We start from the raw sequence: 55316 nt of genomic DNA, 5'->3' as shown, positions 1-55316 counted from the left end.
ACACCGGCCTAGCCAGCAACGTCCTGCCGCCGGTCCTGGAGGGCTTCCCCGCGTTGCACCCGGAGGTGGACCTCGGCATCGAGGTCGGCAGCCAGGACGAACTGCTCGCGGCCCTCGACGCCGGGCGGCTGGATGCGGCGGTGGTCTACGACCTGCAGCTGCCCGCCGGGCTGCAGCGCCGGAACATCTACGAAACCGAGGTAATGGCCATGCTCGCCGCCGGCCACCGGCTGGCCGGGGACGCCACGGTGGATCTGGCAGCCCTGGCCCCGGAACCGCTGATCATGCTCGATTCGACCCCCAGCACCGCCAACACGCGCCTGATGTATGCCGAGCGGGGCCTGGCACCGAACCTGCTCATGGCCGTGCCGCTGATCGAGCTGGTCCGGGCCCTGGTCGGCCGCGGCCTCGGCTACAGCCTGCTGATGTCCCGGCCGAACTCGCAGGACACCAGCACCGAGGGCCGGCCCGTGGTGGCCCGGCCGCTGTCCCCGCGCGCCGGGGTGACCGCGGTGATTGCCGTCTGGCCGGAGCAGATGGCCCTCAGTCCGCGTGCCGCGGCGGTGCTGGACTATGCGGCCGCCTGCTTCGCCACCACCCCCGCCCATCGACTCGACGGATAACGCCCTTTTCAGCGTTCAAAACGGCGTTATCCGTCGAGTCGATCGGGAGGTGGGGGCTACCCGGGGACTACCAGTGCCGGGGTGTCCTTGGCGAGCACCTGGCCGCGGAAGAACTCCGGCCGGATCCGGCGCATCAGCAGCATCGCCGCCACCCCCAGGCCGATGATGCCGACCCCGATCACGAAGACCAGCCCGACGCCAAAGACTTCCGAGCCGCTGCCGAAGGCCGGGTCCCAGCTGTCTACCGCCGTCTGGATGAAGACCACCGCCAGCCCCAGGCCGCCGGCCAGCGGGAACAGGAAGCGCAGCAGGAAGTGGCGCAGGCTGGTGAAGGCCGTCCGGCGGAAGTACCAGACGCAGGCGAGCGCGGTGAGCCCGTAGTAGAAGCAGATCATCAGGCCCAAGGCCATGATCGTATCGTTGAGCACGTTCTCGCTGGCGAAGCGCATCAGCGCGTAGAAGCCGGTCGAGACTGCCCCGGAGACCACGGTGGCGAACACCGGGGACTGCAGCCGCGGGTGGACCCGGGCGAAGCGTGCCGGCAGCGCCCGGTAGTAGCCCATGGCCAGCAGGCTGCGCGCCGGTGAAATCATCGTCGACTGCAGTGACGCGGCGCAGCTGGAGAGCACCGCCAGCGAAAGCAGGATCGCAAACGGCCCCATCACCGGCCCGGCAATGGCGGTGAATATGTTCTCCGCATGCTCCGGATTGGTCAGCCCCAGTCCGGTGTCGCCGGTGCCGGCGAACATCAGCGTGGCGATCGAACCGGCGAGGTAGATCGCCAGCACGACGACGGCGGTCACCGCCGCGGCCACGCCCGAGGTCCGTCCGCCGTTGCGGGTTTCCTCGTTCATGGTCAGGCACACGTCCCAGCCCCAGAAGGCGAAGATGGACAGCGACAGTCCGGTGGCGAAGGCGGAGAAGCTGCCGATGCCCAGCGGATTGAACCATTCCCAGCTGAAGGCCAGCGGCGCCGTTCCCGCCACCGTGCCGATCCGGCCCAGGGCGCCGGCGATGAACCAGGCCAGCACGCCGAGCTGGAAGGCCACCAGCAGGTACTGCACGGCCCGGGTGGTATGGATGCCGCGGCAGGAAATCCAGACCGCCAGCGCCACGAAGACCAGGCAGGTGGCGACATTGACCACCTTGTCGGCGGCCAGGTCCGCGATCGCCGGCGTCCCGGTCAGCTGGGCCAGGAACAGGTAGAAGAAGTCCACCGCCACGCCGGCCAGGTTCGAGAGCACGATGATGTTGGCCGCCAGCAGGCCCCAGCCGCCCAGCCAGCCTGCCATCGGGCCGAAGGCCTTGCTGACCCAGGTGAATGTGGTGCCGCTGTCCGGCGAATCCGTGTTCAGTTCGCGGTAGCCCAGCGCCACCAGGAACATCGGCACGAACCCGGCCAGGAAGATCGCCGGCAGGTGGGTCCCCACCGCCTGGACGGTCGGGCCCAGCGTGGAGGTGAGCACGTAGGCAGGGGCGATGGTGGAGATGCCGATGACGACGGCGGCGGTCAGCCCGAGCCGGCCGCCGGCCAGGCCCTTGCTGCGGACCGTGCCGGACCGGATGGCGGTCTGCTGGCTCATGATCGTGCCTTTCGCGGAACGTAGGGCTGCTGCTGGGTGATGCAGTGGATGCCGCCGCCGCGGGCGAAGAGTTCGCGGGCATCCACCCCGACGATGCGCCGGCCCGGATAGGCGTCGGCCAGGATGGCCAGTGCCTTCTCGTCCGCCGGGTCGCCGAAGGTGCCGGCGATGACGCCGCCGTTGAGCACCAGATGGTTGATGTAGCTGTAGTCCACCCAGCCGGCCTCGTCGCGCACGGCCTCGGGCGCGGGCAGTTCGAGGATCCGCCACGGCCGCCCGGCCGCGTCCGTGGTGCCGGCCAGGAAATCGAGGATCATGCGGCTGACGGCGTGGTCCGGATGCGCCGGGTTGCGCTGCGCATGCACCAGCAGGGTGCCCGGCGCGGGGATTGCGGCCACGATGTCCACATGCCCGCGGGTCCCGTAGCGCTGCGAGTCGCGGGTGAGTCCGCGCGGCAGCCAGATGACCTTCCGCGCACCGATCGTGCGGGCCAGTTCGGCCTCCACCTCGGCTTTCGTGGCACCGGGATTGCGCCCGGGGTCCAGCTGGACGGTCTCGGTGGCCAGCACGGTGCCCTCGCCGTCGACCTGGATGCCGCCGCCCTCGTTCACCAGCCGGGAGCAAATCCGTTCCGCCCCGGCCCAGCCGGCGACGGCGGCCCCGATCCGGCAGTCCTTGTCCCAGCGGGCCCAGTCCTGCCGGCCCCAGCCATTGAACACCCAGTCCACGGCGCCCAGCCGGCCGTCGTCGTCGTTGGTCACGAAGGTCGGACCGATGTCGCGCATCCAGGCATCGTTCAGCGGTGCGGTTTCCAGTTCGACGGCGGGGCTGAGGTAGCGCCGGGCAACGTCCGTATCCGCGGGGTCCACGACCATGGTGACCGGTTCGAATTCCACGGCGGCATTGGCGACGGCGGCCCAGGTGGAGCGCGCCGCGTGCGCGGACTCCGGGCTGTCGCCCAGCGTGTAGCCGCCGGGCGGAAAGGCCATCCAGATCCGGGAGTGGACGGCGGTTTCCGCCGGCATCAGCCAGCCCATCTCAGGCTCCGGCCTGCACGGTGGTCCCGGCGGCTGCCGGGGTGCCGAACGGTTCGTCGGCGCGCACCGGCTCGGTCAGCCTGCCGTAGGTTTCCGGCCGGCGCGTGGCCAGGAAGGGGAAGAGCGTCAGCCAGTCCCGGCGCTGGTCCAGGTCCAGGTCCGCCACCAGCACCGCGGAGGCATCGCGCGGGGCCTGGACCAGGATCCGCCCGTACGGGTCCGAGATGAAGGAGGAACCGTAGAACGAATTGGTCCCCTCGTCGCCCCAGCGATTGGGCACCACCATGAACAGGCCGTTGGCGATGCCGTTGCCCACGATCACCTGCTGCCACAGCGGCTGCGTGTCGAATTCGGGGAAATCCGGCTCGGAGCCGATCGCCGTCGGGTAGGCCAGCAGTTCGGCGCCGCCGAGCGAATACAGCCGGGCCAGCTCCGGGAACCACTCGTCCCAGCAGGTGGGCAGCCCCAGCCGGGCGCCGCCGAGTTCGGCCGGGGCGTGGACGCGGTAGGCGTCCTCGCCGGACGGGCCGGCGCGGAAGTACCGGTCCTCGTAGTATCCGGCGGTGACCGGAATGTGCAGCTTGTGTGTCGCGGCCAGCAGTTCGCCGGCGGGGGAGACCAGGATCGCGGTGTTCAGGCCCAGCCCGTCCTCGGCATCGGGCCGGTCGGCCCGCTGGTAGAGCGAGGCATGCACGCAGACGCCGTGGCGGCGGGCTGCCGCGGCGGCGAAGGTGAAGGTCGGGCCGGTGGCCAGGTCTTCGGCCAGGTCCGCCGGCCGGCCTGCCGGCAGCCGGTCCGCCGGGTAGCGCGAGAGCGTCAGTTCCGGCAGGAAGACGACGGCGGCGCCCAGTGCGGCGGCGCGGGCGATGCCCTCGTCGAGCTCCGCCGCCACGGCTGCCGGATCCGGTTGCCAGCGGTGCTGGACCAGTCCGGCGCGCAGCGGCGGGCGGGTGCCGGCGGCAGTGCCGGTGGCGGCGCGGGCGGGGGAGTGGGGTGCGGTCAGCCGCGTGATTTCAAGCATGGGGGCCTTCCCGATGGGAGCTGGATCACATAAAACGAATAGCGTTCGTTTATTATTCGGCAGCCCGCGGGAGTGGCGCAAGGGGTAAAACGAATTTAATTCGTTTAAAGTGGTTGGAAACCGGATGGAGGATCCCATGGCGCGCCCGCTCAAGCCCAAGCTTTCGCCCGAGGCCATTGCCCGCGAGGCCCTGGCGATGGTGGACCGGGACGGCGAATTCACCATTCCCGCGCTCGCGGCGCGGCTGAAGGTCAGCGCCTCCTCGCTGTACAACCATGTCAGCGGCAAGGCGGACATCATCGAACTGATGCGCGGGGCGACGGTCGCCGGCATCGCCCTGCCGGATCCGGCCCTCGCACCCGCCGGCGGTAACGCGGACGGCGGGGACTGGACCGGCACCGTCCGGGCCATCGCCGTCGAATACCGCCGCGCGTACGCCGCCCATCCGCGGCTCATCCCGCTGTTCACCGCCTACACGGTCCGGGACCCCGCCACCCTGCATATGTACGACGTGCTGGCACAGGTCTTCGCCGCAGCCGGATTTGCGCCCAGGCGCACGCTGGAGGCGATCACGGTGCTGGATTCCTTCGTGCTCGGCTCGGCCCTGGACGCCGCGGCGCCGGAGCAGGTGTGGGCGGCGGCGCCCGGTGCCAGCACGGCGCTGCAGGATGCGCTGCGCGAGGGCCTCGGCGGCCCGGACCGGGCCCGGCAGGCGTTCCTTTATGGCCTGGACCTGCTGCTGGCCGGCTTCGACCGGGAGTCCGCGGTCATCCGCGACGCCGCACCGGAGCCGGCCGGATAGCCGGCGGCTCAGCGCAGCGGGTCGAAGCCGCGCAGCTGCTCGGGCACCGTGCCGGTGACGATCTGCTCGGCCAGCAGCTTCCCGGTGGCGGGCCCGAGCACGATGCCCCACATGCCGTGGCCGCCGGCCACGAAGACCCCGGGGGCGCGCGTCGCCCCGATCACCGGCAGACCGTCCGGGGTGACCGGCCGCGGGCCCACCCAGAGGTCCGCCAGGTCCTCCAGGTCCATTCCGGTGAACAACGGACGCACCGAGGCCAGGATCGCGTCGATCCGGCCGGTCTGCAGCGGCTCGTCCGGGCCGCGGAACTCCATCGTGCCGGCGATCCGCAGCCGGCCCTGGTAGGGCGTGCAGGCCACCCGGCGGGCGGGGAAGTAGATCGGGAACTCGGCCGGCTCCTCGGTCGCCACGCTGAAGGAGTAGCCGCGTCCGGCCTGGATCATGGTGCGCACGCCCAGCGGCTTGGCCAGCGCCGGCAGCCAGGCCCCGGTGGCCAGCACCACGACGTCGGCCGCCACCGGTTCGTGCCCGTAGGCGTCGACGGCGATCCCGGACGGGCCGTGCCGCAGCCCGCGGACTTCGGCGCCGGGCACAATCCGGCCGCCGCGGGACCGGACGGCATCGGCCAGGGCCTCGGCGAACGGCCCGGGCTCGATGAAACGCTGGCCTTCCAGTTCGAACACGGCACCCACCGCGGCCGAGAGCTGGGGGACCTTGAGCTGCGGGTCCGTCATCCGATACAGCGGCACGCGCTGGCCGGCCCGTTCCACCTGCTGGATCTCGTGGACGAACGGTCCGCTCTGCTGCTCGTTTTCGAAGCCGATGATGAACGGGCCCTTCTTGGTCCACGCCGCCACGCCGGAACCGGTCAGTTCGTCGAAGGCATCCAGGGCCATCCGGTCGATCGGGGTCAGTGCAGCCATCGCCCGCTGCCACGCCCCGGCCGTTGCGTGGCGCGCGAACCGGGCCAGGAACGTCCAGAGCCGCGGATCCAGCCGGGCCGGAATATGCAGCGGGGCGGTGGGGTCGAGCAGGGCCTTCGGCGCGTAGGACCAGAGCGTGGGATCCGCCAGCGGCATCGCCATGCCCGGAGTCAGCCAGCCGGCATTGCCCCAGGACGCGCCGGCGGCCACGCCGGAGCGGTCCAGCACGGTCACCTCCACGCCCCGTTCCTGCAGGTGCCAGGCCGTCGCCAGTCCCACCATGCCTGCCCCGACGACGACGGCGCTGCGCGGCGGGGTGGCTCCCGGGTACCGATAGTGCATGGTGTGTCCTCCTGCTGGTCGGGCCGCGGCGGCCCGGAATCCGAACGGAACTGTTGGAGCCTATGGTGAAGATATGTCAGTGGGAATGCAATGAATTCGCCGAACATTCTCGGTAGGCTCGGCAGTATGCCAGATCATTCGGAAAGCGTCCGCAGGAAGGCCGGTGGACCGCAGGAAATTCGAGCCGGCGGACTGGATGATACCGACCGGATCATCCTGCGGATCCTGCAGGCCGACGCCCGCACCCCGAACAACGCCATTGCCGCAGCCGCGGGCATCGCCCCCTCCACCTGCCACGGCAGGATCCGGTCGCTGCAGGAGCGCGGGATCATCCGCGGGTTCCATGCGGAGGTGGATCCGGCGGCGGTCGGCCGCGGCCTGCAGGCGCTGATCTCAATCCGGCTGCAGGCCCATGCGCGCTCGAACCTGGGCCAGTTCGAGGACTACCTTGCCGGGCTGCCCGAGGTCGAAGCGATCTTCTTCGTCACGGGGGACCGGGACTTCCTGATCCACGTGGCGGTGCCGGACTCCGCGGCGCTGCGGGACCTGGTGGCCCAGAACCTCAGCGTCCGCCCGGAGGTGGCCGGGACGAACACCGCCGTGCTCTTCGACTACGTTCGTCCCCGCGGCGGTTCGCCCGCTCCCTGATCCACCGACTGGCTGCCGTCCGGCGCAGCCGATCCGGGCCGCCGGAGGCCGCTGCCGCCGGCGGCCCTATCGCCGGGCAGGCGGCGGCCCTACACTGCTGGGTAACCAGAGCACCTTTCGTTCGTCGGAATGAGGAGCCATGGCCGCCAAGCAGCTGCTGGGAATGCGGATCGATGCCTGGCGGGCCGTCCGGGCCCGGCGGCGGGTTTCGGCAGTTGCCGTCCTGCTGCTCGCCGCCACCGCGCTGTCCGTCCCGGCCGCGGAGGGCAGCGGCGGCAGCTTCCGGCCCGGGGAGCCGGGGCTGAACGATCCCTACTTTCCGCTGGACGGCAACGGCGGCTACGACGTCGACCGCTACCTGCTCGACCTGGCCTACGACCCGGCCACCGATGTGCTCAGCGGGACCGCGACCCTGACCGCCCGGGCCACCCAGAACCTGTCCGCCTTCAACCTGGACCTGGACGGGCTGACCGTCCGGTCCGTGGACGTGAACAGCGCAGCTGCCGTCTGGTCGCGGGACGGTGCCGAGCTGACGGTGACACCCAAGCGGGGGCTGCCGAAGGGGAACCGGTTCACCGTCGCGGTCAGGTACGACGGCGTGCCGGCGGCCATCAACGATCAGTTCGGCCGCAGCGGCTTCCTCGCCACCGACGACGGCGCCCTGATCGTCGGGGAGCCGCACGTTGCCGCCACCTGGTTCCCGGTGAACGACCACCCCCGGGACAAGGCGTCCTACACTTTCCGGATCACCGTCCCCGAGGGGCTGGAAGTGGTGGCGAACGGACGGCTGCAGTCCCGGAAGACCCGCAACGGCCGGACCACCTGGGCCTGGCAGGCGTCGGAGCCGATGGCCCCCTATCTCGCCACCGCGAGCGTGGGGAACTTCAGGTTCGACACGGCCCGGGACGGCCGGATCCGGATCCTGGATGCCCTGGACCCGGACCTCTTCGAGCCGCCGGCGCTGCCGCGGACCGGCACCAGCTACGCCTGGTCGCAGGCCGGCAACGGATCCTACAAACGGCTGGCACGCACCATCAGCGTCCCGGCCGGCGGTGCGGCGCTGTCCTTCTGGACGGACCGGGACACCGAACAGGACCGGGACTTCATGTTCGTCGAAGCCCGTACCGCCGGTGCCGAGGACTGGACCACCCTGCCCGACGCCAACGGCCATACCAGTGCCGCCACCGGTTCCTCCTGCCCCAACTGGCACCGGATCCACCCCTTCCTGGCGCACTACCAGACGGACGCCGGCGGCGGCCCCTGCACGGCGTCGGGCACCTCGGGCCAATGGTGGGCGGCCAGCGGGGCCAGCGACGGCTGGGAACAGTGGGCGGTGGATCTGTCCGCCTATGCCGGCCGGGACATGGAACTGGCCATCACCTATGCCAGCGACGAGCGTGTGCAGGGCGCCGGCGTCTTCATCGACGACATCGCCGTCTCCACCGGGGTGGGCAGCACCTCCTTCGAGGACGACGGCGACACCTGGGACGGCTGGCGGGCCGCCGGGGAGCCGGCCGGCAGCCCGGCCAATGCCAATGACTGGACTGCCATCTCGGCGCCGCCGGCGTCGCTGGGCGAACAGGCACGGACCGCACTGGACCGGCAGCCGGAGATTCTCGACTTCCTGGCCGGGAACTTCGGTCCCTACCCGTTCCGCGACGCCGGCGGGATCGTCGACGACCTCGCCGGCCTGGGGTTCGCCTTGGAAAACCAGACCCGCCCGATCTACAACAAGGAGATTTTCGCGGATCCGGTCCTGGGCCCCTCCACGGTGCTCCACGAACTGGCGCACCAATGGTTCGGCGACAGCCTGACGATCGACTCCTGGCGGGACATCTGGCTGAACGAGGGTTTTGCCACCTACGCCGAATGGCTGTGGAGCGAACACCTTGGCCAGGACACCGCCCAGGAGAATTTCGAGAACTGGGCGTCGCTGCCGGCCACCGATTCGTTCTGGGACGTAACGGTCGGGGATCCGGGCGCCGACCTGATTTTTGACACCGCGGTCTATGCCCGCGGAGCGATGGCGCTGCACGCGCTGCGCCAGAAGATCGGGGACGATGACTTCTTCCGCGTCCTGCGCACCTGGGCCAAGCGCTACGCCGGACGAAACGTCTCCACCGGCGAATTCATGGCGCTGGCCGAACGGATCTCGGGGCAGGACCTCGACCTGCTCTTCGACGAGTGGCTGTTCACGGCGGCAAAGCCCGCAGGCCTGCCGGAGCCGAAGCCCCAGTCGGCACGCCGGTCCGCGCCCGAACCGCCCCCGGTACCCCCGGGAACGAAGCATCCGAAGCCGCGGCCGGAACGGCCCGCGTCCGGGTGACCGCAACAGCCCCGCGGCCGGTCCGCAGGGAGGAAGGCAGCCGATGCAGTCGCTGGACCATGAGGAACTGAGCATCCACATTGATGCGCCGCCCGGGACGGTCTATGCGATCGTCGCGGACGTGGCCCGCACACCCGAGTACAGCCCGGAGATCGTCGAATGCCGCTGGCTGGACGGGGCCACCGGGCCGGCCCCCGGAGTCCGCTTCAAGGCGCGGAACAGGGTGGGCCGGATCTCCTGGTCGAACAAGCCGATGGTCACCGTGGCCGAACCGGGACGGGAGTTTGCCTTCTCCCGCACCGAGCCGTTGTGCGGCACCCTCCAGTGGCGCTACCGGTTCGAGCCGGAGGATGGCGGCACCCGGGTGACTCAGTCGTATCTGGTGGTGCGCCCGATCACCCGGCTCGGGTGGATCATCGTCAGCGGCTTCGGCACGGACCGGAACCGGGCCAGGACCATGCGGGACGGCATGGAACTAAGCCTGCAGCGGCTGCGCACCGTCGCGGAGCGTGACCAGGCGGACCGGTCCGGCGGCCGGTAGCAACAACCCCGCCCGGGACGGGGCGCGGGTATGGCGGCGGACTGGTTGTTGACACATCATCTAAGAGCCCCCTACGATGGTTGAAAGATCAAGTTTCCTACCGAAGGCAGCCATGTCCTGGTTCAAGAACCTCTTCCGCAAGTCCCGGAGTGCGGCCCCGGTGCCCGCCGCTCCCGCCCCGGCCCCGGCCGAGACCGCCGCCCCGGCGCAGGGCCCCAAGCACGCCGCGCTCCCGGCCGACAGCTCGCTGCCGCGGATCGCCATCGTCACCGGCAGCACCCGCCCGGGCCGCGTGAACAACGCGGTGGCAGAGTGGACCCTGGCCCAGCTCGCCGGCCGCACGGATGCCAGCTTCGACCTGGTGGACATCAACACGTTCGACCTGCCGCTGCTGGACGAGCCGTTCCCCGCCGCGTACCAGAACTACCAGAACGAGCACACCAAGGCCTTCTCGGTCCGGATCGCCGAGTTCGACGGCTACATCTTCGTGACCAATGAATACAACCACTCGGCCGGCCCGGCCCTGGTCAACGCACTGTCCTTCCTGAACGTCGAGTTCAACAACAAGGCTGCCGGGATCGTCTCCTACGGCTCGATGGGCGGGGCCCGCGCCGCTGAGCACCTGCGCGGGGCGCTGTCCGAGCTGCAGCTGGCGCACGTGCGCAACCAGGTGATGTTCAGCCTGTTCACCGACTTCGAGAACTTCACCGAGTTCAAGCCGACCGAGCAGAACGCCGGCACCCTGGCCCCGATGGTGGACCAGCTGGTGCCGTGGGCCAAGGGCTTCGCCGCGGTCCGCAAGGAAGCGGTACCGGCCGGCGCCTGAGCCCCGGACAACACAATGGCCCCGCCGCACGCTGTGCGGCGGGGCCATTGTGTCTGCCGCGTGCCACCAGGTTGCCGCCCGCGGCCGGCTGGTTTCCGGCCCGGCCGGGAGCGTGCAAAACTTGGCCCATGGCAGGCAGCAGAGGAAAAGACGCCGAGGTCCTGGAAAAGGCGGCCCATATTGGCATGCGCATCGAGGACCGCTGGCAGGCGTTTCGGGAACGCCGGGCCCGCCGGCGCGGCCACGTGGCCACGGTGCTGCCCTTCACCGGCTACGGGACGGACGGTTGGATCCGTGTCCTGGGCCGCGTCGTGATGGCCCCCGACGGCGCCTTCGAGGGCGGCAAGGCCTCGCTGCAGCTGGTGGCGGACGGCATCCGCGGCTGGCGCAATTTCATCAGCCCCCCGGTGGCCAGCGCCAAGGTCACGGTGGAGGTCAACGGCGTGCGCCACGAAGCCGTCGCGGACCGCGGCGGGGTGCTGGACGCACGGATCGAGGCGGAGCTGCCCGAGGGCTGGCACACCGTGGTGCTCACCTGCGAGGACTCGGAACCGTCCGAGGCCGAGATCTACATCGTGCCGCGGGACATCCACTTCGGGGTGGTCTCCGACATTGACGACACCGTCATGGTCACGGCGCTGCCGCGTCCCTTCCTGGCTGCCTGGAACACCTTCGTTTTGGACGAGCACGCCCGTACGCCGACGCCCGGCATGGCGGTACTGATGGACCGCATCGCCCGGGGCCACCGGGGCAGTCCCGTGCTGTACCTGTCCACCGGGGCCTGGAACGTGGCGCAGACGCTGACGCGGTTCCTCTCCCGGAACATGTACCCCGACGGCCCGCTGCTGCTGACCGACTGGGGCCCCACCCATGACCGCTGGTTCCGCAGCGGCCAGCAGCACAAGCAATCCGAACTGATTCGCCTGGCCGAGGAATTCCCGCAGGTGAAATGGCTGCTGATCGGCGACGACGGCCAGCATGACGAAGCCATCTATGCCGGATTCGCCCGGCGCTATCCGGATCATGTGGCCGCCATCGCCATCCGGCAGCTCTCCGCCAGCGAAGCGGTGCTGGCCGGCGGCCGCTCCGCCGGAGCGGCCGGCGATACCCCGAACGTGCCCTGGATCTACGCGACCGACGGCGCCGGAATTGCCCAGCGGCTGCACGAGCTGGGCATCGTCACGGACTAAGGCGCGAAAAGGCCGCCCGGCCCGGGAGCATCCGGGCGGTGGCGGCCCCGGCCAGCGAGGCCAGCGCCAGCACCACCAGGCTCGTCTGCAGCGCGTCGAGCCGTGCCTGCACGCTGATCTCGACGGCGGAGGACACCTGCGCCGGCGTCAGATGCCAGGCCGAGCCGGAAAAGAACGCATACAGCGCGTGGTTGGGGACCACGGTGCTGGTGGCGGGGTCCAGCGCGACGTCCGGGGGCAGCGTGAAGCCCTGCCGGGCAACCAGGTTCCCGATATTGTCCAGCCCGGCCAGCAGGACCGTGCCGCCGAGCGCGGTGCCCAGTGCCGTGCCGAGGAAGCTGGCCAGTCCCCGGACGCTGCCGATTTCGCCGGCCAGCTCCGGTTCCGCGGACTTGGCCAGCGACGCGCTGCCGAGCGAGAGGCCCAAGCCGACGGCCACCCCGGTGGCGATCTGGCCGGCGACCAGCGCCGGCCCGCCCCAGTCCGCCGCGACGGCCGAGGCCAGCAGCACCATGCCGCCGGCACCGAGGAAATAGACGAAGGTCAGCAGCGTGCGGGACGGAACGATCCGGCCCACCACACCGGCGGTGGCCACCGCGGCAAAGGTGGCCAGCGCCAGCGGCAGCAGCAGCAGGGACGCATCGACGACGCCGTAGCCGAGCACCGTCTGGGCGTACAGCAGCAGCAGGAAGGTGGCACCACCGAACAGCAGGTTCACCGCGACCAGGCAGACCAGCAGGGCCTTGCGCTCGCCGGAGCCCAGTATGGACGGCGCCAGCAGCGGGGGCCGCGGCCGGCCATGCGCCGGCCCGGTCGCCGGCCCCTTGGAGCCCGGCGGGACGGCCTGCCGCAGCGCCTGCTGCCGCGTCACGAACAGCTGCAGCACCAGCATGCCCGCCACCAGCATGGGCGGGGCGGGGGAGAGCCCCAGCAGGTTGAACGGTGCCTCCTGCCGGGCCGTGATGAACCCCCACACGCCCATCTGGTTGATGCCGCCGATGATCAGCACCACGCCCAGGCAGGGCAGCAGCACGCTGGCGGCGTCGATCCTCTCGGCTTCCTGCGGCAGCGGCAGCCGGAGCCGGCTGCCACAGATCAGCGCCACCACGGACAACAGCCCGAGCAGCAGGAAGGGTGCGCGCCAACCCAGTGCGCTGATCAGCAGGCCGCCCAGCAGCAGCCCCAGGCTGGCGCCGAAGCCGATGGTTCCGGCCTGGAGCACGACGGCGGAGCGGTGCTGCCTGCCGCTGTAGGCGGCACCGAGGATGGCCAGCCCGTTGGGCACCAGCAGGGCGGCGCCGACCCCGGCCACCATCTGGCCGGTGACCAGCACCGGCCCATTGATCGCCGACGCCGTGAACAGCATGCCGATGGCGTAAAGATTCAGCCCGAGCATCTGGATGCGGATGGGCGAGAGCAGGGAGCTGAGCTTGCCGCCGGCCATGGCCAGGGCCGCTGCCAGCACGGAGTAAGTCACCAACGCCAGCTGGACGGTGGCCAGCGGTACCCGCAGGCCGCGGACAATGTCGCCGACGCCGGCGCTGAGTACCGCGAAGTCCAGGACAACGGCGAAGCTGCCGAGGCAGACGAACGCCAGAGGAAGCCACTTGCGCCGATCGACCCGGGGGCCGGCAGCCGTTCGCGAACTCAACTCATCCCTGACCTTCCCCGTAGGTCCCGGTCAGCCGACCGCACCGTCCGGCTGGGGGATTAGGTAGGCAACATCATCCTCCGGCCCCGGTATCCCGGCAAGAGGCGCCGGCGGGACGCAGCCAGCCGGCCAACCTTGGGATTAGTCCGGTTCGCCGACCCGCTCGGGTTCGTACTGGCACAGGGTGAAGAACCTGTTGCCGGCGCCGGCGTGGCTGCTGGGAATCAGCAGCTTCGAGTATTTGGCGCACCACAAACCGCGGCCGCCGGCATCGGCGCAGGCTGCGCGGACGGCGTCGAAATCTTCGGAGTACAACAGCAGCGCCGTTGCGTCTGCCGCCGGCAGCTCCGGGTCGCTGAGTTGGATGATGCCCAATGCCGGCTCCAGGTGGATGCTGACATCCACCCATTCCTCGAACGGGCTGTCCGCGGCCCCCAGCCGTGCGGACCGATCGGGTGTGGTCTGATTGCTGTATTCGTTTGAGACTGTGTTAATCATCTTCATCCGCTGTGTCATGGATCACATTTTGTGAAGCGCTCCCACTATATGGTGCAGGACACAGAAAACCAAAAAGTGAACACAGCATTTCCGGCGGGGTCACTGTCCGCGCTCGCGCCGTGGCCTAAGAGAGCTGCCCGGGGTCCCCGTGCGCGAAGCGTGCGGGGCAGGCGGCGAACGCTAGCGCGTCGCGCCTTCCCACCACTCGCTGCCCTCGCGGCGGGACCCTCGGCGCTAGCGCGTCGCGCCTTCCCACCACTCGCTGCCCTCGCGGCGGGACCCTCGGCGCTAGCTGGCGGCCTGGTGTGCCGCCGCTTCGAAAACGTCCTCGATCATGGCGCGGGCCGCGTCCTCGTCCGTCTTCAGTGAGACGGCCAGTTCGGAGACCAGGATCTGCATGGCTTCCTCGCGCTGGCGCTTCTCGCCGGCCGAGGGGTGGCCGGCCTGGGCGCGGCGGGTCAGGTCGCGGACCACTTCGCTGACCTGGAAGACGTCCCCGGTGGTGATCTTGGCCTGGTTGTTCTTGAACCGCTGGGACCAGACTTCCTTGGCGGGGGCGGCCGGGACGGGTGAGCCGAGGATGGTGAATACCTGCTTGACGCCGCGGCTGCCGATGGCGCGGCGGATGCCGACCTTGTCGGCGTTCGCCGCGGGCAGTTCGATCATCAGCCCGTTGTGGTGGACCCGGAACCGCACGAAGGTGGTCTCGGTCGAATGGAAGGATCGCTTCTTCAGTTCCGTGACGGTGACGGCGCCGTGGTGGGGGTAGACAAGGGTGTCGCCAATGTTCAGTTTCATGCTTAAAATCGCCCTTTCATGCCAATATGGCAGATACTGCCATATTGGCAGGCTGATTACAAATGTGCGGTAGCCTTTATCACTGAAGGCGAACACAGGGGAAGGTTCCATGACGGCCAGTGCAGGCGAAGCAGCGGATCGAACAACGACGTCGGCGGCCATGGCCGCGCCCGGCTTGCGCGAGCGGCGCCGGCGGCAGACCATGGCTGAGATCAGCGAGGCCGCCCTGACATTGTTCGAGGAGCGCGGCCTGGAGGCGGCTACGGTGGACGACATTGCCGAAGCGGCCGGGATTTCCCAGCGCACTTTCTTCCGCTACTTTGCCGCCAAGGAGGACGCTGCGCTGCCGGCCCACCGGGAATTCGAGGATGCGGTGGAAGCCGGACTGGGCCAGGCGGATCCGGAGGCTGACCCGTGCGAGGAACTGGGCAAGGTCTACGGCCGGGCCCTGCAGGCCTTTGCGGACAATGCCTCGGCCGCCTCGCAGCGGATGCTCCGGGTCAGCCGCCTGCTGCGCCGGGAGCCGCTGCTGCGCGCGGCACTGGTCAGGCACAGCGCCGCGCGCAATGCCCGGCTGTTCCAGGCGCTGGCCGCCAAATTTGCCGGACCCCAGGCGGATGACCTGCAGTTGCGGGTGGCTGTGGAACTGTGCACCGGGCTGGCCCGGGCCGCTTTTGATACCTGGACGGAACGGCTCGAGGCCGGCCGGCCGGCACGATTGCCGGAGATCTTCGTGGACGCGCAGGACGCCGCCCAGCGCGTGCGCACGGCGTTCTAGGGTCCTGACCGGCCGGTGCCGGGAAGGCCCGGTGGGACGGTCGACGTATCTACGTTCATAGGCATAGAGTCGCCAGTGCCGACATGTGCACTGGATCACGCGCGGCCCCGGCCGCGGGGAGGACTAATACCGATGAGCGCAAAGAACCTGCAGGAAGTCCTGGACGCTTCCGGCAACACCGTCGAGCTGCTGCGCAATTCCCAGCTCGGCGCCTACATCTATCCGGTGGTTGCCCCTGAGTTCACGAACTGGCGCAGCGAACAGCGCGCCTGGCGCCGGACCGCGGTGCTGTTTGACCAGTCCCACCACATGGTCAACCTGTTCATCAAGGGCCCGGACGCGCTCCGGCTCATCTCCGATACCGCGGTCAACAGCGTGGCGGACTTCGCGGTCAACAAGGCCAAGCAGTACGTGCCCACCAGCCCCTCCGGGCGGGTGATCGGCGACGGCATCCTGTTCCACGAGGAAGAGGACCAGCTCGTCTATGTCGGCCGTGCCCCGGCGGCGAACTGGCTGCTGTACCACGCCGAAACCGGCGGCTACGACGTCGAGGTGGTCAAGGACGACCGCTCGCCGTCGCGCCCGATGGGCCAGCCGGTCTCGCGCAAGTACTGGCGCTTCCAGATCCAGGGCCCCAACGCCTGGCAGATCATCGAGAAGGTCAACGGCGGCGGACTCGAGCAGCAGAAGTTTTTCACCATGGGCTGGATGAACGTCGCCGGCCGGCAGGTCCGCACGCTGCGCCACGGCATGGCCGGAGCCCCGGGACTGGAGCTGTGGGGCCCGTACGAGACCTACGACCGGGTGCGCGACGTGATCCTCGAGGCCGGGCAGGAGTTCGGCATGCTGGCCGTCGGTGCCCGGGCCTACCCCTCCAACACGCTCGAGTCGGGCTGGATCCCGTCGCCGCTGCCGGCCATCTACACGGGCGAGGAGCTGCGCCCGTACCGGCAGTGGCTGGGTGCGGACAGCTACGAGGCCACCAACGCGCTGGCCGGCAGCTTCGTTTCGGGGAACATCGAGGACTACTACCTGAGCCCGTGGGAGCTGGGCTACGGATCCTTCGTGAAGTTCGACCACGACTTCATCGGCCGCGAGGCCCTGGAGCAGATCGACCCGGCCGGCCAGCGCCGGAAGGTCACGCTGGCCTGGCACGGGGAGGACCTGGACAAGATCTTCGGCTCGCTCTTCGATCCCGAGGACCTGCCGTACAAGTATTTCGACCTGCCGCTGGCCAACTACGGCTCATCCAACTACGACGCCGTGGTGGACGCGGACGGCACCACGGTGGGCCTGTCCCTGTTCACCGGCTACAGCGCCAACGAGCGGTGCGCCCTGTCGCTGGCCACCATCGATCCTCAGGTGCCCGAGGGTACGGAGCTCAGGGTGGTCTGGGGCGAGCCTAACGGCGGCACCCGCAAGACCACCGTCGAGCCGCACCGGCAGCTCGAGGTCCGCGCCGTCGTCAGCCCGGTGCCCTACGCGGAAACGGTCCGGAAGGACTACCACGGCGGCTGGCGGACCGGCCGGAAGGGCTAGGACCGCGCGTCCGGGTGGCGCCCAAGCCGCGGTGGCAGGGAGCGCCGCTCCCTGCCACTTCCAACGTACCGCGCACCGGGGGACTTGCGGCAAGGCCCCCCGCATGCCGCAAACTTCACTGACGTGCCCGGACGAGGCTTGGGGAAGTGGGGATTGTGATGCTTGATGTGGTCGTTGCCGGAGGCGGTCCGACCGGGATGATGCTGGCCGGCGAGCTGGCCCTGGCCGGGGTCGAGGCGACCGTCGTGGAGCGCCGCCCGACGCCACAGCTGGTGGGCTCCCGTGCGGGTGGATTCCACTCCCGCACGATCGAGATCCTGGACCAGCGCGGGATCGCCGACCGGTTCCTCGCCGAGGGGCAGACCGTCCAGGCAGCGTTTTTCGCGAGCCAGGCGCTGGACGTCAGCGACTTCCCGACCCGGCATCCCTACTCGCTCGGCCTGTGGCAGAACCACATCGAGCGGATCCTGGCCGGCTGGATCGAGGAGCTGGGCGTGCCGGTCCATCGAGGGCGCGAGGTGGCCGGCTTCGCCCAGGACGACGGCGGGGTCGACGTCTTCCTCGCCGGCGGCGGGCCGATGCGCGCGCGGTACCTGGTCGCGGCCGACGGCGGGCGCAGCACGGTCCGCAAGGCGGCCGGCATCGAGTTCCCCGGCTGGGAGGCGACCAGGAGCAGCCTGATCGCCGAGGTGGAGGTGACCGGGGAAACGCCGGCGGGCATCCGCCTTGATGAAACCGGGATCCACGGGCTGCACCTGATGGAGGACGGGCGGACCGTGCGGGTGGTCGTGACCGAGCAGCAGCTCGGCCCGGCCGCCGAGCCCACCCTGGCCGACCTCAGCCAGGCCCTGACCGCGGTCTACGGCACGGACTTCGGGGTCCATCAGCCGACGTGGATCTCGCGGTTCACCGACGCCACCCGGCAGGCCGCGGCCTACCGCAGCGGCCGGGTGCTGCTCGCCGGGGATGCCGCGCACATCCACCATCCGGCGGGCGGGCAGGGGATCGGACTCGGCATCCAGGACGCCGTGAACCTCGGCTGGAAGCTCGCCCAGGTGGTCAGGGGCAGCTCGCCGGACAGCCTGCTGGACACCTACCACGCCGAGCGGCACCCGGCCGGGGCCCGCGCGCTGAAGTACACGATGGCGCAGTCGGCCGTGCAGCGGGCCGACGTGCGGCTCACCGCGTTGGCCGACCTGGTCTCCGACCTGCTGTCGATCGATGCGGCCCGGCAACGGCTCGCCGGGCTCATCTGCGGCCTGGACGTCCACTACGACCTCGGTGCGGGACACCCGCTGCTCGGACGCCGGATGCCGGATCTTGACCTGGCCGGCGCCAACGGCCCGCTGCGGGTAGCCACCCTCCTGCACGAGGCCCGTGCGGTACTGCTCAACCTCGGTGAGCCGGGCAGCGTCGGGCTGGGGCCGTGGCGGGACCGGGTGCAGCTGGTGGATGCCTCCTACGACGGCGGGTGGGAGCTGCCGGTGATCGGTGCAGTCACCGCTCCCACGGCCGTCCTGGTCCGGCCCGACGGGTATGTGGCCTGGGTGGGGGAGGGGACCCCGTCGGGACTTGAGGAGGCACTGGCTGCCTGGTTTGGGCCGGCGGCGGCTGCCGGCACGTAGCTTCAGTGCGTAGTGACGGGCGTGGCCGTCAGCGGAGCCCGCTGTGGCCGCCGGCAGCCCGGTCGGTGGAGCCGCGCACCACCAGAGTGCTTTCCAGGGTCAGCTGGGGCCGTTCCAGGGTGCGTCCTTCGATCAGGCCGCGCAGCTGTTCGCCGGCTTTGAGCCCCAGCTGCGCGGCAGGCAGGTGGACGCTGGTGAGGCCGGGATTGCTGGTGGCCGAGTAGGGCAGGTCGTCGAAGCCAGCGACGGCGAGCTCGGCGGGGATCCGCAGGCCGGCCACGCGGGCTTCCTGCAGCACTCCGTAGGCATGCGTGTCGGTGGCGCAGACGACGGCGCTGACACCTGCCTGCTGCCACTGCGGCCAGGCCGCGGCAAACGCCTCGGCCGCTGCGCCGACGTCGATGGTGGTGCCGATCCGGTTCGCCGGATCGACGGACATCCCGAGCGCTGCCGCCGCCTGCAGGAACGCCGTGCGGCGGATGGCGAAGGTGGCCGTTCCGGTCACGCTGTCCAGGTAGGCCACGCGCCGGTGGCCGGAGCCGGCCAGGTGGGCCGCGAGTTCGCGGGCGCCGCTGGCGACGTCGAGGTTCACCGACGGGGCATAGGCCTCCAGGCCGGGCGCGTCGAGCAGCACCAGCGGGCCGGTGCTGGAAAGGTTTTCCAGGAACGCGGCATCGGGGGCGTCGACCAGCAGGCCCGCCGGGCGCAGGGCCGACAGCCGCCGGATGTCGTCGGCGCGGGGCAGTTCCCCGGCCTCGGTGACCGACAGCAGCAGCTGGAAATCCGAGCCGAGGGATTCGCGCACGCCCTCGATCACCTTGGCGAAGAACGGGTTGGAAATGTCCGGTGCGACCAGGATCACGATCGAGCTGACGCCCTTGGCCAGCGAACTGCCGACGCTGTCCACCACATAGCCGAGCTCGGCGATGGCCTGGCGGACGCGGGAGATGTTGTCCTCCGAGACCCGGCCATGCGTCTTGCCGTTGGCGACCAGGGAGACGGTTGCCGTGGAGACGCCGGCCCGCGAGGCAACCATTGCGGCGGTCACCCGCCGCCCGGGACGCTGCGGTAGTCCAAGGTCCGATGCCGATGTCATAGGCCCATGTTAGGCATCTCACCGCGCCGCAAGGCATCAAGCGCTTGACGTATTTCACGTCAAGCGTTTGACGTGACCGGTCGAGGGTGTCAAACTTCCCTGTGATTGAATTGCCGCCGCGGCGGCCCCCAATGACGTGGAGAGAAAATATGGACGCCACCTCCGTGACCCCTGGACCGAAGAAAATCATCCTCGACTGCGATCCGGGGCACGACGACGCCGTGGCGCTGCTCCTGGCGCACGGCAACCCGGACATCGAGCTGCTCGCGGTGACGACCGTCGTCGGCAACCAGACCCTGGAAAAGGTCACTAGGAACGCGCTGGCCGTGGGAACCATCGCCGGCATCACCGGCGTCCCGTTCGCCGCCGGCTGCGACCGCCCGCTGGTGCGCAGCATCGAAACCGCGCCGGATATCCACGGCGAGTCCGGCATGGACGGCCCGGCCCAGCCCGAGCCCACCATCGAGCTGGATCCCCGCCACGCCGTCGATCTGATCATCGACACGATCATGGCCCACGAGCCGGGTACCGTGACCCTGGTCCCGACCGCGGGCCTGACCAACATCGCGATGGCCGTGCGCAAGGAGCCGCGCGTCGTGGAGCGGGTCAAGGAAGTCGTGCTGATGGGCGGCGGGTACCACGTCGGCAACTGGAGCGCGGTGGCCGAATTCAACATCATCATCGACCCCGAGGCCGCGCACATCGTCTTCAACGAGAAGTGGCCGGTGGTCATGGTGGGGCTGGACCTCACGCACCAGGCGCTGGCCACTCCCGACGTCGTGGCGCAGATCGAAGCGGTCGGCACCGGCCCGGCCCGCTTCGTCCGCGAGCTGATGGACTTTTTCGCCCAGACGTACAAGGACGCCCAGGGCTTCGACTACCCGCCGGTCCACGATCCCTGTGCCGTGGCCTACGTCATCGACCCGACCGTGATGACCACCCGCAAGGTCCCGGTGAACGTTGAGCTGCAGGGCACGCTGACCCTCGGCATGACCGTCGCCGACTTCCGCGCCCCGGCGCCGGAGGACTGCCACACCTCCGTGGCCGTCGAGCTGGACCACGGAAAGTTCTGGAAGCTGGTCACCGACGCGCTGGTGCGGATCGGCGAGGTGGAAGCGAAATGAGCACTGTCCTCGACCGTCCCACGACCACCAAGGGCGGCACCACCGCCCTGATGGTCGCGCTGCTGACGGCCTGCGTGGCCTTCCAGCTCAATGCCTCGATGCTCAGCCCGGCCCTGGTCACCATGGGCGAGGAGCTGCAGACCGACCAGGCCGCGATCGGCCTGTCGCAGACCTGGTTCTTCACCACCGCCGCGCTGTTCTCCCTGTTCCTGCCGCGGCTGAGCGACATCGTCGGGCGCAAGCGGGTCCTCGTCGCGATGCTGCTGCTCACGGCCGCCGGTTCGGTGATTGCCGCCCTGGCCCCGGACGTGGTCTGGCTGTTCGTCGGCCGCATCGTCCAGGGCGTCAGCGGCCCCACCGTGCCGCTGTGCCTGATCATGCTGCGGACCGCCGTGTCCAACCCGCGCACCTACGGCGCGCTGATGGGCGTCATCCTGGCCGTGAACGGCGGCGTGGCCGGCGTCGATTCCTTCCTCGGCGGCTACATGGCCGAGCACTTCGGGTTCCGCAGCATCTTCTGGTTCATGGTGGTCCTGGGCGTAGTCGCCGCGGCCCTCGTCGCCCTGCTGGCCCGCGAGAGCAAGCCGCAGGCCGGGACCACCATGGACTGGGCCGGCGTGTTCTTCATCGTCGTCGCGGTCGGTGCCCTGCTGACTGCCCTGAACGAGGCTGCGAAACTGGTCGGCGCGTTCTCCGCGGGCACGCTGATCCTGTCGCTGGTGCTGATCGGCGTTGCCGTGGCCGCCTTCGCAGCCTTCTGGGCCACCGAAAAGCGGGCGAAGCAGCCGATGGTCGAGATCGTCCATCTGCGCCAGCGCTCCACCTGGGCCCCGCTGCTGACCACGGTACTGACGATGACCGGCATTTTCGCCGTCATCAACGGGATCGTCCCGGCCTACGTGCAGGCCGCCGCGCCCGGTTTCGGCATCGGGCCCACCGAAACGGCGCTGCTCATCCTGACCCCGTATGCGCTGCTGGGCTGGGTGTTCGGACCGGTCAGCGGCCGGCTGGCCCCGGTGCTGGGCTATACCAAGGTGCTGCGCATCGGCATGATCGGCAGCATCGTGTCCCTGGGCATCATCGTACTGTTCGGCCTGGACAGCCTGCCGCTGATGGTTGTTGGCACCGCGCTTCTCGGCATCACCTACGCCGGCACCGCGAACATCATGCTCAACGGGCTCGGCGTGGTGCTTTCGCCCCCGGGCAACCCCGGTTTCCTGCCCGGCATGAATGCCGGCGCCTTCAATCTCGGCGCCGGGCTGAGCTTCCTGCTGCTGCCGGCGGTGCTGGTGGGAACCTCGGCCCTGGGCGACCAGGCCTCCTACCTTACGGTGGTGCTGGTCGGCCTGGTCATCACGGTGGCGGCGTTCGCCGCCTCGCTGCTGATTCCCAAGCCCCTCGAGGCCGAGGTGGGCCAGTGAATCCCCGGGCCGGCCGGATCGTCGTCGTTGGTTCGCTGAACGCGGACCTGACCATCTACACCCAGCGGCTGCCCCGGCCGGGAGAAACCCTCCACGGCGAAGGCTTCACCGTGAACCCGGGCGGCAAGAGTGCCAACCAGGCGGTCGCGGCCAGCCGGCTGGGCGGCCGCGTCAGCCTCGTCGGGGCCGTGGGCCGGGACGCCAACGGGGACATGCTGCTCGACTCGGTGGCAGCCGCCGGGGTGGACGTGTCCCGCGTCCGCCGCACCGAAGACGTGGAGACGGGCGTCGCCGTCGTCACGGTGGACGCGCACGGCGAGAACAGCATCGTGATCTCTGCCGGCGCCAACGGCACGCTGGCGCCGGACGACGTCGCCGCAGCCCGGGACGTTTTCGACGGCGCCGCCGTGGTCTGCCTCTGCCTCGAAGTCGGCCTTGAAACCGTCCAGGCGGCCGCCCGGGCCGGGCGCGGCGCCGGTGCCACCGTGCTGCTCAACCTTTCGCCGATCGCGCAGATCCCGCAGGGCCTGGCGGAGGCCAGCGACGTCCTGCTGGTGAACTCCCACGAGGCATCGCAGTTCCTGGACGACGCCGACATGCCCGGCCCCGGTGCGGATGCTGCTGCCTGGGAGCAGGTGCGCCTGCAGTTCGCGGCCCACGGAATGGGCCGGGCCGTGGTCACCCTCGGCGCGCACGGCTCCGTGGTGCTGGACTCGGACGCCGGTGAAGGCCGCCGGGTCACGCGGATTGCCCCCACCAAGGTCGACGCCGTGGACACCACCGGGGCCGGCGATGCCTTCACCGGCGCCCTCGCGGCGCGGCTGGCCGCCGGCGGGACCCTGGCCGAGGCGGCCGCGTTTGCCTCGGTTGCTGCCGCCCTCGCCGCCACCCGGAAGGGTACCCAGGCGGCGTATCCGCGCCTGGACGACGTGCAGCGCCTGCGGTCCGGGGCCTGAGCCGGACCGGCGCCTGCGGCGCTATCCGGCGTGCCTGACGTCCCGCACCCACTCGGCGGTGGGCTTCAGGCCGCCGAAGGTGTAGAAGTGCGCCAGGACCCGGCCGTGCCCGGCCCGGTCCTGGCGTTCCGCGACGTCGCCGAGGTACTTGTCCGGGCCCGCGGTGCCCAGCAGGTTCGTGAGCGAAAAGCCGTACTTGTGCACGATCCCGGCGGAGCTGGCCACGCCAAAGCGCCGGGCGTAGCTCAGCAGCCGCTTGATCCCGGCCGGGCCGGGCACGCCGATCCGCACCGGTGCGCCGATCCCGCGCAGCCGCAGCTCGGCCAGCCAGTCCAGCACCGGGTCCGCGTCGAAGCCGAACTGGGTGATGATGCTCGATTCCAGGCCCAGGTCCTGCAGCGCCGCGTACTTGTCAGCCAGCGCCCGCCACAGCATTTCGTTGCTGATGTCGGGGTGCCCCTCGGGGTAGCCGCTGATGCCGACGTGTTCGATCCCGTAGCTGCCCAGCAGTCCGGAGCGGATCAGGGCGAGCGAATCCTCGTACGGGCCCAGCGGCTGTGCCGGGTCGCCGGCGACGGCGAACACGTCCTTGGGCGCGGCTGCGGCGGCCAGCGCATCGAGGAACTGCTCCAGCTCCTGCTGCGACGCCAGCCGCCGCGCCGAGATGTGGGGGACCGGGGTGAAGCCCAGCCGCCTGGCCGCCGCGGCGGCCGCGACGCGCAGCGGCTGATCCTCGTTGCCCAGGAAGGTTATGTTGATGCGGGTTCCCGGTGGGATCAGCTCGGCGGCTTCCTCCAGGGCCGGCACGTCCTTGCCGGTCATCTCCAGGGAGAAACCGTCCAGCAGCCGGCGCATTGACTGTCCTGGGCCCGCGCCGAGGGTTCCACGCTCGTCTTCGGCCATGGGGTATTGCTCCTTCGCTGCCGGCGGCCAGGGCGGTTACGGCTCCAACCTAGCGTCTGGCCCGCCGGCGGGCCATCGCCCGGCCTGATCCGGACCCCCGGTCCCGCGGTTCCGGACGGTCAGGTACAGCCGGTGCGCCGTGATGACCACGGCCAGCCAGGCCAGGCCCAGCGTCCACGCTCCGAGGACATCGGTGAACCAGTGGTGGCCCAGGAACACCCGGCTCAGCCCGACGGCCAGCGCAAACACCGAGGCCGCCAGGATCGTCAGCACCCGGGACCTCAGCGTGCGCTGGCGCAGGATGAGCAGGTAGGCCACGATCCCGGCGATGACGATGGAGTTCAGCGAGTGGCCGCTGGGGAACGACGCCGAATACTCGTAGGGCGGGACCGCATCCGCCAGCGGTGGCCGGGCCCGTCCGGTCAGCTGTTTGCCCGCCACGGTCATCAGCAGCGAGCCGCCTGCCGCCGCACCGATGAGCAGCACCGGCAGCCAGCTGCGGCGGGTCAGGCTGAGCGCCAGCAGGGCGAGGCCGGCCAGGATGGGCATGCCCACGCCGCCGGCCAGGTTCGTGAAGCCGGTGACCGCGGCGTCGAGCTCCGGAGTGCGCAGCCCGATGGCGGTCTGCAGCAGCGGGTGGTCCAGCACGGCCACGCCGTCGGCCTCCACCACCGACTCATAGACCTCGCCCGTGGCGGCCGTGAGCGCCGCCGCGGTGGTGGCTCCCAGCAGCAGGGTCAGGATCAGCGCGGCATACGGTCCCAGCCAGCGGCTGACCCGCTGGAACAGCCGGGCCAGCGCCCGGCCGAACGGCGTCTTCCAGCGCGCCAAGTCCTGGCCGCCGACGAAGCGGTCCCGGGCTGCGCCGTCGTCTGCTCCGCGCCCCTGCGGTTGGTCGTGCGCCACACTGCGACTCTAGCCCCGGCCGTTCCGGGGCGCGAGGCCGCCGGGACCGGATCGGTCCGCGGTCGGCCTGCCGCTCCGGGTGCCGTCAGCGCCCGCTGCAGGCAGGCAAAAAGCGCGTGCCTTCCGCACAGGAAGGCACGCGCTTGGGAGTTGCGTGCAGGCGTGGGCTTCAGGCCCGGCGCTTAGGCCAGGATGGCCAGCTTGGACTGCTTGCGGCCGAACAGGGCGTTGTCCACGGACAGCTTGCCCGGGCCCACCAGCGCCACGGCGAGGGCGGCAGCCGCGAGGATGAGGACCAGTTCGAAGCCGCCGGCCTCGACGAAGACGCCGGCCGAGGCGTGCACGAGCACCAGCGCGCCGAGCATGTTCAGGGTCAGCAGCAGGGCGAAGGGCCGGGACAGCACGCCCAGGATCAGCGCGATGCCGCCAACCAGTTCCAGCGTGGCAATGACCGGGGCGACCAGGTCAGCGGCGGGCACGCCCATCTGGGCAAAGGCGCCCTGGGTGCCGGCGATGGTGAACTGGTTGAACTTCTGCCAGCCGTGGGCAGCGAACAGGAAGCCGACGACGATGCGCAGTACGGTGCGGGCGGCGGTGTTCAGGGCGGGGTTGTTCATGTAATCCTCACGTTTTGTGGGTCGTGGTGGTCAATGGCTTGGCCGCCAGGGCCGGCGACGAGCATTCATGATTGACGCTTCAACTAAATGATGCCGGATTAAAGTTGAACTGTCAACTATTGGCGGGATTCGGCAGCCGTACAGCTTCCCCTGCTACTGTTCCGCAGGCACACACCCGACCGAACACGCACCCTACCGAAGAGGAGATCCGGCCGAGCATGGACGCAGCAGCGGGCACCGCCCAGGACATCGCGGCGCAGTGGTGGGACAAGGTCCTCGCCGGGTTCGAACGGGGCACCCCGGTGGAGCCCTCCGCGCTGGTCCTCGCCGCCATCCTGGCCGCCGCCGTCGCCGTGTCCGTCCCGCGGGTCTCCTGGCGCTGGTTCGGGCTCTTTGTCACGGTGGTCCATGAGCTCGGCCATGCCTTCGCCGCGCTGATGACCGGGCAGGTCGTCAAGGGCATCCACCTGCGCTTCGACCACTCCGGTGCCATGCACAGCCTGAGCCGGCGCAACGGCAGGGCCGGTGCGGCATGGTCCGGCTTCTGGGGCTACCCGGCCCCCGCCGTCGTCGGCGCCGCCCTGGTCTGGGCGGCCTATGCCGGCTGGTCCGGGCTCGCGCTGTCCGTCAGTGCGCTGCTGTTCCTGGCCACGCTGCTGTTCATCCGCAACTGGCAGGGGGTGGTCATCGCCCTGGCCTGCGCGGCCGCGGCCGCGCTGCTGGTCTGGTACGCCACGCCGCTGTTCCTGGGCTACTTCACCCTGGCCATCGGCATCGCGCTGCTCGTGGGAGCCGTGCGCGACTGGTTCAAGGTCTTCGGCGTGCACACCCGGCGCCGGCAGGAGCTGGCCAGCTCGGACGCCTTCATCCTTTCCCGGGGCACCGGCGTGCCGGCCGCCGTCTGGCTCGGCGGCTTCGCCGCGGTCATCGCCGCTTCCTGCCTTGCCGGGCTGGGCGCCGTGGCCGGCAGCCTCAGCTGAGCCTGGCCGCAGCCGAGAGTCCCGCACCACGCAGGCGGACGCTGCCAATGCCCTGCCTGCCTTGGCGGCCGGCGCCGGAAGCGGTTAGAATCTAGCCGCGCCCACGCTCTGTGGGCGGTTTCTTGGCGACGACAGGACTGATGAGCATGCGTAGCGCTGCTGTGGGAAGCGAGGCGGCCGCAATGGCCTGCAGTGCGGCCCGTCCTGCGCCAGCATCTGGGGACACCACCGTCTGAAGCGTCCCAGGTTCCTGCCCGGCCCGGCCGTGCCCGCTTTGGCACGGTCCGCGCAGCCCTGTGCCGCGCCGCCTCCGTGTGCCCGGAATCTGCCGGCGGCCAGCTAAGCCACTGCCAGCTCCGACCAGGAAGCCTCAAACCATGGAACAACTCACCGCCCCTGCCATCCGTAAATCCTTCATCAACGCCACCCGCTCCGAGGTGGCGGCCCTGAACCTGCCCGCCGGCTTCGCCGAACTGGACTGGGACAACCTGGACTACCTCGGCTGGCGGGACCCGAAGATGCCGCAGCGCGGCTACCTCGTCACCCCGCTGGAGGGCAAGCCCGTGGGCGTCCTGCTCCGGGCACCGGAAACCTCCGCGCCGGGCAACCGGCGGGTGCTCTGCGGCCTGTGCCAGGACGTGCATTCGGAGGAGGACGTCTACCTGTACGTGGCACGCCGGGCCGGACAGTCCGGGCGCGACGGCAACAGCGTCGGCACGCTGATCTGCGCGGACTTCGTCTGCTCGGCCAACGTCCGGCAGCAGGTGCCGGCCACGCCCATCCACCCGGACCCCGAGGCCGTCACCGCCGAACGGATCGCCGGGCTGCGCGAGCGCACCGACCGGTTCCTGCACCGGGTCCTCGGCCGGTAGCCGGCCCCGGCGCCACCCCCGCCCTCCCACTCCCAAAACTTGGGCGGGATAGTTGCACTAATCCGGACGGATAACAGCATCTATCCCGCCCAAATTGCCAGGTGCGGGGTGTTCCCAGACGGCGCGATCGTGCGCACCATGGAAACAGGACCCGAGGAGGCACCGTGGATGTCGTCGTGATCGAAACCCCGCCGCTGGGGGACCGCAGCTACCTGGTGCATGACGGTACCGTCGCACTGGTGGTGGACCCGCAGCGGGACACGGACCGGCTGGAAGCGGCGGTCCGGGAGGCCGGCGTGCGCCTGACCCACATAGCCGAGACCCACATCCACAATGACTACCTCAGCGGCGGGCTGCAGCTGGCCCAGGCGCACCGGGCGCAGTACCTGGTCAACGCCGCGGACGAGGTGGCCTTCGACCGCACCCCGGTGCAGGACGGGGACGTGATTGCCGTCGGCCGGCTGCGGGTCAGGGTGCTGGCCACCCCCGGCCACACCCATACGCACCTGTCCTACATCGTGCAGGACGGCGGCGAGCAGGCGGTCTTCTCCGGCGGCAGCCTGCTCTACGGCTCGGTCGGCCGCACCGACCTGGTCCGGCCCCAGGACACCGAGGCGCTGGCCCGCCAGCAGTATGCCTCCGCCCGCCGGCTGGCCGCCGAAGCGTCACCGGAGGCCGCCTTGTATCCCACCCATGGCTTCGGGTCCTTCTGCTCCAGCGGCCCGGCCACCCGCAGCGCGTCCTCGACCGTTGCCGAGCAGCTGGCGGGCAACCACGTGCTGACCGACCCGGACCAGGACCACTTCGTCCGCGAGCTGATCGCCAACCTCGGCGCCTACCCGTCCTACTACGCGCACATGGCGCCGGTGAACCGCCACGGCGCGGGCCCGGCGGACCTGGCGGTCCCCGAATCGCTGGACCCGGCCGAGCTGCAGCGGCGGCTGCGGGCCGGCGAATGGGTGGTGGACGTGCGCAACCGGGTGGCCTATGCCAGCAGCCACCTGCGCGGCTCGGTCAGTTTCGAGTATGGCAAGGGCACCAGGTTCACCGCCTATGTGGGCTGGGTGCTGCCCTGGAACCGGCCGCTGACCCTGCTCGGTTCGCACGCGGAGGTCGAGCGCGCGATCCGGGACCTGGCCCGGATCGGCTTCGAGTCACCGGACGCGAGCCTGGGCGCCGGGCCTGGTGACTGGGCGCCGGAGGCGGCGACGGCGGACTACCCGCGGGTGGGCTGGGACGCCGTGCCGCGCCGGCCGGGGCCAGCCGAGGTGCTGCTGGACGTGCGCCGCACGGACGAGTACGCCCGGTCGCATCTGGACGGCGCGCTGAACATCCCGGTGCATGAGCTGCTGCCCCGGCTCGACGAGCTGCCGCCGGGCCGGCTCTGGGTGCACTGCGCCTCAGGCTACCGGGCGTCCGTCGCGGCCAGCCTGCTGCAGCGGGCCGGCCGCGACGTGGTGCTGATCGACGCGGACTACCGGGACATCGAAGCCGCCGGGAGACCGGTTCAGTTCCGCCAGAACGGGTAATCCGTGTAGCCCTCGGCTCCCTCGGTGTAGAAGGTGGCGGAATCCGGCGCGTTCAGCGGCAGGTCTTCCCGCCAGCGGCGCAGCAGGTCCGGGTTGGCAAGGGCCGGCCGGCCCACGACGACGGCGTCCGCCCGGTTCCCGTCCAGCAGCGCCAAGGCCTCCTCGCGCGTGGTGACCTCGGCGAAGCCGGTGTTCAGCAGGACCTTGCCACCGAACCGGGCGCGCAGGTCCTGGACCAGGCGGCCGGCCGGATCCTTGTGCAGGATGCTCAGGTAGGCCAGGTCCAGCGGCGCCAGCCCGTCCACCAGTGCGCGGTAGGTGGCCAGGACGTCGTCGGCGTCGGTCTCCAGCGCGCCCTGGACATTGTGCTCGGGGGAAATCCGGAGGCCTACCTTGCCGGCGCCAATGGCCGCGGCCACTGCGGCGGTGGTTTCAACCACGAAGCGCGCCCGGTTGGCGGGCGAGCCGCCGTAGGCATCGGTGCGCAGGTTCGCCGACGGGGCGAGGAACTCGTGCAGCAGGTAGCCGTTGGCCCCGTGCAGCTCCACGCCGTCAAAGCCCGCTTCGACCGCGTTGCGGGAGGCCTGCACGAACTCATTGATGATGCCGGGCAGTTCCTCGGTGGCCAGCGCGCGCGGCACCGGCAGCGGGTACTTGCCGGTGTAGGTGCGGGTCATTCCGTCGATGGCGACCGCGCTGGGGGCCACCACCTCGCGCCCGCCGTTGGTCTCCGGATGGGTCACCCGGCCCGAATGCATCACCTGCGCAACGATCCGGCCGCCCTCGGCGTGCACCGCGTCGGTCACGCGGCGCCATCCCTCGACCTGTTCCTTGCTGACGAGCCCGGGCTGGCGGACGAAGGCCTGCCCGGCGAAGGACGGGTAGACCCCCTCGCCGACAATCAGTCCGAGCGAGGCCCGCTGGCGGTAGTACTCCACCACCAGGTCGCCGGGAACACCATCCCGGCCGGAACGCGAACGGGTCAGCGGGGCCATCACCAGCCGGTTGGACAGGTCCAGGTCACCCAGGGCCAGCGGGGAAAACAAACTCACGAAGCTACTCCTCAACGGTTCGGTAACAGTTCCTCGCAACGCGGGCCGGCGCAGCCGTTATTCCCGGACCGGCGCGGGCCCTTGCCAGCGCCGCCGGTCCACGGCAGGGTAGCAGGCATGACTGCAACCCCTGCCGCTACCGGCACCGAAAGCGTCCTGATCACCGGCGGCACCGCGGGTCTGGGCGCGGAATTCGCCCGGCAGTTGGCGGACCGCGGCGCCAGCCTGGTGCTGGTGGCCCGGGATGCGGCCCGGTTGGAGGAGACCGCCGCGCGGCTGCGCACCCGGGCCGGCGTCCGGGTGGAAACCCTGGCCGCGGACCTGCTGCGGGACGAGGGCCTGGACCAGGTGGTGGCGCGGCTGGCCGACGAGGCGGCCCCGGTGGGCACGCTGATCAACAATGCCGGATTCGGGCTGCGGGCGGACTTCGCGGACAGCCCGCTGCAGGACGAACTGGACCTGCTGCGCATCCATGTCACCGTCCCGGTGGCGCTGGCCCACACCGCGCTGCAGGGCATGCGCCGGCGCGGCCGCGGGCACATCATCAACATCGCCAGCATGGCCGGCTTCACCCCGCGCGGCAGCTACTCCACGGCCAAGGCCGCCATGATCCACTTCAGCCGCTGGGCGAACCTGCAGTACGGGCCCGACGGCGTCACGGTCACCGCGGTCTGCCCCGGCTACACGCACACGGAGTTCCACCAGCGGATGGCGATGGAGACCGGCGGCATCCCGGACTGGATGTGGCTGGACGCCCCGCAGGTGGTCCGCGAGGGCCTGCGCGACGCCGCCGCGGGCAAGGCGGTGTCCATCCCGTCCCGGCGCTACAAGGCGCTCGCCGTGCTCGCCCGCAGCCTGCCCCCGGCCGTCGTCGGCCGGATTGCCCGCCGCGGCCGTTGACCCGCCGCCGGCCATCGGGCCCCCGGCCCCCAGGGTGAGCAGGACCTGCACCTGCCCGGAATCAACCGGGCAATAGCGCGCTGGTTGGACCGGCAGCCGCCGACTTGTTGCGGCACAAATTGCCCGGCGGCCTCCGGCACTTGGCAGAATGGGCGCATGGGAGATGCCGAGAAGGCCCTTGACCTGCATATCAAGCTGTTGGAAACCGAGCCGGCAATCTGGCGGGACCTGCGCGTGCCGGCCACGATCGGCCTGCCGCTGCTGCACCGGGCCATCCAGCTCGCGTTCGGCTGGGAGGACCGCCACGAGCACCTGTTCAGCGTTGCCAGTGCCTTTACCGGCCGCCGCATCTTCGCCGGCAACGAGGAACTGGCACTGGACCTGGAAGCCGAACTGGCGGCGGAGGCCACCCTGGCGGACGCCCTGCAGGGCAACAAATCCACCCTGCTCTACGAGTACGATTTCGGCGACGGCTGGGAACACGAAATCACCGTGGCCGGCCACGCCGTGGTGCCCGCCGGCTCGCTGACCTGCCTGGCCGGAGCCAACCGCGGGCCGGTCGAGGATTCCGGCGGCCCGGGCGGCTACCAGGACCTCTGCGCGGTCCTGGCCGATCCGTCGCACCCGGACTATCCGAACGCGCGGGAGTGGCTCACCGAGACCACCGGCAGCTACGGGCAGGACTTCGATCCCGCGGCGCTGGACCTGGACCTGATCAATCTGCGCCTGGCCCGGCTGAGCGTGCAGCTCTCCGGCGCCCAGGCCGGCCCGGAGGAGAAGGCCGAAGTGCTCCGGCCGGTCCGCTGGCTGCTGGCGAAGGTGGGCAAAGACGGACTGGAACTGACCAAGGACGGCTACCTGAAGCCCGCCGTCGTGCGGGAAACCGCCGAGGCCCTGGACTGGGCGGATGCGCTGTATGGCAAGGCCAACCGGGAGTCGAACACCCGCCCGGTGCTGGAGCTGCGGACCCAGCTGCAGGACTGGGGGCTGCTGCGCCGGTATAAGGGCCGGCTGGTCCTGACCCCGGCCGGCCGGAAAGTGGCCGGCGGCGTGGACCAGCTCTGGGACTACCTCGCGGACCGGCTGGCCCGGCCGGGGTCGGACGCGGCATCCTTCCTGAACGGCCTGTTCGCCCGGTGGCTGCTGGCCGGCACCCTGCCGCCCTGGCACCGCCGCGGGCCGCTGCTGGCGCAGATCATGGACGCCGCAGGCTACCGGCTGCCGGGGGAGGCACCCATTCCCGACGAGGTAGGCCGGGATCTGGCCCGGGAGCTGAACTGGACCTTCCGGGTGCTCAACATCTACCTGCCCGGCCCGGATTGGCCGGCCCAGGAGGAGACCACGGTGGCAGGCGCGAAGTTCCTGGCCGAGGTCCTGCGCCGCCAGGACCAGGACCCGGGCCCCGGCTAAGACAGCGGGCCGGGACCGTCAGCCGTGCGGCACCACCACGGCGCGGCCGGTGAGCTGCCCGGATTCCAGCCGCCGGTAGGCCTCGGGCGCGTCGTCCAGGCTGAACCGTTCGATCTCCGGGGTGATCTGGCCGGCCCGGTACATGGCCACCACTTCATGCAGGTCCTCGATCGTGCCCCAGTAGGTGTTGGTGATCGTGGCCTCGTACGGGGTAGTGAAGAAGCTCCACTCATAGCTGCCGCCGGCAATGCCCACCACGGTCAGCCTGGACCCCTGCGCCATCGAGGCGGCGGCCGTGGCAATGGTCGGTGCCGCCCCCACGAAATCGAATGCGGCGTCGACACCGCGCCCGCCGGTGAGTTCCCGGATCCGTTCCACCTGCCCGGCACCGCCGGCGGCGACGACGGCGCCGTTCGCCTCCGCGCGCCGCATCGCCTCCGGCTTCATATCCGTGGCGATGACGGTGGCGCCGGTGAGCGCCGTGAGGATCTGCACCGCAATCTGGCCCAGGCCGCCCAGCCCGATCACCAGCGCGGACCGGCCCCCGCCGTCCAGGTGCGGCAGGGCCTGCTTGACCGCATGGTACGGGGTCAGGCCCGCGTCGGCCAGCGGAGCGGCAGCCACCGGATCGGCGTCGCCGAGGGGGACCAGGTTGCGGGCCGGTACCGTCACGTATTCGGCCATGCCGCCGTCGCGCCCGAGCCCGGTGCCCAGGTAGGGCATGCTGGCGGCGTTTTCGCAGTAGGTGTCCTGCCCGCGGGAGCAGGCCCGGCAGCGGCCGCAGCCGATCGGGCCGTAGACCAGGTAGGCGTCTCCGACCGTGAAGCCCTGGACCCCTGGGCCGGTTTCCTCGATCCAGCCGGAATTTTCATGGCCGAGGATGAACGGAGGCGGCACCGCGCCGGGCGTACCGGCATCGAAGTCCTTGTAGATGGCCACGTCCGAATGGCAGGCACCGGCCCCGGCGACCTTGAGCAGCACCTCGCCCGGACCGGGAACCGGCCGGTCAACCTCCTTCAGCGCAGGGAAGGTCTTCCAGTTCTCGAACACGACCGCACGCATCGGGTCCACTTTCTGTCGGCTGGGAATACTGGGCTGCAACCCAGTATTCCCAGCCGGCACCGCCGCTGGGAAGGGGCCTGGTCCCGGTCGGGTCAGTCCGCCGGGTCTTCAGCCTTGCGGGTGGTGAAGGGCAGGACGAGCCGGGAGGGATGGTCGGCGTCGCGGTAGATCTTGTGCGTGACGGGCCGGCCCACCGGCAGGTGGAAGGCGTCCGGCGGGAGCAGCGCGTTGTGCTCGTCGGCCAGCGGTTCGGCGTTGGACAGTTCAATCGTCAGCTTGTGGCCCGGCTTGAACGTGTTCGCGAACGGGTACAGGCGCAGCACGTATTCTTCGATCTGCCCGGGCTCCACCGGTACCGCGCGGGTGTGCGGGTGGTACGGATTGCCTTCGGTGGTGCGCTCGTCCAGCTCCCGGTGCGAGGCCTTGAGGTAGCCGCTGGTGATGAGCTGGCGCTTCCCGTTGGGGGCGTAGTCCCACAGCCGCAGGATGAAGTTGCTGTCCGGCTGGTCGATCTCGGCGAAGATGTGTGCGGCACCGGTGCCGATCATCTCCGTGTCCTGCTCGAACGGCGGGGTGGACCAGCTGATGATCTCCACCTTGTCGGTGACTGTCAGCGGCGCCTGGTAGAAGCCGTCCGGGGCGGCATATTCGGCGCCCATCAGCTCGGGCTCGGTGGACAGCTTGTGCCGGGGCCGCAGGTAGAGGGACCTGTATTCGACGTCCTTCGGCGGCCACGCCTGTCCGGTCACCAGCTCGCGCGAGCCTTCGACGAAGACGCTCACGGCGGGTTCGTCCATGACGCCGTTGTCGATGCCCTTGATCCAGTAGTCGTACCAGCGGAACATCTTCTCGTGTTCCTCGATGAAGGGCCGGGACTGCATCGGCGGGTAGGGGCCGATGTCCAGCTTCTTCGGGCCCTTGAGGGAATTGAACAGTTCAATGGTGCCGTCCATGGTCCAGCCGCGGCCCTGGTCGATCTGCAGCCAGACCGGGATGTCGATGTTCGGGGCCAGCGTGATGGGGTTGCGCTCCTCGTACCATTCCCCGTCCAGCTCGTTCATGACGATGTCGAACCAGGCCTCGTGGTTCTTGGGGTAGTTCAGCACATGGACCAGGTTCGGCCAGGCAGCGATGTCCGGGTCCTGCAGGCGCTTCTTCACGAGCAGCTTCAGTTCCTCGGGGGAGTATTTCTCGACCATGCGGGACTTGACCCGGTCGGTGAACGCCCAGCCGGAGTCGCCGCCGCGGCCTTCGCGGGCGGCGCGCGGCATGAACCACATGACGCCGCCGTGGTAGGTGGTCTCGTAGAAGTCGTAGTGGCCGCCGGAGACGAAGATCGCCTTCAGATGCGGCGGGCGCTCGGCCGCGGCAAGCACCTGCATGGAGCCGAAGTAGGAGATCCCGACCATGCCGACATTGCCGTCGCACCACGGCTGGGCGGCGACCCACTCGATGAAATCGTAGGCATCCTGGCCCAGCGGCACGCCGCCGGCGTTGTAGTTGCCGATGTGCTCGCCGCCGGAGTCGCCGGAGCCGCGCAGGTCCCCGATGACATGGACGTAGTCCTCCTTGACGATCCGGGCGATGTCGCCGGCCTCGATGCAGCCGTCCCACATCGGGCTCGGGCGCCGCTGCGGCGGAGTGGTCAGGGCCAGGGCCTGCAGTTCCTTGCCGTACGGGCTCAGCGCCACCAGCGCCGGGCGCGGCTTGTCCTCGGTGCCCTGGTAGGCGTCGGCGGCGAGCTCGACGCCGTCGCGCATGGGAACCCGCAGGTTCTTGCGGATGGCGATCTTTTCTCCGCCGGCATTCCACGTCGTGAAATCGGTCATGAGTGTGCAGCTCCTTCGTTCGAGTGCCGGATGTCGCGCTGGTACTCAGCCGGAGCGTGACATGAACATATTATTATAATAAAGTGGTTGTGGGCAAGGCCACAGCGTTTTTGCGGTCCCCGCACAGCGCTGGCAAGGTCGTCATGGAGCCGAGGAGAGAACGATGACGCAAGAAGTGAATGTCCATCCGCTGGTGTCGCCCTGGGGCCGCTTCGGCCTCTACAGCTTCTTCATCGACGCCCCCGAGCCCGCCATCGTCGACACCGGGATCACCTCGTCGCCCGCCGAGGGCATGGCGCCGGCGCTCGGGAAGCTCGGCCGTCGGATCGAGGACGTCCGCTGGATCCTGCTGACGCACGGCCACATCGACCATCTCGGCGGCGCGCACGCGCTTTGGGAACTCACCGGCCGCCGTGCCCAGGTCGTCATCCACGAGGCCGACGCCGACCTGCTGCGCTCCCGGCGGGCGCATGTGGACCAGTACCTGGACGTACGGCAGCAGTACCTGGACAATCCGAACGCCGAGGCGGAGCAGACCGGGATGGCCGAGCACGCCATCTCCGGCGAGATGGAGCCGACCCTGCTGGTCAAGGGCGGCGAGACCCTGTCCCTGGGTGGGGACGTCTCGGTCTCGGTGCACCACATCCCCGGCCACACCGCCGGATCCGTGGCCTACGTCATCGATGGGCAGAACGACGTCTTCGTCGGCGACGCCGTGCAGGCCCACGGTGCGGCCAACGGCTTCCCGGGCTACGAAGACCCGGCTGCCTACCGGGCCAGCCTCGAGCATCTGCGCGATGAGGTCCAGCCCAACCGCCTGTTCCTGGGCCATCCGTACCGCGGCCCGGATGGGGAGCCCTACGAGATCGGGCTGGACCGTGACAGCGCCCGGCAGGCCCTCCAGCAGAGCCTCGACCTCGAGGCCCGCATCGCCGGCGCCGCCCGGCAGTACCTGCAGGACGGGCTGCGGGAGACGGACTCGGCCTACTCGCCGTTTGCCGCGGTCGCCGAGCAGCTCGGCTACACCGGCGACCCGACGCTCGAGCCGTCCCCGTTCTTCACCACAATGCACGGCTACCGCCGGCAGGCCGGCGCGGCCCGCTGAGACAGTACGACGGCGGCGCGCACCTTTCGCCAGGTGCGCGCCGCCGTGGTGTGTGGCGAGGTGCGCCGCCGTCGTAGTGGTCAGGTCACGAAGCGGAAGCCGTGGATTCCACCGCCGCCTCTACGCTGCCTGCGTCCCGCCCCTGCTTCCGGGCCAGCGGCACGAAGAGGAAGGCCAGCGCCGCGATAACGCCCGGGATGGCGAAGAAGATGAAGTTCATCTGGACGGGAAGGCTCAGCGTGAGGGAGCACGCCGCCGAACATCGGGCCGACGATCGCGCCCATCCGCCCGACGCCCGAGGCCAGCCCGATCGCCGTCGAGCGCATGAAGGACGGGTAGTACTGGGAGACGAAGGCGTAGGAGATGTTCTGCGAGCCCATGGTGCAGGCGCCCGTGATCGCCACCAGCAGCAGCAGGACCGCCATGTTGTTGCCGAAGCCCAGCAGCGCCAGCGATACCGCGGAGACGATGAACATGGGGACGAGAACCTTCTTGACGCCCCACTTGTCGGCCAGCCGGCCCAGCACCAGGGTGCCGATGATGGCGCCCACGTTGAGGACGATCATGAAGGTCAGGCTGGAGCCCATCGCGTAGCCCGCTTCGACCATCAGTTTGGGCAGCCAGGTGGTCAGGCCGTTGACCATGAGCAGGCACATGAAGAAGGCGGCCCAGATCATCAGCGTGCCGAGCGCGCGCCGGTTCTTGAACAGCGCGCCGACCGGGCTGCCGGGTTCCTTTTCCTGGAGCCCGGTGAATTCCGCCGCCGCCGGGATGGCCGTTTGGCCGTTGACCTTCGATAGCGCGGCCCGCAAGTCCTCGAACCGCTGCTGCTCCAGGAGCATGGCCGGGGAATCGAGGAAGTACTTCGTCATGAACGGCAGGGCGAGCAGCGGAACCGCGGCGACCCAGTAGACGCTGTGCCAGCCGAATGCGGGCAGCAGGAGCATCGCGACGAAAGCGGCGAGGATGCCGCCGACCGAGAAGAAGCACATCACGACCGCCACCAGGCTGCTGGCGCGGTTCTTGGGCGCGTAGTCCGTCAGCATGGCGATGATGCTGGGCAGGATGCCGCCGATGCCGAGGCCGCCCAGCGCGCGGAGGACCGAGAATGCGACCGGGCCCGGGGCTGCGGCGCAGAGGGCTGTCGCGACGCTGAAGAGGATGATGCTGATGATGAGCATCCGTTTCCGGCCGAAGCGGTCCGCCAGGATCCCGAAGAGGATGGCGCCGACCATCATCCCGAAGAGCCCGTAGCTGCCGATGGCGCCGCCTCGACGGGTCCCAGGGCCCACTCCTTCATGAGGACGGGCAGGACCGAGCCGTAGACGACCAGGTCGTACATGTCGAAGGTGATGATGAAGCAGGCCCAGAACAGCATGCCGGCGTGGAAGCGGCTGAAGCCGGCATTGCTGATGAAGTCCCTGATGTTGATTGTTGTCATGGTTGGTTCCTGATGGTTGCGGTGCCGCGGGGGAGCGGACATGTACCGGTGAGGTGCTCTGAGCGCACGACGGCGGCACGAGCCAGGAAGACTCGTGCCGCCGTCGTGTGGGGGTTGGGGAGGGGCTCCCCGCTGGGCTCAGTCCCGGTTGAGGAACTGGCCCGTCTCCTCGAAGGCCCGGTAGAACTCCGGGATCCACGAGAAGTTCTGGACGAAGCCGTGGTTGGCGCCCGCATAGCGGCTGACCTTCGCCTCGACGCCGGCGTCCTGCAGGCGCTGGCCGTAGAGTTCACCCTCGTCCCGCAGCGGGTCGAACTCGGCCGTGATGACCAGGGCCCGGGGCAGGCCGGAGAGGTCCTCGCGTTTGATCGGGGAGACCAGCGGGTCTGCCGGATCCGCCCCGCTGTCGAGGTAGAAGGCGTTGAACGGCTTCAGGCCCGCGGTCTCCAGCCCGTAGCCTTCGGCGTTCTCCCGCAGCGAGCCGTAGCGGTCGACGTCGAAGTCCAGGTCCAGGGACGGGTAGAACAGAATCTGGTGCGTGATCCGGTCGAACCCGTCATCATGCGCCTTGGCAGCGACGGCGGCCACGAAGGTCCCGCCCGAACTGTCGCCCGCGATGGCGAGGTTCTTCCCGTCCCAGCCCAGGTCGGCGCCCTGCTCGGCGGCCCAGCGGACCACGCCATAGCAGTCGTCCAGGCCGGCCGGGAAGGCGGCCTCGGGGGCCAGCCGGTAGCCGACCGAGATGACCTTATGGCCGGTCTCCTTGGCCAGGGACCGCGCGACGGCATCGTGGGTGTCCAGGCTGCCCAGGAAGAAGGCGCCGCCGTGGAAGTACACCAGCAGGCCATAGGCGTCGGCTTCGGCCGGCGTGTAGATCCGCACCGGCACATCGCCCGACGGCGTCACCGCAGTGGCCTCCTCGACGGCGTGCAGCGGCAGCCGGTCCTCGACCGGCGGGACCTGGGCGGCCTCGCCGGCGCGCATGGCCTCCGGGTCCAGCGGGGAACCGTCGGGTGTCGGCAGGGTGGCCAGGATCTTGGCGATTTCGGGATGGATCGGCACTGCGCCTCCTAGCGGGCTGCGGGGGTCTGGGACGCGGGCTTCTGGCCGGGGAAGACATCGTTGACCTCGTCTTCGGTCCAGCCCTGGCGCGAGATGCGCTGCAGTTCGTCCGTCACCGGCTTCCGGGTCGCCTGGAAGAGGGCGAGCGCCTCCTTGACCGAGCCGGCCTCCGCGAGGGCGTCGGCAAGGGCGCCGGCGTCCTCGATGGCCGAGTTGGCACCCTGGCCCTGGTGGTGCAGCATCGAGTGGGCCGCGTCGCCCATCAGGGTGACGGAGTCCGAGTGCCAGTTGTCGACCGGGTCGATGTCCCAGACGGAGCGGATGGTGACCGCCTTCAGGTCGAGCCCGCGGGTGATCTCCACGATCCGCTCATCGAAGCCCTCCACCGTTGCCACCAGGTCGTCGATCGTGAGGTCGGGCGCCCAGGAGCTGTCCGGGTTCAGCGCGGTGATGTCGAAAGACAGCTGGTTGCGGTGGCGCAGCGGCAGCAGGTAGACCTTCGTGCCCTTGCCGATGTACATCCGCAGGTTGTCATCGGTGACCATGCCGTGGGCGTCATCGATGGAGATGACCGCGCGGTAGGCGTGCTCACCGGAGAACACCGGCCCCTTGTCGCTGAACAGCTGCTGGCGGATGGTGGAGCGGATGCCGTCGGCGGCGACCACCAGGTCGGCCTCGACGGTCTTGCCGTTGGCGAAGGTCAGGACGGAGGTCCCGCCCTTGTCCTCGATCTTTTCCAGCTTGTGGTCGAGCTGCACCATGCCCTCGGGGAGCACACCGGTCAGCGCCTCGATGAAGTCGCCGCGGTGGATCAGGTAGGTCTGCTTCTCCTCGCCGGATTCCGGCCAGGTGTCCTTCATGATGGGCTCATTGGTGGCCGTGAGGATCTCGAAGTAGTCGCTCGGAGAGCTCACCTTCGCGATCGCGTCGAAGATGCCCCACTGGCGGAACCGGGCCATGGTGGCCGGACGCAGGCCGATGCCGGCGCCGACCTCGCCCAGCGCGGGCGCCTGCTCGTACACCGTGACGTCCGCACCGAGCAGGCTCAGGGCCTTGGCCGCCGCAGCGCCGCCGTAGCCCGCGCCGACGATGGCGATTTTCAGGTTCTTGATTTCCGAAGTCTGCATGGTTCTCTCGCTTTCTCTCCACCGGTGCGTCGATGCGCCGGCTCTGGGAATGGGGGGCTAGTTGCGGATCGACAGGAAGTCGGCGGGGTTGTCGACGAAGATCCTGGTGATCGTCTCTTCGTCGACGCCGTTGTTGCGCAGGTCGGGGATCAGGACCTCGAAGATGTAGTTCACCGTGTGGCCCTTGACGCCCGGCCAGCCCAGCGGGCTGCAGTTCGCGTCGGCCGAGGCGAGCACCCGGTCCACCTGGCCGCCCTGGACGAAGCGGAGGAAGTGGTCCATGCGGTCCTTGCGGGGCCGGGCCCAGAACGGCGGGTCCGTCAGTTCCGTCTCGTAGCCGAAGGTGTCGAAGCCCAGCCGACCGCCCTGCTGGACGATCCAGGTGTCCGGGGTGATCGGGGCGTTCACGCCGTCGTCGACGTGCCCGAAGAGCACCCGGTCCAGCGGCAGGCCCTCTTCGTTGAAGATGGCGACCGCGGGCTCGGGATCGATGGCCAGGTGGGTGAGGATCGGCACTCCGGTGGCGGCGGCGGCGCGGGCCGCCGCGCGGTAGATCCGCTTGTCCAGTTCGGTCATCCGGCCGCCGCGGCTCACGCCCACCTTGATGATCCCGGCCTTGGCGCCGGTGCCGCCGATGCCCACGGTGATCTCGTGGATGAACTGGCGGGACAGGTAGTCCACGGTCGCCCGGGCGAAGTGCGGCAGTGCGGTGTCGCCGCCGACGAAGCCGGTGCAGGCCACGATGTGGACCCCGGTCTTGGCGGACAGGGACTTGTAGTAGTCCACGTCGCGGCCGTTGCAGATGCCGGTGGCGTCGACGAAGGTGCCGCCGCCGTACTCATGGAACTGCCGCAGCTTCGGCACGGTCTCCTCGTACCGCTGCTCGGGCGTCTTCCACCACTTCGTGTCCAGCTCGGAACCGGGCATGCCGTACCCGATGTGCTCGTGGATGGCCACGAAGCCCAGCTCCTCGGCGGGGATCGTCCCGAGGACGGTATTTACCTTTGACATGGTCTTCACTCCAGGAAAGTTAGAAAGCTTCGGTCGACGTCGTCCGGTCAGCGCACGGTCAGCAGGTCGCGCGGATTGTCGACGAGGATGCGCCGGGCGTCCGCGTCGGACAGGCCCAGGGACTTCAGCAGCGGGATGAACGTCGAGGCGACGTAGCTGTACGCCACGTCGTGGCCGAGCTGGCCCTTGGCCACACCGATCGCGTTGCTCGAGAGCAGGATCCGGCCGCCATGGCCGGCCTTGACCAGGTCCAGCACCAGGGTGGCGCGCTCGCGGTCGTTCACGTACGCGTCGTCGTCCTCCAGACCGATGTGGTCCAGGGCGACGTAGGCGCCGCGCTCGGCCACCTTCAGCGGCGCGCCGGCGGCGACGGCGTCCCTGCGGTCCAGTCCGCCGACGAGGACCCGGTCGGCCGGGAGCTTTTCGTCCAGGACGATCTCCAGTTCGACCAGCGCGTCCTTGCCGAACCGGATGGAGGCCGGGATCCCGGTGGCCAGGGCGGTGCGGGCCGCGCCGCGGAACAGGCTTTCGTCGGTGGCTGTCATGCCGTCGCGCGTGGCGGTAACGGTCACCATGCCGGCGGCGCCGCGGCGCTCCAGGCGGGGGACCACCATGCCCTCGGTGGCCTCCTGGGCGAAGAGGCCGGCAAACTTCTCGGCGGGCCACGGCGTCGGCGGGTTGGTCTGCGGGGTCAGGAAGTAGCCGCCGAGCATCTCTTCCGGGCCCATGCCCGTCGATGCGACGATATGCACGCCGGTGGAGCGCGAGAGTGCCTCGTACAGTTTCAGGTCGCGGCCGTGGAACATGCCCGTGCTGTCCACGATGGTCTTCCCGCCGTGCTCGCGGAAGTCGGTCAGCTTCTGCGCCAGGATCTCGAAGATCTCCGCCCGGTCGATGGTGATGTCATAGGCGTACTCGGCGCCGGGAACCACCGAGAGCAGGGCCTCGTGGACCGCGACCACACCCAGTTCATGGGCGGGGACGGGGCCAAGGACCGTATTGACGGTTTTGCTGGTGGATGTCGTTGTATCCGTCATGGCACAACCTTTCGTCAGCGTCACGCCATCGCTGGCGCCACGCGCTGTGAAGGATCATGCACCGCGACCTCTGGATTGATTCCTCGCCGAACTCGGTGCAGTCGGTAGTCCACTGCCTGTATGTGACCTTGATTACCTGTCCACTAGATTTACACGGTGTTGTGTCAAAGTCAAGGAGGTATTGACCGGACCATTACCCCGGGCGCGGGACGGCGCGGAACTAGCCGCGCTGCGGGCGATCTACCGGCTGGTGGTGAACCGGTACTTGAAGTTCTCGGCCTGGTGCACCGCGGAGCGCCACCCCGCGGGCAGGTCGCCGGTCGTATAAAAGATCGTCTCGATGACCAGCAGCGGGCTCCCCTCGGTTACGCCGAAGGTCGCCGCCTGCTCGGCGGTGGCCGCCGTCGCCCAGGCCTCGTGCTCCGCCCGGACGGGCATGATGCCGAACTCTTTGGCCAGAAGCTCGAAGGCGGAGCCCTGCTCTTCCAGTTCCGCGGCCGTGGGACTGAAATCCTCAGGTGCCCGGATGTAGACGTCGGCTTCGACCAGAGGCTGGTCCTCGACCGAGATCAGGCGGGTGAAATGCAGGAGCCGCTCATGCGCTTCGAGCCCCAGCAGGTCCCGGATCCGGGCCGGCGGCTCCGCCCGCTCGATGCCGGAGACCTTCCCCGTCGGATGCAGTCCGCTGTCGGAAAGGTATTGGTACAAGGCCCCCGACCGCACGTCGGCCGGCCGCTGTACCCGGGCGCCCGTGACCGGGAACGTCCCCTTGCCCTGCTTTCGGTAGACGTACCCCTCGCTGGCCAGCTCCTGCAGCGCCTGCCGGATGGGTGCCCGGCTGACGTCGAACCGGCTGAGCAGCTGTGCCTCGGTCATCGGCCGACGGGGATCCACGATGCCCTCGGCGATCTCCCGGCGCAGGATTTCCTTAATCTGCCGATACAGGGGTACTCCGGACGAGGGATCGAGCTCGCCGTATGCCATGAGTATTCTGTTCCTCCGCGTCGTCGGTCACCGGGTTGTACCTTCTAGGCAGTCAACCACAGAACGGCGGACGCATCGGCGCAGCGGCCGGCGGCCGGATCAGCACGACCGCAGATCGCGGCGCATGATCAGCCGGGGCAACTTGCCCGCCACCGCGTCGGTGCTGCCGATGACCCGGACAACGGCCCGCTCGAACATCGAGCGGGTGCCGACGAACGCCATCGTGCGGTCCATGCGGCCCTCGGGATCCACCGGGTAGGCCTCGACCGCCGGCGCACCCCGCGCTGCGGCATACTCGACAGCCCCCTCGATCAAGTGGCCCGTGACGCCCTGCCTGCGGTGGCCGCTGCGCACGACCACGCAGATGATGCTCCACACCGGGACCTCGTCCACGGGGCGGATGAGCTTCGACGCCGCCAAGCGCTGGTTTTCGGCGCGAGGACTGATGCTGCACCACCCGACCGGCTCGCCGTCGCGGTAGGTGACCACCCCCGGCGGATGCTCCAGCCCGCACAGCCGCCGCATAGCCTGTTCGCGGCTCCCGCCGCCCAGCTCCTCGATATCCCTGGCCCTCAGACGGTGCGCGAGGCACCAACAGTGGGTGTCCCGGCGGTTCGGGTTGACGACGTCGGCGAAATCTTCGAAACGGTCCGGAGTGACCGGATGGGTCTGCCAGCCCGTTGCCGGCCCTAGCCTTCCCAGCCCAGGTTCCGCGCCATCCGCTGCAGCACATCCAGCGCGGCGTCGTATTCCTCCTCGGCGATGCCGACAGTGGCCTGCTGCCGGTTCCGCTCCACCACGTCGCCCAGCGCCGCCAGACTCCGGTGGCCCTGATCGGTCAGCGCGAAGCCGCCGTTGTCCTCGGCCACCCAGCCGCTCTCGATCAGCTCGTCCAGATGCTCGGCGGAGGACTCGTCGGCGGTCTGCTTGAAATACGGCTTCAGCGATTCGTCCAGCTGGCTCGAGGTAGCCGGATGCTCGGCCAGCACGTTCATGATCTGCCACTGCCGGCGGGTGATGCCGTGTTCCTCGACGGTCGACTCGAACTGCTCGCCGATCAGCCCGTCGACCAGCCGCAACCAGAAACCGATGGGTCTGTTCTCTGCCATGCTCCCACCATACAAAGCAGGTCAAGGCATACCAGACGCCGCCGCCGCCCCGCACGCTTCGCGCACGGGGACCCCGGGCGGCTACCGCTTGCCGCCGCCCCGCACGCTTCGCGCACGGGGACCCCGGGCGGCTACGCTTGGTGCCATGTCACGTCCGGTGCACCTCAGGCCTGCCAGCATCCTGCTGGTGGTCCTGGGCGGGATGTTCGGCACGCTCGCCCGCTACGGCGTGGCACTGGTCCTCCCCGCGCCCGGCGGCTGGCCCCTGCCGACCCTGGCGGTCAATCTGGCCGGGGCCTTCGCCTTGGGCCTGCTGCTGGAGTCCCTGCTGCGCGCCGGGGCCGACGACGGCGGGCGGCGGGCCGTGCGCCTGGCCGCCGGCACCGGTTTCCTCGGCGGATTTACCACCTACAGCACGTTCGCGCTGGAGCTGAACGAATTGGTGTCGACCGGGTCATCGTGGACCGCGATTGTCTATGCAGCGCTGACCGTCGGGGTAGGTTTCCTGGCCAGCCTGGCCGGTATCTGGGCCGGTTCCCGTTGGCCTCGGGGTCGTATGCAGCCCGGCCAAGCCGTTGCGGACCGTGGAGATGCAGGATGACTACCCTGCTGCTGGCTTTGGCCGGCGGGGCCGGAGCCGGGATGCGCTTCGTGGTGGACGGGTTCATCCGTTCATATATCCACAGCACCCTGCCGGTGGCCACCATGGCCATCAATATCACTGGATCGTTCCTGCTCGGCCTGCTGGCCGGGGCCGTGCTGCGCCAGGGGATTCCTGCCGACCTCAGGCTCGTGCTCGGGACCGGCTTCCTCGGCGGCTACACCACGTTCAGCACTGCCAGCGTCGAGACCGTGCGGCTGGTTCAGACCCGCCATGCCGCACTGGCCCTGATGAACGCGCTCGGCACTCTCGTGGCCGCCGCCGGGGCAGCTGCAGCCGGTCTTGCCCTGGCCTTGCGCTAGTCCGGGCCAGCGCCGCCGCCGGCCTGTGCCTGGCTTGAATCGTCTAGCGTTGACAGTAAAAATGCGTTGGCCTAAGCTGGCCCCATATACCACCGAAAATGTTGTATCTTCCCCTTGCGCGCACTTTTTGCACGAAAGGGTGGCTCGCTCGAAAAATGGCTATTAGATTCGCAATGGAGCATTCATGGCCAGCGTGGGTTTGTTGTATGTTGGTGCGGTTCTATTCATTAACGGCCTAATGTTGATTGGCCTCATTCCGGGCAAATCAGCAGGCATATTGAATTTCTTTGTCGGGGGCATGCAGGTCATATTCCCCACGCTCATCATTCTCCAGGCGAACAATGATCTCGCCACGATATTCGCCGCTTCGGGGCTCTACCTTTTTGGTTTTACCTATCTCTACGTGGGGATCAACCAATTTACCGGTATCAGTGGCGAAGGCCTGGGGTGGTTCTCGCTGTTCGTGGCGGTATGCGCTACGGTCATCGGCGTGCTCCAATTCAGCTTGGTGGGGGACCCGGTCTTCGGCGTTATCTGGTTGGTGTGGGCCGTTCTGTGGTTTATGTTCTACCTGCTGCTGGCGCAGCATCGGGAGTCGATAACCCGTACCACCGGTTGGTTCACCATCCTGATCAGCCACCTGACTGGAACGATCCCGGCGTTCTTCCTGCTGACAGGGTATTACCAGCCGTCGCCGGGCATTGCACTTCTGGTGGCAGCGCTCGCCATCGTTTTCCTGGGGCTTTCCTTCTACCTGGGACGGAGACCGGCGGCGGAGGCCGGCCAGCACGGAAGGCCTTCGGCCGCGGCGGCGTCGCCTGCCTAGTTCGTCGCTAAACAACGAGATACCACTGCGGAAGCCAGGGGGAGAGGATTCTTCGCTGTGCCTATTTATGAGTTCCGCTGCCCGAAGTGCTCAGTCTTCGAGGGCAGTTATGCGATGTCCATGGTGCCGGACTCGGTGCCGTGCCCCACCTGCCAGAGCCCTTCCCGGCGCAAGATCAGTGCGCCCAGGCTTTCGATCGCCGGCTCCGCCGGCTTCAAGCTCATTGATTCAACCAAGCGAAGCGCCTATGAACCACAGGTCGTTTCGAGCCCTCCTGCCACGGGGCGCAGGAAAGTCCAGACTTACACGGATAATCCGCTACACAAGAAACTGCCGCGGCCGTAATTGGATTTCAAAAATCGGATGAAGCCCGGCGACTAGTTGCAGGAGATAAAATGCCCGATGTAATTTTCCCGTTGGATTCCAATAAAAAGTTTGAGGACCAGGAACTCGTCGGCCATAATCGGTGGCACCCGGATATTCCGGCCGTTGCTACCGTCAAGCCAGGAGAATCCTTCCGGGTGCACTGCCGGGAATGGTTCGACGGCGCGATTGTCAATGATGATTCGGCCGAGGACGTCCTGAACGCGCCGCTGCTGACCGTGCACAAGCTGAGCGGTCCTTTTGCGGTCGAGGGCGCTAAGCCGGGAGACCTCCTCGTGGTGGACATTCTCGATGTCGGCCCCATCCCGCAGGAGGATTCCGGTCCGCTGGCCGGCCAGGGCTGGGGCTACACCGGTATTTTCGCCAAGAAGAACGGCGGCGGTTTCCTGACCGACGTGTTCCCCGATGCCTACAAGGCAATCTGGGACTTCACCGGTCAGGTGGCCACCTCCCGGCACGTACCGGGGGTTTCATTCACGGGCTTGATCCATCCGGGACTCATGGGCACAGCGCCTTCCGCCGCACTACTGGCGAAGTGGAACAAACGCGAAGGTGATTTGATCGCCACGGATCCAAACCGCGTTCCGCCGCTGGCGCTTCCGCCGGAGGCCGAGCACGCGGTCCTGGGCCGGTTGGAAGGGGATGAGTTCAACCGCATCGCCGCGGAAGCTGCACGTACCGCTCCGCCGCGCGAGAACGGCGGCAACCAGGACATCAAGAACATGTCCAAGGGTACGCGGATCTTCTACCCGGTGTTCGTAGACGGCGCCAACCTGTCCATGGGCGACCTGCACTTCTCCCAGGGCGACGGCGAAATCACCTTCTGCGGCGCCATCGAGATGGGTGGGTTCATGGACCTGCGGGTGGACCTGATCAAGGGCGGGATGGACACCTATGGGGTCAGCGAGAACGCGATCTTCATGCCCGGCATCGTGGATCCGCGCTTCAGCGAATGGCTTGCCTTCTCCGGCACCTCGGTGACCCTCGACGGCGAGCAGAAGTACCTGGACTCGCACCTGTCCTACCAGCGGGCCTGCCTGCACGCCATCGACTACCTGACCAAGTTCGGCTACAGCCCGGAGCAGGCCTACCTGCTCCTCGGCGCCGCTCCGATCGAAGGCAGGCTGTCGGGCGTGGTGGACATCCCGAACTCCTGCTCGACGGTGTACCTGCCGACGGCGATCTTCGACTTCGACGTCCGCCCCTCGGCCTCCGGCCCGCACCAGATCAACCCGGGAATGGGCGCGCCGAAGGCGAACAACCCGGCCTAGCCGATCCAGTCGGAGGACCCCTCCGGCAACGGACACAGCAGATCGTGTCCCTCCCCGCCGCGGGAGGGACACGATCTGCTGTGCCGGCAGGGATCTAGCGCAGCACGATCTCGGTGGCGGTCGCGGGGGAGATGCCGCTCTCCACGAAACCGGAGACATTCGAATCCGGGTGCTTGATGATGTCCGTGATCGAGCCCAGATGCCGGGCCAGGTCCACCTTGTCCTCCGGGGCCGCCAGCAGCAGCTGGAAGCCGAATTCCTGCAGCGCGTTGATGCCCGCCCCGGCGTACTCCGAGTTGGCCTGGATGAACGCCTCATCGATCATCACCGTGCCGTAGGTGGAGAAGCCCTGCGTCTCGAAGCCGAGCTGGTAGGCCAGCGCCGCCCCCATGATGAAGGAGGTAAAGCGCTGGCCCTCGCCACCGGAAAGCGTGCCCGGTTCCAGCCCGGGTTCCACCTCGCCGTTGGGCCGGTGCTCGTTGCAGCTGATCGTCACGTGCTGGCGCACGTCCAGCACCGTGTTGCGCCACGGCAGCTTGGACTGGTCGTTCAGGTCGTCCACCAGCCGCTCGAGCGCCTTGTAGCTGGCCGACATCTGCTCGGCGGTCTGCTTCACGTAGGCGTTGCCCAGGGCGTTCTTGAGGTTGTTCCGGAAGGCGCGGGCCTCCTCCGGAACCGTGGTCTTGACCTCCAGGCGCAGCCGGCTGCCGTTGTCGAACGGGACTTCGTCCAGGATCTGGTTCAGCGGCAGGATGCGCTCCTCGATGGCCCGCCGTTCCTCCTCCAGCAGCTGCAGCAGGTCGGAGAATCGCTCGTAGGAGCGGTTGTTGAAGTACTCGCGGAACTCGTCCTCGCGCTGCGGCAGGCCCTCGTCGATGATGCTGCGGTAGAGCGCCTCGTAGTGCGGGGCGCTTTCGACGCCGGTGCCGAAGGAGGCGTTCAGCTGCGGGCCCCAGTCCCGGGCGAAAAACTTGAAGGTGTCGGTCAGCGCGGTCTCGGTCCGGTGCAGCTCGTCCTTCAGCTCCGCCGCGGCCTCGCCCAGCTTCAGCTGGGCGGTATGGAACGCCGACTCCAGCCGCTCCAGCGCAGCGGCCTCGCCGTCGCCGGTCTCCGCGCCGAGGAACTCCGCCAGCGCTTCCACCGCCCATTCGGCCGGCGGGTTCTCGGCCGTGCGCCGCTGGGTGGCGGCCAGCTCTGCGGCCAGCTTGGCCGCCTGCCGGTCCGCGGCCTCGAGGTCGTTACGCAGCACCGCCAGCCGGCCCACCGCCGCTTCCAGCGAGGACTTGGCGGTCTCGAGCTCGCCGCGGATCTGCGCCAGCGTGGCGCTGTTCTCCATCAGCTGGCGCAGCTGCTGCTCCAGCTGGTCGACGGCGTTGCGCTGGGGCGCCGAATCCAGTTCGGCGAAGGGCCGGGTATCGGCGGCGACCCGGTGCAGTGCGTCCAGCCGGCCGGCGAGCATGTCCTTGGCCTTGCTGCGTTCGTCCGCCAGTTCACTGGCCTGTTCGTGTTCGGCCCGGATCCGGTCCGCCTGGGCCTCGAGCTGGGCGATCTTCTCGGTATTGCTGAAGCCGAGCAGGTAGTCCCCGGGGCTGACCCGGCGGGTGTCGCGCTCGAAGGTGCCGGCGTTGAGCTTGATCGTGCCGGCCAGGCTGATGGCCCGGTCGTGTCCGTGCAGCTGTGCGTCCGAGTCCACGCAGGTGAAGGCGTAGTCGGCGGTGATCTTGGCCCGCAGCCAGTGCCCGGCCTCGGAGTTCTTGAACTCCAACTTGGTGACCAGGTCCGATTCCCCGGCCTCGGCACGCTTCTTCCCGGCACCGGGGTTGCCGATGTTGACCCAGCGCAGCTTGCCGTAGCCGTCCAGCCCGTCAATGGCGGCGGTGACGGCGCGCAGGTGCTCGGGACGGATCAGCAGCGTGGTGGCCAGCGTTCGCAGGGCCTTTTCCGCGGCCGGCCGCCAGGGCAGGTTCTCGGGCGCAATGTCGGCCAGTTCCCCGGCGAACGGCATGTCCTCGGCGTCGATCCCGGTGGCGGCGCTGATTTCGCGCCGGGCGGCGGCGCTGGCGCCGTCGATATTGCTGCCGCGGCGTGCGTAGGACTCGATCTCGGCCCGCAGCTTCTGCTCCTGCTTGCGGGCATTCATGCTGGCGGCCACGGCCTCGTATTCGAGGCTGCGGGCCGCGGCGGCTTCCTCGGCGAGGCGTCCGACGGCGTCGGCCGCCTCGCGGCGGGCCCGGGCCAGGCCCTCGGCGGACCAGTCCAGCGCCAGGCCGGCGTCGTCCAGGTCCTTGCGCAGCCGCTGGGCCACCCGCTCGCGCCCGTCCAGCTCGAGCCGGGCGGCGCGGATGTCCCGCTCCAACGCGTCGATCGCCTTGCCGCCCTGGCTCTCGTGCCGCTCCTCCAGCTGCCGGACCCGGGCAGCGAGTCCTTCCTTGGCTGCGGTCTCCGCGCCGAGCTGCTCCGCGGTCGCGGCCCGCACCGCTTCGAGCCGGTCCACCTCGCTGCCCAGCAGGACGGCGGCACGCTGCTGGCGGATCAGCGGCAGCTGCTCCCGGGCCAGCTCGGAGTTGCGGCCGAGCAGTTCGCGCAGCTCGCGGTAGCGGCGGTACTGCTCCGGTACCCGGGCCAGGGCATCGCGCTGGCCGCGGGCGTCCTCCATCTGCCGGTAGATCCCGCGCAGGTGGCTGAAGTCCTCCACCGCGCCGGCGGCGGCCTTGAGCGTGGAGGGGATTTCCAGCACCTCATAGCGGAAGAACTGGTTGACGCCCTTGTCCAGGCCCTTGCCGTTCTGCAGCGTGCGCAGCAGGCTGAACGCCTTGTCGTTGTCGATGCCCAGCCGGCGCCGGAACCGCTCGGCGAAGGTCTTGTGCGTGTCGAACGCCTCGCAGCCGGGCAGCGCCTTGTGCAGCGAACTGGGGGAGAAGCGCCGGCTGCCGTGGGCCTGCAGGGCCTCGGAGTCCAGCGGCCGGTCATGGATCACGTAGTGCTTGCCGACCGAGCCTTCGAGCCCGTTCACCGGCAGGTCGAACAGCGCGGCGATGCAGGTCTGGCGGCCCAGGCCGTCGTCGTACACCAGCGCGATCGCGGACCAGCTGGCGCCCGGGCGCTGGTACTTGGTGCCCTCGGCGATCTTGAACTTGCGCCCGCGCATGTAGCTGTAAGTGGTGCGCCGGTCCTTGCGGTTGCTGGCATCGTGCGCGGACTCGTTCAGCCGCGGCGCGGCGGCGAAGATGTGCTGGATGCCGTCGAACAGGGTGGACTTGCCCACGCCCGGGTGCCCGGTCAGCAGCGTGCCGGCCCGGTCCACGTACATGGTGTGCCGGCCGTGGAAGGTGCCCCAGTTGAACACCTGGATGGCGGTGAGCCGGTGCTGGCCCGGATTGATGGCGTCCCCCAGCGGGAGCGTGAGGGCAATGCTCACAGCTCGTCCTCCCCGTCGTCGAAGCTTGCAGCGTCAAGGCCCGCAGCGCCGGGCGCTATGGTGCCGGGCGGAACAGGGCCGGACCCGTCCGGGCCGGTGTCCGCCCCGCCGAGGCCCTCGAAGGGCAGTTCCTCCTCGAGGCTGTCCGCGGTGCGGTCCAGCGCGTCGAGGTAGGCCGGGATCTCGTCGATCGTGTCGAACGGCAGGGCCAGGGCCAGCGCGCTGGAGACCCGGTACTCATCGGGCAGTTCGGTGGGCAGCAGCAGCTTCAGCGCCGCCAGCCGCGCTAGCGAGGAATCGGTCAGCTCCTCCAGCCGTTTGTCGTCGACCATGCCCGGGTGGCGGTGCTCGGCCAGGATCTCCCGCGCGCCGGCCCGGGAGACCACCGCCTCGGTGCCGGTGCCCGCATGCCGGTCCAGCAGCAGCCGCAGCCGCAGCGCCAGCAGCGTTTCCTCCCGCCGCAGCGGCTTGCGCGGCTGGATCGGCGCGGTGTGCGGGGCATCCACCTCGGCCGGGGTGAGCATGGCGATCTTGCGTTCCGGGTCGATGGTGAGGACCAGGAAGACCTCGCACAGGTAGGTGGCGATCGCCTCCCGGTTGTCCAGGATCAGCCCCCACAGCCGTGGATCGGCCACGCCGTCGATATAGGGCCCGCGCAGCAGGCGCACCAGCGCCTGCCGGATCTTCAGCGGGAAGCTGCCGGTGTCCCCGTCGAACAGGCTGCGCTCGGCGCGGTAGCCGGCGGCAGCGTCCGACTGCAGGTCTTCCGGCCGGTCGCGGGGTTCAGCGGTCTCGATGGTTTCGCCGGTGGTCATGGCACATCCTCGGTGAAGGTGATCAGCGGTAGGTAGGCGGTACGCTCCACGCCGTCCACCTGGCTGAAGGTGACGGCCTCGTAGCGCACGGTGTCCAGCTCCTGGCCGGTATTGCGGGCGGTGAGCACCAGCCCGCGGATGCTGTTGATGTGCCGCTGCTCCGGCGGCAGCTGCGCCAGCACGTCCCCCAGCGTCGGCGCCGCGGTCTCCGCGCCACCGGCACCCTTGGCGCGCGCGGCGCGGGCGACGGCGACGGCGGAGCGCAGCGCGGCGAAGTCCGCCTTCGGTGTGCTCGGCGTGCGGTGGATGTCCGCCTCGCTCAGCGCCGGCGGATCCGCCAGCTTCGGCGGCGGCACATGTTCCTGCGGATCGAAGATGCCCAGCCCGGCTAGGGTCCGGAACCGCGGCCGGAACAGTTCCAGCCGGGCCACCGGGGTGCGGGCCTTCAGCGCGGGGGACTGGGCCACCGCCAGTTCCGCGGTGCGGATGGCCTTGCGCAGCAGCATGGATTCGCGGAACTCGTCGCTCTGGACGTAGGTGTGCAGGCTTTCGGAGAGCCGGCCGTAGATGGCGTGCACCTCCGAGGCCTGCCGGCGCAGCTCCCGGACCAGGTTGGACAGGGTGCTGCGCTCGGCGGCGGAGAGGGCCTGGACGAAGTCCCGCTCCAGCACCTCGGTGACGGCCTGCCGGAACCGGGCCTGCTGCTGCGGGTTGTTCAGGAACTCGGTGAAGCCGCGGAAGGTCTCGCCCTCGGCGGTGCTGCGCAGCTGCCGGTCGCCCTCGAGCACCTGGCCCACGGCCACGCCCTTGGCCACGGAGGACTCCATGATCTCCTGCCGGATGGTGTGCAGCATCTGCTCCACGCCGTCGCGCATCCGCTTGAAGTCAGCCGGCAGGCTGGAGGCCAGGTCCAGCACGCTGCGGGCGGCGGCGGCCGCGGAGTCATGGCTGAGCAGCTCCGGCGCCTGGCCCGATTCCAGCGCGCGGATCTGCGCCCGGCGTTCGGCGATTTCGGCCTCCAGCTGCCGGATCCGCGCTTCAGGGTCCGGATCCGTCTCATGCGCCAGCAGTTCGATGCTGGTCAGCAGCGTGTTCAGCCGCGAGCTGTTGAGGTTGGTGCGCTGCTCGGTGAGCGCGTCGATGAACGTGATCACGCGGGCAGCGGCCGCGGTGGGTTCGTAGACGAACCGGCCGTCCACCATCGGCCGGGCCAGGAACTGGCTGCGCACCCAGGCATCGGCATAGTTCGCCGCCTGCCACTGGGCGTTTAGCGGGACCTCCTGCCGGCGCAGCTCCTTCAGGAACGCATCCAGTGCCGCATGGAACTGCTCGAGCCGGATCCGCTGCCGGGTCGGGGTGAACTCGGCCCGGAAGAAGGCGATCACCCAGGGCGCCGCGGAGAGCAGCTTCCACGCCGGCCCGAGCTTGAACTCCTGCTGGGCGTGCCAGTTGGACACGGCGTGTTCGGTGGAGCGCATGCTGGAGAGTCTCGGGTCTTCCCATGAATGGCCGGCGGGGACCATATGATGTTAGGCGACGCGTCGGCGTGTCACGGAATCGGCGGCCCGGGCGGCAGAGCAGCAGGGTTCCTGCGGGCGCTCAGAGTGGGACGCGAGGGGCCCGCTGTGGCGGCGGAGCCGACACTGCGGGAGCGTCCCAATCTCAGTGCAGCGAATCCACCAGCCAGGCCTTCAGCTGCGGGCTCCAGACCAGCTTCAGCACCCCGACCGCCAGCGGGTTCGTGGCCGAGCCGAGATCCACGTGGGCCACGTCCGGCCTGCCCGGCGGCGAATGGACATCCGTCACGCGCCACGCCGGGATCGATTGCAGGATCCGGGCCGGGGTGTGGAAGTCTCCCCGCGCCAGGCTGGAGGCCGGGGCCACCAGGGATTCCAGCGTCAGGCGGAAGCGGCGCCAGTCCGCCAACGCCAGGCAGAACAGTTCCGCCACCTCCACCGCAGCCGTCAGCACCCGTTCGGGTCGGAGCGGATCTGCGGCATCATCCCGGCCGCCCGGGTTCAGGTGCCCATCGGAGAGCATGCTCTAAGCGTAGCCTCCGGTACCGACTCACCGGCAGCGCCCCGAAGACCGGCGGAGCGCCCGAGCCCAACTCCGCCGACCGCATGGTCCGCCCGGCCGCTGCCGGGTCCGCGGGGCTACTGCCCGGCCTTGGTCTGCAGCACCTCCAGCGCGGCGGCGTTGAGCTTGGCCCGGAATGCCGGATCCTTCCTGGCTTGGGCGGCCAGAGCCTTATGCATGGCCGGGACAGCCTTGGCGTTGACGCACAGCAGCATGGTGCCCCCGGCGGAGAAGAACTTCACCGCCCGCTCCGCGTAGCTCCACGGCGAGAGCTGCGCGGCGTCGCACAGGTCGTCCGAGACGATGATGCCGGTGAAGCCCAGGTCCTTGCGCAGCATGGTCTTCAGCACCGTGGGGGAGAAGGCGGCGATCCGCTTGGCATCGATCCGGCGGTAATAGGCGCTGGAGACCATCACCCAGCGCGCGCCCGCCCGGATGCCGCTCCGGAAGGGCTTGAGGTTGGCATCCGTGCGCGTGGTCCTGGTGTCCGTCACCCCGACGGCGGTGTCCGTATTGCCGGTGACCCGGCCGAGGCCGGGAAAGTGCTTGAGCACCGGCGCCACGCCGCCGTCGGCCATGCCGCGGGCGAAGGCAGTGGCGTCGGTGGCCACGCTGGCGGCGGTGTAGCCGAACTCCCGCTCGAAGCGGCCGATGGGGGCGTTCGATGCGGCCCCGGCCTGGGGCACCACGTCCGCCACCGGGGCCAGATTGACGGTGACACCGGCCGAGCGCAGCTGCCGCGCCCAGGCCTTCGCCTTGGCCCGGATGGTGGCCGCGGGCCACCTGCCCTGCGCAAGCGCCGTCGGCATCTTGGAGAATCCCTTGCCGCTGAGCACCTGGACGTAGCCGCCCTCCTGGTCGGTGGCGGTGAAGCGCCGGATCCCGCCGGTGGTCGTCGCGCTGACCGTAGCCTCCAGCCGGCGCAGCACCGCGCGGGTGGCCGCCGTGCCCTTGCTGCTGCGGCCCTTGAGGAAAATGTTGCCGACCTCGTATTTGGTGATGGTCGCCAGCGTCGACTGGTCCGCTCCGGCGGCCGGCACCCCGGCCATCAGCACCTGGCCCACCCGCTGTTCGAGCGTCAGCTTCGCCAACTGCGCGCCCGGATCCGCTGCTGCCTGCACCGCTGCCGCCTGCACCGACGCGGCCGGGACTACCGCCGGCACCTCGCCGGCAGGCAGCCCGGCGGCGGCCGGGCCGAGGGCCAGGCACCAGGCGGCAAGCAACGCGGCCAGCGGCCTGTTCCCCCGGCGCATGGCCTCACACGACCGTCGAGAGC

The 55316-nt window shown here is 69.6% G+C and carries 53 protein-coding genes (2 of these 53 only partly in view); 24 read left to right on the top strand and 29 right to left on the bottom strand.

Translation table 11 applies throughout. The features are described from left to right. Nucleotides 1-623 carry the 3' portion of a LysR substrate-binding domain-containing protein gene (locus LVY72_RS03390; protein WP_237818034.1) on the top strand. Its footprint begins 304 nt before the window's first position, so the window shows 623 of its 927 coding nt (coding positions 305-927); its start codon lies off the left edge, out of view; the stop codon is at nucleotides 621-623. A gap of 56 nt (nucleotides 624-679) precedes the next feature. Here the strand turns inward: LVY72_RS03390 and LVY72_RS03385 are convergent, their stop codons facing one another. The 3 genes from LVY72_RS03385 to LVY72_RS03375 are packed head-to-tail and all read right to left on the bottom strand — an operon-like array spanning nucleotide 680 to nucleotide 4264. Next, nucleotides 680-2206: an APC family permease gene (locus LVY72_RS03385; protein ID WP_237818033.1), complete on the bottom strand. Its 1527-nt coding sequence runs from the start codon at nucleotides 2204-2206 to the stop codon at nucleotides 680-682. Continuing rightward, a complete protein-coding gene (locus LVY72_RS03380) occupies nucleotides 2203-3243 on the bottom strand; it encodes an agmatine deiminase family protein (RefSeq protein WP_237818032.1) in 1041 nt (346 codons plus the stop codon). The genes LVY72_RS03385 and LVY72_RS03380 overlap by 4 nt, the downstream gene beginning before the upstream one ends. 1 nt (nucleotide 3244) lies before the next feature. Beyond that, a complete protein-coding gene (locus LVY72_RS03375) occupies nucleotides 3245-4264 on the bottom strand; it encodes a nitrilase-related carbon-nitrogen hydrolase (RefSeq protein WP_237818031.1) in 1020 nt (339 codons plus the stop codon). Nucleotides 4265-4400: 136 nt separating this feature from the next. On the opposite strand from LVY72_RS03375, the gene LVY72_RS03370 reads away from it, so the two are divergent. Further along, entirely contained in the window at nucleotides 4401-5066 is a 666-nt protein-coding gene (locus LVY72_RS03370) for a TetR/AcrR family transcriptional regulator C-terminal domain-containing protein (RefSeq protein ID WP_237818030.1), read from the top strand. An 8-nt stretch (nucleotides 5067-5074) separates the two neighbouring features. Here LVY72_RS03370 and LVY72_RS03365 read toward each other — a convergent pair whose 3' ends face one another. Next, nucleotides 5075-6331 carry an NAD(P)/FAD-dependent oxidoreductase gene (locus LVY72_RS03365; protein WP_237818029.1) on the bottom strand — a complete coding sequence of 419 codons (1257 nt, stop codon included), beginning with the start codon at nucleotides 6329-6331 and terminating at the stop codon, nucleotides 5075-5077. A gap of 126 nt (nucleotides 6332-6457) precedes the next feature. Here LVY72_RS03365 and LVY72_RS03360 point away from each other — a divergent pair, with 126 nt between their 5' ends. The 5 genes from LVY72_RS03360 (at nucleotide 6458) to LVY72_RS03340 (ending at nucleotide 11862) form a co-directional block, all read left to right on the top strand. After that, a complete protein-coding gene (locus tag LVY72_RS03360) occupies nucleotides 6458-6979 on the top strand; it encodes an Lrp/AsnC family transcriptional regulator (protein ID WP_237818028.1) in 522 nt (173 codons plus the stop codon). Between the two features lie 139 nt (nucleotides 6980-7118). After that, the gene (locus LVY72_RS03355) at nucleotides 7119-9305 is read left to right on the top strand and encodes a M1 family metallopeptidase (RefSeq protein ID WP_237818027.1); all 2187 of its coding nucleotides are present in this window, start codon (nucleotides 7119-7121) and stop codon (nucleotides 9303-9305) included. A 43-nt stretch (nucleotides 9306-9348) separates the two neighbouring features. Continuing rightward, a complete protein-coding gene (locus LVY72_RS03350; RefSeq protein WP_237818026.1) occupies nucleotides 9349-9846 on the top strand; it encodes an SRPBCC family protein in 498 nt (165 codons plus the stop codon). Between the two features lie 247 nt (nucleotides 9847-10093). Continuing rightward, nucleotides 10094-10672: an NADPH-dependent FMN reductase gene (locus tag LVY72_RS03345; RefSeq protein ID WP_237818172.1), complete on the top strand. Its 579-nt coding sequence runs from the start codon at nucleotides 10094-10096 to the stop codon at nucleotides 10670-10672. Between the two features lie 128 nt (nucleotides 10673-10800). Continuing rightward, on the top strand, nucleotides 10801-11862 hold the full coding sequence (locus tag LVY72_RS03340; RefSeq protein WP_237818025.1) for an App1 family protein phosphatidate phosphatase: 1062 nt from the start codon (nucleotides 10801-10803) through the stop codon (nucleotides 11860-11862). Here the strand turns inward: LVY72_RS03340 and LVY72_RS03335 are convergent. From LVY72_RS03335 to LVY72_RS03325, 3 genes are all read right to left on the bottom strand, one after another. Then, nucleotides 11852-13513, bottom strand: a complete 1662-nt coding sequence (locus LVY72_RS03335; RefSeq protein ID WP_237818024.1) for an MFS transporter — start codon at nucleotides 13511-13513, stop codon at nucleotides 11852-11854. The genes LVY72_RS03340 and LVY72_RS03335 overlap by 11 nt on opposite strands. 141 nt (nucleotides 13514-13654) lie before the next feature. Next, nucleotides 13655-14029, bottom strand: a complete 375-nt coding sequence (locus LVY72_RS03330) for a hypothetical protein (protein ID WP_237818023.1) — start codon at nucleotides 14027-14029, stop codon at nucleotides 13655-13657. A gap of 270 nt (nucleotides 14030-14299) precedes the next feature. Then, entirely contained in the window at nucleotides 14300-14809 is a 510-nt protein-coding gene (locus LVY72_RS03325) for a CarD family transcriptional regulator (RefSeq protein WP_237818022.1), read from the bottom strand. 109 nt (nucleotides 14810-14918) lie between these two features. Here LVY72_RS03325 and LVY72_RS03320 point away from each other — a divergent pair, with 109 nt between their 5' ends. The 3 genes from LVY72_RS03320 to LVY72_RS03310 all read left to right on the top strand — a co-directional run bounded on the left by LVY72_RS03320 (nucleotide 14919) and on the right by LVY72_RS03310 (nucleotide 18751). After that, nucleotides 14919-15587, top strand: coding sequence for a TetR family transcriptional regulator (locus LVY72_RS03320; RefSeq protein ID WP_237818021.1), 669 nt, complete (start codon nucleotides 14919-14921; stop codon nucleotides 15585-15587). A gap of 132 nt (nucleotides 15588-15719) precedes the next feature. Further along, on the top strand, nucleotides 15720-17126 hold the full coding sequence (ligM, locus tag LVY72_RS03315) for a vanillate/3-O-methylgallate O-demethylase (protein WP_237818020.1): 1407 nt from the start codon (nucleotides 15720-15722) through the stop codon (nucleotides 17124-17126). A gap of 146 nt (nucleotides 17127-17272) precedes the next feature. Next, the gene (locus LVY72_RS03310; protein WP_237818019.1) at nucleotides 17273-18751 is read left to right on the top strand and encodes an FAD-dependent monooxygenase; all 1479 of its coding nucleotides are present in this window, start codon (nucleotides 17273-17275) and stop codon (nucleotides 18749-18751) included. Nucleotides 18752-18779: 28 nt separating this feature from the next. On the opposite strand, the gene LVY72_RS03305 is transcribed toward LVY72_RS03310, so the two are convergent. Beyond that, complete coding sequence (locus tag LVY72_RS03305; protein ID WP_237818171.1) at nucleotides 18780-19787, bottom strand: LacI family DNA-binding transcriptional regulator; 1008 nt, start codon at nucleotides 19785-19787, stop codon at nucleotides 18780-18782. A 209-nt stretch (nucleotides 19788-19996) separates the two neighbouring features. Between LVY72_RS03305 and uriH the strand changes: the two genes are divergently transcribed. The 3 genes from uriH to LVY72_RS03290 are packed head-to-tail and all read left to right on the top strand — an operon-like array spanning nucleotide 19997 to nucleotide 23348. Beyond that, nucleotides 19997-20971: a uridine-preferring nucleoside hydrolase UriH gene (gene uriH, locus LVY72_RS03300; RefSeq protein ID WP_237818018.1), complete on the top strand. Its 975-nt coding sequence runs from the start codon at nucleotides 19997-19999 to the stop codon at nucleotides 20969-20971. Next, nucleotides 20968-22392: a uridine transporter UriT gene (gene uriT, locus LVY72_RS03295; protein WP_237818017.1), complete on the top strand. Its 1425-nt coding sequence runs from the start codon at nucleotides 20968-20970 to the stop codon at nucleotides 22390-22392. Before uriH ends, uriT begins: the two co-directional genes overlap by 4 nt. Further along, a complete protein-coding gene (locus LVY72_RS03290; RefSeq protein ID WP_237818016.1) occupies nucleotides 22389-23348 on the top strand; it encodes a ribokinase in 960 nt (319 codons plus the stop codon). Before uriT ends, LVY72_RS03290 begins: the two co-directional genes overlap by 4 nt. Nucleotides 23349-23369: 21 nt before the next feature. Here LVY72_RS03290 and LVY72_RS03285 read toward each other — a convergent pair whose 3' ends face one another. The 3 genes from LVY72_RS03285 to LVY72_RS03275 form a co-directional block, all read right to left on the bottom strand. Then, nucleotides 23370-24251: a methylenetetrahydrofolate reductase gene (locus LVY72_RS03285; RefSeq protein WP_237818015.1), complete on the bottom strand. Its 882-nt coding sequence runs from the start codon at nucleotides 24249-24251 to the stop codon at nucleotides 23370-23372. Between the two features lie 36 nt (nucleotides 24252-24287). After that, nucleotides 24288-25157, bottom strand: coding sequence for a phosphatase PAP2 family protein (locus LVY72_RS03280; RefSeq protein ID WP_237818014.1), 870 nt, complete (start codon nucleotides 25155-25157; stop codon nucleotides 24288-24290). A gap of 182 nt (nucleotides 25158-25339) precedes the next feature. Further along, nucleotides 25340-25774: a DoxX family protein gene (locus LVY72_RS03275; RefSeq protein WP_237818013.1), complete on the bottom strand. Its 435-nt coding sequence runs from the start codon at nucleotides 25772-25774 to the stop codon at nucleotides 25340-25342. A gap of 218 nt (nucleotides 25775-25992) precedes the next feature. On the opposite strand from LVY72_RS03275, the gene LVY72_RS03270 reads away from it, so the two are divergent. From LVY72_RS03270 to LVY72_RS03260, 3 genes are all read left to right on the top strand, one after another. Beyond that, a complete protein-coding gene (locus LVY72_RS03270) occupies nucleotides 25993-26754 on the top strand; it encodes a M50 family metallopeptidase (protein ID WP_237818012.1) in 762 nt (253 codons plus the stop codon). A gap of 377 nt (nucleotides 26755-27131) precedes the next feature. Further along, nucleotides 27132-27626, top strand: coding sequence for an FBP domain-containing protein (locus LVY72_RS03265; RefSeq protein ID WP_237818011.1), 495 nt, complete (start codon nucleotides 27132-27134; stop codon nucleotides 27624-27626). A gap of 164 nt (nucleotides 27627-27790) precedes the next feature. Further along, nucleotides 27791-29155 carry an MBL fold metallo-hydrolase gene (locus tag LVY72_RS03260; RefSeq protein WP_237818010.1) on the top strand — a complete coding sequence of 455 codons (1365 nt, stop codon included), beginning with the start codon at nucleotides 27791-27793 and terminating at the stop codon, nucleotides 29153-29155. On the opposite strand, the gene LVY72_RS03255 is transcribed toward LVY72_RS03260, so the two are convergent. Next, nucleotides 29134-30207 (bottom strand): alkene reductase, encoded by a 1074-nt coding sequence (locus LVY72_RS03255; protein ID WP_308190670.1) that lies wholly within the window; start codon nucleotides 30205-30207, stop codon nucleotides 29134-29136. The genes LVY72_RS03260 and LVY72_RS03255 overlap by 22 nt on opposite strands. A 117-nt stretch (nucleotides 30208-30324) precedes the next feature. Here LVY72_RS03255 and LVY72_RS03250 point away from each other — a divergent pair, with 117 nt between their 5' ends. Beyond that, the gene (locus tag LVY72_RS03250; protein WP_237818009.1) at nucleotides 30325-31107 is read left to right on the top strand and encodes an SDR family NAD(P)-dependent oxidoreductase; all 783 of its coding nucleotides are present in this window, start codon (nucleotides 30325-30327) and stop codon (nucleotides 31105-31107) included. A gap of 156 nt (nucleotides 31108-31263) precedes the next feature. Continuing rightward, complete coding sequence (locus tag LVY72_RS03245) at nucleotides 31264-32517, top strand: plasmid pRiA4b ORF-3 family protein (protein ID WP_237818008.1); 1254 nt, start codon at nucleotides 31264-31266, stop codon at nucleotides 32515-32517. Nucleotides 32518-32535: 18 nt separating this feature from the next. Here LVY72_RS03245 and LVY72_RS03240 read toward each other — a convergent pair whose 3' ends face one another. Then, entirely contained in the window at nucleotides 32536-33579 is a 1044-nt protein-coding gene (locus tag LVY72_RS03240) for an NAD(P)-dependent alcohol dehydrogenase (protein WP_237818007.1), read from the bottom strand. 92 nt (nucleotides 33580-33671) lie between these two features. After that, nucleotides 33672-35408, bottom strand: coding sequence for a CocE/NonD family hydrolase (locus tag LVY72_RS03235; RefSeq protein WP_237818006.1), 1737 nt, complete (start codon nucleotides 35406-35408; stop codon nucleotides 33672-33674). A 163-nt stretch (nucleotides 35409-35571) separates the two neighbouring features. On the opposite strand from LVY72_RS03235, the gene LVY72_RS03230 reads away from it, so the two are divergent. Then, nucleotides 35572-36513, top strand: a complete 942-nt coding sequence (locus LVY72_RS03230) for an MBL fold metallo-hydrolase (protein WP_237818005.1) — start codon at nucleotides 35572-35574, stop codon at nucleotides 36511-36513. 80 nt (nucleotides 36514-36593) lie between these two features. Here LVY72_RS03230 and LVY72_RS03225 read toward each other — a convergent pair whose 3' ends face one another. From LVY72_RS03225 to LVY72_RS03185, 9 genes are all read right to left on the bottom strand, one after another. Continuing rightward, nucleotides 36594-37805 (bottom strand): MFS transporter, encoded by a 1212-nt coding sequence (locus tag LVY72_RS03225; RefSeq protein WP_237818004.1) that lies wholly within the window; start codon nucleotides 37803-37805, stop codon nucleotides 36594-36596. Next, on the bottom strand, nucleotides 37748-37954 hold the full coding sequence (locus tag LVY72_RS03220; protein WP_237818003.1) for a hypothetical protein: 207 nt from the start codon (nucleotides 37952-37954) through the stop codon (nucleotides 37748-37750). The genes LVY72_RS03225 and LVY72_RS03220 overlap by 58 nt, the downstream gene beginning before the upstream one ends. A 138-nt stretch (nucleotides 37955-38092) precedes the next feature. Continuing rightward, nucleotides 38093-39016, bottom strand: coding sequence for an alpha/beta hydrolase (locus tag LVY72_RS03215; protein WP_237818002.1), 924 nt, complete (start codon nucleotides 39014-39016; stop codon nucleotides 38093-38095). 8 nt (nucleotides 39017-39024) lie between these two features. Then, the gene (locus LVY72_RS03210) at nucleotides 39025-40143 is read right to left on the bottom strand and encodes an FAD-dependent oxidoreductase (RefSeq protein ID WP_237818001.1); all 1119 of its coding nucleotides are present in this window, start codon (nucleotides 40141-40143) and stop codon (nucleotides 39025-39027) included. 57 nt (nucleotides 40144-40200) lie between these two features. Beyond that, a complete protein-coding gene (locus LVY72_RS03205; RefSeq protein ID WP_237818000.1) occupies nucleotides 40201-41154 on the bottom strand; it encodes a phosphotriesterase family protein in 954 nt (317 codons plus the stop codon). Nucleotides 41155-41201: 47 nt separating this feature from the next. Continuing rightward, nucleotides 41202-42191 carry a phosphotriesterase family protein gene (locus tag LVY72_RS03200; RefSeq protein WP_237817999.1) on the bottom strand — a complete coding sequence of 330 codons (990 nt, stop codon included), beginning with the start codon at nucleotides 42189-42191 and terminating at the stop codon, nucleotides 41202-41204. Nucleotides 42192-42431: 240 nt separating this feature from the next. Then, nucleotides 42432-43175 (bottom strand): GntR family transcriptional regulator, encoded by a 744-nt coding sequence (locus tag LVY72_RS03195; RefSeq protein WP_237817998.1) that lies wholly within the window; start codon nucleotides 43173-43175, stop codon nucleotides 42432-42434. A gap of 99 nt (nucleotides 43176-43274) precedes the next feature. Further along, the gene (locus tag LVY72_RS03190) at nucleotides 43275-43700 is read right to left on the bottom strand and encodes a GNAT family N-acetyltransferase (protein ID WP_269092063.1); all 426 of its coding nucleotides are present in this window, start codon (nucleotides 43698-43700) and stop codon (nucleotides 43275-43277) included. Nucleotides 43701-43864: 164 nt separating this feature from the next. Further along, a complete protein-coding gene (locus LVY72_RS03185) occupies nucleotides 43865-44284 on the bottom strand; it encodes a MarR family winged helix-turn-helix transcriptional regulator (protein ID WP_237817996.1) in 420 nt (139 codons plus the stop codon). Between the two features lie 145 nt (nucleotides 44285-44429). On the opposite strand from LVY72_RS03185, the gene LVY72_RS03180 reads away from it, so the two are divergent. The 5 genes from LVY72_RS03180 to fmdA all read left to right on the top strand — a co-directional run bounded on the left by LVY72_RS03180 (nucleotide 44430) and on the right by fmdA (nucleotide 47728). Then, nucleotides 44430-44885: a fluoride efflux transporter FluC gene (locus LVY72_RS03180; protein ID WP_237817995.1), complete on the top strand. Its 456-nt coding sequence runs from the start codon at nucleotides 44430-44432 to the stop codon at nucleotides 44883-44885. Then, nucleotides 44882-45247 (top strand): fluoride efflux transporter CrcB, encoded by a 366-nt coding sequence (gene crcB / locus LVY72_RS03175; protein ID WP_237817994.1) that lies wholly within the window; start codon nucleotides 44882-44884, stop codon nucleotides 45245-45247. The genes LVY72_RS03180 and crcB overlap by 4 nt, the downstream gene beginning before the upstream one ends. Nucleotides 45248-45431: 184 nt before the next feature. Further along, nucleotides 45432-46073, top strand: a complete 642-nt coding sequence (locus tag LVY72_RS03170; RefSeq protein ID WP_237817993.1) for an AmiS/UreI family transporter — start codon at nucleotides 45432-45434, stop codon at nucleotides 46071-46073. Nucleotides 46074-46187: 114 nt separating this feature from the next. Beyond that, nucleotides 46188-46418 (top strand): zinc ribbon domain-containing protein, encoded by a 231-nt coding sequence (locus LVY72_RS03165; RefSeq protein ID WP_308190677.1) that lies wholly within the window; start codon nucleotides 46188-46190, stop codon nucleotides 46416-46418. 50 nt (nucleotides 46419-46468) lie between these two features. Then, the gene (gene fmdA, locus LVY72_RS03160; RefSeq protein WP_237817992.1) at nucleotides 46469-47728 is read left to right on the top strand and encodes a formamidase; all 1260 of its coding nucleotides are present in this window, start codon (nucleotides 46469-46471) and stop codon (nucleotides 47726-47728) included. A 94-nt stretch (nucleotides 47729-47822) separates the two neighbouring features. On the opposite strand, the gene LVY72_RS03155 is transcribed toward fmdA, so the two are convergent. The 6 genes from LVY72_RS03155 to LVY72_RS03130 all read right to left on the bottom strand — a co-directional run. Further along, on the bottom strand, nucleotides 47823-51146 hold the full coding sequence (locus tag LVY72_RS03155) for an ATP-binding protein (protein ID WP_237817991.1): 3324 nt from the start codon (nucleotides 51144-51146) through the stop codon (nucleotides 47823-47825). Then, nucleotides 51143-51961, bottom strand: a complete 819-nt coding sequence (locus tag LVY72_RS03150; RefSeq protein ID WP_237817990.1) for a DUF4194 domain-containing protein — start codon at nucleotides 51959-51961, stop codon at nucleotides 51143-51145. The genes LVY72_RS03155 and LVY72_RS03150 overlap by 4 nt, the downstream gene beginning before the upstream one ends. Beyond that, nucleotides 51958-53439 carry a DUF3375 domain-containing protein gene (locus tag LVY72_RS03145; protein WP_237817989.1) on the bottom strand — a complete coding sequence of 494 codons (1482 nt, stop codon included), beginning with the start codon at nucleotides 53437-53439 and terminating at the stop codon, nucleotides 51958-51960. The genes LVY72_RS03150 and LVY72_RS03145 overlap by 4 nt, the downstream gene beginning before the upstream one ends. 184 nt (nucleotides 53440-53623) lie before the next feature. Then, on the bottom strand, nucleotides 53624-54001 hold the full coding sequence (locus LVY72_RS03140; protein WP_237817988.1) for a hypothetical protein: 378 nt from the start codon (nucleotides 53999-54001) through the stop codon (nucleotides 53624-53626). Between the two features lie 116 nt (nucleotides 54002-54117). Beyond that, the gene (locus LVY72_RS03135; RefSeq protein WP_237817987.1) at nucleotides 54118-55293 is read right to left on the bottom strand and encodes a glycoside hydrolase family 3 N-terminal domain-containing protein; all 1176 of its coding nucleotides are present in this window, start codon (nucleotides 55291-55293) and stop codon (nucleotides 54118-54120) included. A gap of 4 nt (nucleotides 55294-55297) precedes the next feature. Continuing rightward, nucleotides 55298-55316: the final stretch of a GntT/GntP/DsdX family permease gene (locus LVY72_RS03130; protein WP_237817986.1), read on the bottom strand. 1598 nt of this gene lie beyond the right edge of the window; 19 of the gene's 1617 nt are visible here — the last part of the coding sequence; its start codon lies beyond the right edge, outside the window; it ends in the stop codon at nucleotides 55298-55300.

Origin of the sequence: Arthrobacter hankyongi (assembly GCF_022012395.1) — a bacterium.
GTDB lineage: Bacteria > Actinomycetota > Actinomycetes > Actinomycetales > Micrococcaceae > Crystallibacter > Crystallibacter hankyongi.
This window is presented reverse-complemented; position numbering and strand designations above follow the sequence as displayed.

Excerpts from the sequence above, each read along its gene's own strand:
- LVY72_RS03190 (WP_269092063.1), bottom strand. The coding sequence starts at position 43,700 with ATGCGGCGGCTGTGCGGGCTGGAGCATCCGCCGGGGGTGGTCACCTAC.
- LVY72_RS03145 (WP_237817989.1), bottom strand. The coding sequence starts at position 53,439 with ATGCGCTCCACCGAACACGCCGTGTCCAACTGGCACGCCCAGCAGGAG.
- LVY72_RS03180 (WP_237817995.1), top strand. The coding sequence starts at position 44,430 with ATGTCACGTCCGGTGCACCTCAGGCCTGCCAGCATCCTGCTGGTGGTC.
- LVY72_RS03230 (WP_237818005.1), top strand. The coding sequence starts at position 35,572 with ATGACGCAAGAAGTGAATGTCCATCCGCTGGTGTCGCCCTGGGGCCGC.
- LVY72_RS03270 (WP_237818012.1), top strand. The coding sequence starts at position 25,993 with ATGGACGCAGCAGCGGGCACCGCCCAGGACATCGCGGCGCAGTGGTGG.
- LVY72_RS03325 (WP_237818022.1), bottom strand. The coding sequence starts at position 14,809 with ATGAAACTGAACATTGGCGACACCCTTGTCTACCCCCACCACGGCGCC.
- LVY72_RS03220 (WP_237818003.1), bottom strand. The coding sequence starts at position 37,954 with ATGACAACAATCAACATCAGGGACTTCATCAGCAATGCCGGCTTCAGC.
- LVY72_RS03275 (WP_237818013.1), bottom strand. The coding sequence starts at position 25,774 with ATGAACAACCCCGCCCTGAACACCGCCGCCCGCACCGTACTGCGCATC.
- LVY72_RS03370 (WP_237818030.1), top strand. The coding sequence starts at position 4,401 with ATGGCGCGCCCGCTCAAGCCCAAGCTTTCGCCCGAGGCCATTGCCCGC.
- LVY72_RS03340 (WP_237818025.1), top strand. The coding sequence starts at position 10,801 with ATGGCAGGCAGCAGAGGAAAAGACGCCGAGGTCCTGGAAAAGGCGGCC.
- LVY72_RS03375 (WP_237818031.1), bottom strand. The coding sequence starts at position 4,264 with ATGCTTGAAATCACGCGGCTGACCGCACCCCACTCCCCCGCCCGCGCC.
- LVY72_RS03355 (WP_237818027.1), top strand. The coding sequence starts at position 7,119 with ATGGCCGCCAAGCAGCTGCTGGGAATGCGGATCGATGCCTGGCGGGCC.
- crcB (WP_237817994.1), top strand. The coding sequence starts at position 44,882 with ATGACTACCCTGCTGCTGGCTTTGGCCGGCGGGGCCGGAGCCGGGATG.
- LVY72_RS03250 (WP_237818009.1), top strand. The coding sequence starts at position 30,325 with ATGACTGCAACCCCTGCCGCTACCGGCACCGAAAGCGTCCTGATCACC.
- LVY72_RS03150 (WP_237817990.1), bottom strand. The coding sequence starts at position 51,961 with ATGACCACCGGCGAAACCATCGAGACCGCTGAACCCCGCGACCGGCCG.
- LVY72_RS03385 (WP_237818033.1), bottom strand. The coding sequence starts at position 2,206 with ATGAGCCAGCAGACCGCCATCCGGTCCGGCACGGTCCGCAGCAAGGGC.
- LVY72_RS03330 (WP_237818023.1), bottom strand. The coding sequence starts at position 14,029 with ATGACACAGCGGATGAAGATGATTAACACAGTCTCAAACGAATACAGC.
- uriT (WP_237818017.1), top strand. The coding sequence starts at position 20,968 with ATGAGCACTGTCCTCGACCGTCCCACGACCACCAAGGGCGGCACCACC.
- uriH (WP_237818018.1), top strand. The coding sequence starts at position 19,997 with ATGGACGCCACCTCCGTGACCCCTGGACCGAAGAAAATCATCCTCGAC.
- LVY72_RS03185 (WP_237817996.1), bottom strand. The coding sequence starts at position 44,284 with ATGGCAGAGAACAGACCCATCGGTTTCTGGTTGCGGCTGGTCGACGGG.
- LVY72_RS03195 (WP_237817998.1), bottom strand. The coding sequence starts at position 43,175 with ATGGCATACGGCGAGCTCGATCCCTCGTCCGGAGTACCCCTGTATCGG.
- fmdA (WP_237817992.1), top strand. The coding sequence starts at position 46,469 with ATGCCCGATGTAATTTTCCCGTTGGATTCCAATAAAAAGTTTGAGGAC.
- LVY72_RS03240 (WP_237818007.1), bottom strand. The coding sequence starts at position 33,579 with ATGCGTGCGGTCGTGTTCGAGAACTGGAAGACCTTCCCTGCGCTGAAG.
- LVY72_RS03210 (WP_237818001.1), bottom strand. The coding sequence starts at position 40,143 with ATGCAGACTTCGGAAATCAAGAACCTGAAAATCGCCATCGTCGGCGCG.
- LVY72_RS03200 (WP_237817999.1), bottom strand. The coding sequence starts at position 42,191 with ATGACGGATACAACGACATCCACCAGCAAAACCGTCAATACGGTCCTT.
- LVY72_RS03350 (WP_237818026.1), top strand. The coding sequence starts at position 9,349 with ATGCAGTCGCTGGACCATGAGGAACTGAGCATCCACATTGATGCGCCG.
- LVY72_RS03320 (WP_237818021.1), top strand. The coding sequence starts at position 14,919 with ATGACGGCCAGTGCAGGCGAAGCAGCGGATCGAACAACGACGTCGGCG.
- LVY72_RS03140 (WP_237817988.1), bottom strand. The coding sequence starts at position 54,001 with ATGCTCTCCGATGGGCACCTGAACCCGGGCGGCCGGGATGATGCCGCA.
- LVY72_RS03135 (WP_237817987.1), bottom strand. The coding sequence starts at position 55,293 with ATGCGCCGGGGGAACAGGCCGCTGGCCGCGTTGCTTGCCGCCTGGTGC.
- LVY72_RS03360 (WP_237818028.1), top strand. The coding sequence starts at position 6,458 with ATGCCAGATCATTCGGAAAGCGTCCGCAGGAAGGCCGGTGGACCGCAG.
- LVY72_RS03265 (WP_237818011.1), top strand. The coding sequence starts at position 27,132 with ATGGAACAACTCACCGCCCCTGCCATCCGTAAATCCTTCATCAACGCC.
- LVY72_RS03245 (WP_237818008.1), top strand. The coding sequence starts at position 31,264 with ATGGGAGATGCCGAGAAGGCCCTTGACCTGCATATCAAGCTGTTGGAA.
- LVY72_RS03380 (WP_237818032.1), bottom strand. The coding sequence starts at position 3,243 with ATGGGCTGGCTGATGCCGGCGGAAACCGCCGTCCACTCCCGGATCTGG.
- LVY72_RS03235 (WP_237818006.1), bottom strand. The coding sequence starts at position 35,408 with ATGACCGATTTCACGACGTGGAATGCCGGCGGAGAAAAGATCGCCATC.
- LVY72_RS03365 (WP_237818029.1), bottom strand. The coding sequence starts at position 6,331 with ATGCACTATCGGTACCCGGGAGCCACCCCGCCGCGCAGCGCCGTCGTC.
- LVY72_RS03285 (WP_237818015.1), bottom strand. The coding sequence starts at position 24,251 with ATGGCCGAAGACGAGCGTGGAACCCTCGGCGCGGGCCCAGGACAGTCA.
- LVY72_RS03165 (WP_308190677.1), top strand. The coding sequence starts at position 46,188 with ATGTCCATGGTGCCGGACTCGGTGCCGTGCCCCACCTGCCAGAGCCCT.
- ligM (WP_237818020.1), top strand. The coding sequence starts at position 15,720 with ATGAGCGCAAAGAACCTGCAGGAAGTCCTGGACGCTTCCGGCAACACC.
- LVY72_RS03205 (WP_237818000.1), bottom strand. The coding sequence starts at position 41,154 with ATGTCAAAGGTAAATACCGTCCTCGGGACGATCCCCGCCGAGGAGCTG.
- LVY72_RS03305 (WP_237818171.1), bottom strand. The coding sequence starts at position 19,787 with ATGGTTGCCTCGCGGGCCGGCGTCTCCACGGCAACCGTCTCCCTGGTC.
- LVY72_RS03170 (WP_237817993.1), top strand. The coding sequence starts at position 45,432 with ATGGCCAGCGTGGGTTTGTTGTATGTTGGTGCGGTTCTATTCATTAAC.